At 38.9% G+C, this 57,671-nt stretch carries 38 protein-coding genes and 1 rRNA gene; 13 read left to right on the forward strand and 26 right to left on the reverse strand.

Going from position 1 to position 57,671, the window contains the following annotated elements:
- Window positions 1-23 precede the first annotated feature (23 nt).
- Window positions 24-135, forward strand: a 5S ribosomal RNA gene (gene rrf / locus AC1DNH_RS19650).
- 673 nt (window positions 136-808) lie between these two features.
- Entirely contained in the window at window positions 809-1,789 is a 981-nt protein-coding gene (locus AC1DNH_RS19655; RefSeq protein WP_440826554.1) for an acyl-ACP desaturase, read from the forward strand.
- 238 nt (window positions 1,790-2,027) lie between these two features.
- On the opposite strand, the gene AC1DNH_RS19660 is transcribed toward AC1DNH_RS19655, so the two are convergent.
- The 5 genes from AC1DNH_RS19660 to AC1DNH_RS19680 all read right to left on the reverse strand — a co-directional run bounded on the left by AC1DNH_RS19660 (window position 2,028) and on the right by AC1DNH_RS19680 (window position 10,148).
- Window positions 2,028-2,951, reverse strand: coding sequence for an MBL fold metallo-hydrolase (locus tag AC1DNH_RS19660; protein WP_477609649.1), 924 nt, complete (start codon window positions 2,949-2,951; stop codon window positions 2,028-2,030).
- A complete protein-coding gene (locus AC1DNH_RS19665; RefSeq protein WP_477609651.1) occupies window positions 2,952-6,347 on the reverse strand; it encodes a methylmalonyl-CoA mutase family protein in 3,396 nt (1,131 codons plus the stop codon).
- Between the two features lie 128 nt (window positions 6,348-6,475).
- On the reverse strand, window positions 6,476-6,844 hold the full coding sequence (locus tag AC1DNH_RS19670) for a VOC family protein (protein WP_477583864.1): 369 nt from the start codon (window positions 6,842-6,844) through the stop codon (window positions 6,476-6,478).
- Window positions 6,845-7,132: 288 nt separating this feature from the next.
- Entirely contained in the window at window positions 7,133-8,791 is a 1,659-nt protein-coding gene (gene pafA, locus AC1DNH_RS19675) for an alkaline phosphatase PafA (protein WP_477625590.1), read from the reverse strand.
- A gap of 67 nt (window positions 8,792-8,858) precedes the next feature.
- A complete protein-coding gene (locus AC1DNH_RS19680) occupies window positions 8,859-10,148 on the reverse strand; it encodes a bifunctional folylpolyglutamate synthase/dihydrofolate synthase (RefSeq protein WP_477582751.1) in 1,290 nt (429 codons plus the stop codon).
- Between the two features lie 265 nt (window positions 10,149-10,413).
- On the opposite strand from AC1DNH_RS19680, the gene AC1DNH_RS19685 reads away from it, so the two are divergent.
- Window positions 10,414-13,209 (forward strand): T9SS type B sorting domain-containing protein, encoded by a 2,796-nt coding sequence (locus AC1DNH_RS19685; protein ID WP_477582752.1) that lies wholly within the window; start codon window positions 10,414-10,416, stop codon window positions 13,207-13,209.
- A gap of 216 nt (window positions 13,210-13,425) precedes the next feature.
- On the opposite strand, the gene AC1DNH_RS19690 is transcribed toward AC1DNH_RS19685, so the two are convergent.
- The 8 genes from AC1DNH_RS19690 to AC1DNH_RS19725 form a co-directional block, all read right to left on the reverse strand.
- Window positions 13,426-14,265, reverse strand: coding sequence for an energy transducer TonB (locus tag AC1DNH_RS19690; protein WP_215130675.1), 840 nt, complete (start codon window positions 14,263-14,265; stop codon window positions 13,426-13,428).
- Window positions 14,265-14,666, reverse strand: a complete 402-nt coding sequence (locus tag AC1DNH_RS19695) for an ExbD/TolR family protein (protein WP_025144642.1) — start codon at window positions 14,664-14,666, stop codon at window positions 14,265-14,267. Before AC1DNH_RS19695 ends, AC1DNH_RS19690 begins: the two co-directional genes overlap by 1 nt.
- The gene (locus AC1DNH_RS19700; RefSeq protein WP_029279915.1) at window positions 14,666-15,370 is read right to left on the reverse strand and encodes a MotA/TolQ/ExbB proton channel family protein; all 705 of its coding nucleotides are present in this window, start codon (window positions 15,368-15,370) and stop codon (window positions 14,666-14,668) included. The genes AC1DNH_RS19695 and AC1DNH_RS19700 overlap by 1 nt, the downstream gene beginning before the upstream one ends.
- Window positions 15,370-17,208 carry an HU domain-containing protein gene (locus tag AC1DNH_RS19705; RefSeq protein ID WP_477585457.1) on the reverse strand — a complete coding sequence of 613 codons (1,839 nt, stop codon included), beginning with the start codon at window positions 17,206-17,208 and terminating at the stop codon, window positions 15,370-15,372. The genes AC1DNH_RS19700 and AC1DNH_RS19705 overlap by 1 nt, the downstream gene beginning before the upstream one ends.
- A gap of 431 nt (window positions 17,209-17,639) precedes the next feature.
- A complete protein-coding gene (locus AC1DNH_RS19710; protein WP_477608423.1) occupies window positions 17,640-19,265 on the reverse strand; it encodes a LamG-like jellyroll fold domain-containing protein in 1,626 nt (541 codons plus the stop codon).
- A gap of 83 nt (window positions 19,266-19,348) precedes the next feature.
- A complete protein-coding gene (locus AC1DNH_RS19715; protein ID WP_477582456.1) occupies window positions 19,349-20,989 on the reverse strand; it encodes a SusD/RagB family nutrient-binding outer membrane lipoprotein in 1,641 nt (546 codons plus the stop codon).
- A gap of 11 nt (window positions 20,990-21,000) precedes the next feature.
- On the reverse strand, window positions 21,001-24,111 hold the full coding sequence (locus AC1DNH_RS19720) for a SusC/RagA family TonB-linked outer membrane protein (RefSeq protein WP_477582454.1): 3,111 nt from the start codon (window positions 24,109-24,111) through the stop codon (window positions 21,001-21,003).
- Window positions 24,112-24,257: 146 nt separating this feature from the next.
- Window positions 24,258-25,154, reverse strand: coding sequence for an ROK family protein (locus AC1DNH_RS19725; protein ID WP_477582452.1), 897 nt, complete (start codon window positions 25,152-25,154; stop codon window positions 24,258-24,260).
- A gap of 150 nt (window positions 25,155-25,304) precedes the next feature.
- Between AC1DNH_RS19725 and AC1DNH_RS19730 the strand changes: the two genes are divergently transcribed.
- Genes AC1DNH_RS19730 through AC1DNH_RS19745 form a run of 4 tightly spaced genes read left to right on the forward strand, consistent with a single transcriptional unit; the run spans window position 25,305 to window position 31,742 of the window.
- Window positions 25,305-25,946 carry an RNA polymerase sigma-70 factor gene (locus tag AC1DNH_RS19730; RefSeq protein ID WP_477609447.1) on the forward strand — a complete coding sequence of 214 codons (642 nt, stop codon included), beginning with the start codon at window positions 25,305-25,307 and terminating at the stop codon, window positions 25,944-25,946.
- A gap of 45 nt (window positions 25,947-25,991) precedes the next feature.
- On the forward strand, window positions 25,992-27,005 hold the full coding sequence (locus tag AC1DNH_RS19735; RefSeq protein WP_477609448.1) for a FecR domain-containing protein: 1,014 nt from the start codon (window positions 25,992-25,994) through the stop codon (window positions 27,003-27,005).
- A 32-nt stretch (window positions 27,006-27,037) separates the two neighbouring features.
- On the forward strand, window positions 27,038-30,139 hold the full coding sequence (locus AC1DNH_RS19740) for a SusC/RagA family TonB-linked outer membrane protein (protein ID WP_477609450.1): 3,102 nt from the start codon (window positions 27,038-27,040) through the stop codon (window positions 30,137-30,139).
- 7 nt (window positions 30,140-30,146) lie between these two features.
- The gene (locus AC1DNH_RS19745) at window positions 30,147-31,742 is read left to right on the forward strand and encodes a SusD/RagB family nutrient-binding outer membrane lipoprotein (RefSeq protein ID WP_477585150.1); all 1,596 of its coding nucleotides are present in this window, start codon (window positions 30,147-30,149) and stop codon (window positions 31,740-31,742) included.
- A gap of 69 nt (window positions 31,743-31,811) precedes the next feature.
- Here AC1DNH_RS19745 and AC1DNH_RS19750 read toward each other — a convergent pair whose 3' ends face one another.
- From AC1DNH_RS19750 to AC1DNH_RS19760, 3 genes are all read right to left on the reverse strand, one after another.
- Window positions 31,812-32,309 (reverse strand): hypothetical protein, encoded by a 498-nt coding sequence (locus tag AC1DNH_RS19750; RefSeq protein ID WP_477609452.1) that lies wholly within the window; start codon window positions 32,307-32,309, stop codon window positions 31,812-31,814.
- An 84-nt stretch (window positions 32,310-32,393) separates the two neighbouring features.
- Window positions 32,394-32,951 (reverse strand): hypothetical protein, encoded by a 558-nt coding sequence (locus AC1DNH_RS19755; RefSeq protein WP_477580147.1) that lies wholly within the window; start codon window positions 32,949-32,951, stop codon window positions 32,394-32,396.
- 26 nt (window positions 32,952-32,977) lie between these two features.
- Window positions 32,978-33,685, reverse strand: coding sequence for a DUF2071 domain-containing protein (locus AC1DNH_RS19760; RefSeq protein ID WP_477580145.1), 708 nt, complete (start codon window positions 33,683-33,685; stop codon window positions 32,978-32,980).
- 538 nt (window positions 33,686-34,223) lie between these two features.
- Between AC1DNH_RS19760 and AC1DNH_RS19765 the strand changes: the two genes are divergently transcribed.
- The 5 genes from AC1DNH_RS19765 to AC1DNH_RS19785 are packed head-to-tail and all read left to right on the forward strand — an operon-like array spanning window position 34,224 to window position 41,462.
- A complete protein-coding gene (locus AC1DNH_RS19765; protein ID WP_477580143.1) occupies window positions 34,224-35,534 on the forward strand; it encodes an SWIM zinc finger family protein in 1,311 nt (436 codons plus the stop codon).
- Window positions 35,531-36,991: a DUF5691 domain-containing protein gene (locus tag AC1DNH_RS19770; RefSeq protein WP_477580141.1), complete on the forward strand. Its 1,461-nt coding sequence runs from the start codon at window positions 35,531-35,533 to the stop codon at window positions 36,989-36,991. Before AC1DNH_RS19765 ends, AC1DNH_RS19770 begins: the two co-directional genes overlap by 4 nt.
- Window positions 36,992-37,003: 12 nt before the next feature.
- The gene (locus AC1DNH_RS19775; RefSeq protein ID WP_477580139.1) at window positions 37,004-38,086 is read left to right on the forward strand and encodes an ATP-binding protein; all 1,083 of its coding nucleotides are present in this window, start codon (window positions 37,004-37,006) and stop codon (window positions 38,084-38,086) included.
- 1 nt (window position 38,087) lies between these two features.
- Complete coding sequence (locus AC1DNH_RS19780; protein WP_477580137.1) at window positions 38,088-40,313, forward strand: DUF5682 family protein; 2,226 nt, start codon at window positions 38,088-38,090, stop codon at window positions 40,311-40,313.
- 9 nt (window positions 40,314-40,322) lie between these two features.
- A complete protein-coding gene (locus AC1DNH_RS19785; RefSeq protein WP_477580135.1) occupies window positions 40,323-41,462 on the forward strand; it encodes a VWA domain-containing protein in 1,140 nt (379 codons plus the stop codon).
- A 170-nt stretch (window positions 41,463-41,632) separates the two neighbouring features.
- Here the strand turns inward: AC1DNH_RS19785 and AC1DNH_RS19790 are convergent, their stop codons facing one another.
- The 4 genes from AC1DNH_RS19790 to pyrR form a co-directional block, all read right to left on the reverse strand.
- Window positions 41,633-43,330 carry a TonB-dependent receptor gene (locus AC1DNH_RS19790; RefSeq protein WP_477580134.1) on the reverse strand — a complete coding sequence of 566 codons (1,698 nt, stop codon included), beginning with the start codon at window positions 43,328-43,330 and terminating at the stop codon, window positions 41,633-41,635.
- Window positions 43,331-43,334: 4 nt separating this feature from the next.
- A complete protein-coding gene (locus tag AC1DNH_RS19795; RefSeq protein ID WP_477625591.1) occupies window positions 43,335-46,358 on the reverse strand; it encodes a tetratricopeptide repeat protein in 3,024 nt (1,007 codons plus the stop codon).
- A gap of 488 nt (window positions 46,359-46,846) precedes the next feature.
- The gene (locus tag AC1DNH_RS19800; RefSeq protein WP_057933671.1) at window positions 46,847-47,776 is read right to left on the reverse strand and encodes an aspartate carbamoyltransferase catalytic subunit; all 930 of its coding nucleotides are present in this window, start codon (window positions 47,774-47,776) and stop codon (window positions 46,847-46,849) included.
- Between the two features lie 2 nt (window positions 47,777-47,778).
- Window positions 47,779-48,327 carry a bifunctional pyr operon transcriptional regulator/uracil phosphoribosyltransferase PyrR gene (gene pyrR / locus AC1DNH_RS19805; protein ID WP_477583647.1) on the reverse strand — a complete coding sequence of 183 codons (549 nt, stop codon included), beginning with the start codon at window positions 48,325-48,327 and terminating at the stop codon, window positions 47,779-47,781.
- A 367-nt stretch (window positions 48,328-48,694) separates the two neighbouring features.
- Between pyrR and AC1DNH_RS19810 the strand changes: the two genes are divergently transcribed.
- Window positions 48,695-49,096: a thiol-disulfide oxidoreductase DCC family protein gene (locus AC1DNH_RS19810; protein ID WP_477583646.1), complete on the forward strand. Its 402-nt coding sequence runs from the start codon at window positions 48,695-48,697 to the stop codon at window positions 49,094-49,096.
- On the opposite strand, the gene AC1DNH_RS19815 is transcribed toward AC1DNH_RS19810, so the two are convergent.
- The 6 genes from AC1DNH_RS19815 to AC1DNH_RS19840 form a co-directional block, all read right to left on the reverse strand.
- The gene (locus AC1DNH_RS19815; protein WP_477583644.1) at window positions 49,093-49,299 is read right to left on the reverse strand and encodes a hypothetical protein; all 207 of its coding nucleotides are present in this window, start codon (window positions 49,297-49,299) and stop codon (window positions 49,093-49,095) included. The two genes, AC1DNH_RS19810 and AC1DNH_RS19815, sit on opposite strands and share 4 nt — an antisense overlap.
- A gap of 76 nt (window positions 49,300-49,375) precedes the next feature.
- Complete coding sequence (locus AC1DNH_RS19820) at window positions 49,376-51,040, reverse strand: beta-N-acetylhexosaminidase (RefSeq protein WP_477583642.1); 1,665 nt, start codon at window positions 51,038-51,040, stop codon at window positions 49,376-49,378.
- A 380-nt stretch (window positions 51,041-51,420) separates the two neighbouring features.
- Entirely contained in the window at window positions 51,421-53,355 is a 1,935-nt protein-coding gene (gene rpsA / locus AC1DNH_RS19825) for a 30S ribosomal protein S1 (protein ID WP_029279370.1), read from the reverse strand.
- Between the two features lie 578 nt (window positions 53,356-53,933).
- The gene (locus AC1DNH_RS19830; RefSeq protein ID WP_477625592.1) at window positions 53,934-54,911 is read right to left on the reverse strand and encodes an SH3 domain-containing protein; all 978 of its coding nucleotides are present in this window, start codon (window positions 54,909-54,911) and stop codon (window positions 53,934-53,936) included.
- A gap of 190 nt (window positions 54,912-55,101) precedes the next feature.
- Window positions 55,102-56,607, reverse strand: coding sequence for a TPM domain-containing protein (locus AC1DNH_RS19835; RefSeq protein ID WP_477611253.1), 1,506 nt, complete (start codon window positions 56,605-56,607; stop codon window positions 55,102-55,104).
- Window positions 56,608-56,666: 59 nt separating this feature from the next.
- A complete protein-coding gene (locus AC1DNH_RS19840) occupies window positions 56,667-57,497 on the reverse strand; it encodes a 3-keto-disaccharide hydrolase (protein ID WP_477625593.1) in 831 nt (276 codons plus the stop codon).
- Between the last annotated feature and the right edge of the window lie 174 nt (window positions 57,498-57,671).

Raw genomic sequence — 57,671 nt, forward strand, 5'->3', positions numbered from 1 at the left:
TCTTTAGTCTTGAATAAAAATATTCAGGTGCCTATATCGGTGGTGTCCACCTCTTCCCATTCCGAACAGAGAAGTTAAGCCCACCAGAGCCGATGGTACTGCGGTAACACGTGGGAGAGTAGGTCGGTGCCAGATCTTAAAAGAAACCCCTTGACGATGAGTCGAGGGGTTTTCTTCGTTTAAAAGCATTTTATAGTCTATGCCGTTCATTTTTCCAACATTAAGGAGTTTAAAAAGGGATAAGGTTCTGTTCCCGCAGATTACGCTGATTTGCGCAAACCTGATCTCCCCTGAGTTTTACACCTTCCGTCCCAGGTTAAATAGCCCTGATGGCAGTGGAAATCCCTTTTGGTCAGAGGTAGATTGTCTGTCCCAAGGGGCTTCCAAAAAGGATTGCAGCGGACAGCAGGACGGAACCCGACCTACATGTTACTGCTATTGCGCTCCAGATCATCAAAATGAAGGGTTCTGATTAAGTACTATTGGCATAGCTCCAGATGATTTATTTATACCATTAAGGAGTGAAGAGACGTTAAGGAACTGTTTACGCTGATCTTCCCTGAGTTTTACACCTTCCGTCCCAGGCAGGACGGAACCCAACCTTATAGATTGCTGTCATTGCGCTCCTAATAATAAACCCGTAAGTAAGCGCTCTATATTCTTTGTGTATAATAAATAAAACCATTTGTGCCAATGTTGATAATTTTAGCCACATTTAAAACTGATTTAGCGCTAAATGTGTTAATATCATAAGGTTTGCCACAATATTTGGTTATCTTTGTTTTTAACAAAAATATAAGTATAAGTAATGAGTTTTTTTGCAGATAAAAGAAGGGAAGTAATGTTGCATATTGAAAAATATATGCTGGAGTCGATGGGAACTTATTTGAAACCAATCGATACCAACTGGCAACCTTCTGATTTTTTACCAGATTCTACTAGTGAAACATTTTATCAAGATGTGAGAATTTTGAGGGATAACGCAAAAGATCTTTCTTACGATTTAGTGGCCGTTTTAATTGGCGATACCATTACTGAAGAAGCTTTACCAACATACGAATCGTGGTTAGCCATGGTTGATGGACATAGTAGGGACGAAGAAGGTGGTTGGATGAAATGGGTTCGCCACTGGACTGCAGAAGAAAATCGTCATGGTGATTTGTTAAATAAATATTTATACCTATCAGGCCGTGTAGATATGCGCCAAATGGAAATTTCTACGCAATATCTTATCGCTGATGGTTTCGATATTGGTACCGGGCATGATCCATACCGTAACTTTATCTATACTTCTTTTCAAGAATTGGCTACCAATGTATCGCACAGAAGGGTAGCTTCTTTAGCTAAAAAAGACGGTGATACGTTATTATCTAGAATGTGTGGTGTAATTGCGTCAGACGAGGCCAGACATGCAAAAGCTTATAAAGATTTCATGAACCGTATTTTCGAGGTTGATCCTAACGAAGCAATGTTAGCTTTTGAAGATATGATGCGTAAGAAAATTGTAATGCCAGCCCATTTCTTACGTGAGGTAGGTTTGAAAATTGGCCAAACATTTGGTCACTTTACAGATGCCGCACAACGTTTAGGGGTATATACTGCAATTGATTACGTTGAAATTATGCAACAGTTGATTGAAGACTGGAAAATTGAGGGCATGCGTGATTTAAACGAAGCTGGTGAAAAAGCCCGCGATTATATTATGGCTTTACCTTCGCGTTTATTACGTGTTGCAGAGCGAATGAAAAACCCTACTATAGATTATAAATTTACCTGGATTGCTGGATAACAGCAAATAAGATATATAGAAGCCTTCCGATGTAAAATCGGGAGGCTTTTTTTTGTGTTGCGTATCGTCATTTCCTGAAAGTGCAGTCCCAAACTTTCTGGAGAGAGATCTATCTTAATAGATTTAGTTTCGCCCAGCACTTCGTGGTTCTCGGCTGCGTTGCACTCTGCTCGAAATTACGGCTTCTTGCAACTTGCTATCGCCGTTTCAATTTTTTTGAATTAAAGATGATCTCTGTTTAATAATAAATATCTCCCTGTTTGGCGAAGTTGAATCCATTTTTTAAGACCTGTTTTTGGGTAGTTGAATCCCAAAGCAATGGGTTGGTGTGATTAAAATGGATTAGGAAGATTTTATGCTTAATGGCAATATCCTCTTTATCAAATAAATCTTCTGTTTCTGTTACCAGTGGGTGTGGTACTTCTGAAATAGGCCTATTACCCAGTTCTGCATTGGTATAAAATGTAGCATCAAGCATGGCTACATCAACTTTTTTTACTTCTTCAATGATATTTCTGTCCCATTTGCTCCACTTATCGATATCTGGAATGAAAAGGTACTTTTTAGTAGGTGTTTCTATTTTAAAACCAGCAGTTTCTGAATATTCATCACGATGGGGTACTGTAAATGCGGTAATCTTATTTTCTGTTATATCGATAGGGTTATCGGCTTTAAGTTCGATAAGGTTTATATTTTTTAGCATAACGAGCTGGCTCCAAGGGCCGTTTTGAGTTAAGAAAGATCTGAATTTTGGGAGCACATAAATATTCAGGTTACGTGTAGCCATTACTTCTCTACCGAATTCCATTAAACCTGTATAATGACCGATATGGCCATGTGTGATAAATATACCTTCGGGCAAGTAAGGATAAACTTCATTCGTTCTTTTTCTGAAATCCTGCAGTTGGGCTTTAATATCAGGAGTAGCTTCAAAAAGCCACCATTTTTTGGTTTTAGGATCTACCAAAGCAAGTGAAACTACATTTCTTCTTAACTTTTCATCTTTCCATGCCATTTTACAGCAATTTTTCTGGCAGCCCATGTGCGGGTAGCCGCCATCCTGGGCAACACCGAGTACCATGATAAAAGAAGACGCTGGCATTTTCTGTGCCCAGGTTTGGATCGAAAAGCCAATTATGAAAAATAATAATATTGCTCTCATTTACATGTTTCTTCTGTATTGGCCGCCAACTTCATAAAGTGCTTTACTAATCTGTCCTAATGAACAAACCTTACAGATCTCCATGAGCTGTTCAAAGATGTTGTCGCCGGCAATAGCCGATTTTTGAAGTTGTTTCAAGAGATCTGTTGCACGGTCTGCATTACGGTCCTGAAATTTTTGCAATGCCGAAATCTGATATTGTTTTTCATCTTCTGTAGCTCGGATTACTTCACCAGGAACAATAGTAGGTGAACCATTCTTGTTTAAAAAGGTATTAACGCCTACAATAGGATATTCACCTGTATGTTTAAGCGTTTCGTAATACAGACTTTCTTCCTGAATTTTTCCGCGCTGGTACATCGTTTCCATCGCACCCAATACCCCACCACGATCGTTGATGCGTTTAAATTCGGCAAGCACAGCATCTTCTACCAGATCGGTTAATTCTTCAATGATAAAGGCACCCTGCAGTGGGTTTTCGTTCTTGGCCAGGCCCAATTCTCTGTTGATGATCAATTGGATGGCCATGGCTCTCCTAACAGATTCTTCTGTAGGCGTTGTAATGGCTTCATCGTAAGCATTAGTATGTAGCGAATTACAGTTGTCGTAAATGGCATAAAGGGCCTGTAAAGTGGTACGGATATCATTAAAATCGATTTCCTGTGCATGTAACGAACGGCCAGAAGTTTGGATATGGTATTTAAGTTTCTGCGAGCGGTCATTTCCCTTGTATTTATTCTTAATAGCTTTAGCCCAGATTCTTCTGGCTACGCGACCGATAACGGCATATTCCGGATCGATTCCATTGGAGAAGAAGAAAGACAGGTTAGGGGCAAAATCATCAATGTGCATGCCTCTGCTCAAATAATATTCTACAAAGGTAAAGCCATTGCTTAAAGTAAAGGCAAGCTGCGAAATTGGATTGGCACCTGCTTCGGCAATGTGATAGCCCGAAATAGATACGGAATAGAAATTCCTTACTTTTTCATCGATGAAATACTTTTGGATATCGCCCATCATCCTTAAGGCAAATTCTGTAGAAAATATACAGGTATTTTGTGCCTGATCTTCCTTTAAAATATCGGCCTGAACGGTTCCCCTAACTGAGCTAATGGCTTTTGCCCTGATCTTGGCATAAATATCGGCAGGTAAAACCTGATCTCCTGTAAGGCCCAAAAGCATTAAACCCAAGCCATTGTTTCCTTCTGGTAATGTACCATTATAGGTTGGTCTCGGTATATTTTTTATGCGATAGATTGCATCAATTTTAGCTTCAACCTCTTTAGTTAAATCGTTTTCGATAATGTATTTTTCACATTGCTGATCGATTGCAGCATTCATGAAAAAGCCTAACAACATTGGGGCTGGGCCGTTAATGGTCATGGATACCGAAGTGGACGGCGCACAAAGATCAAAACCCGAATAGAGTTTTTTAGCATCATCCAAAGTGGCAATACTTACACCCGAGTTTCCGATTTTGCCATAAATATCGGGACGAATGTGCGGATCTTCTCCATAAAGGGTAACAGAGTCAAAGGCAGTAGATAGACGGTGCGCAGGTTGACCTAAAGAAACATAGTGAAAACGTTTGTTAGTTCTTTCAGGACCACCTTCTCCTGCAAACATCCGCGTAGGATCTTCGCCTTCTCTTTTTAAAGGGAATACACCTGCCGCATATGGAAATTCGCCTGGAAGGTTTTCGGTTAACAGCCACCTTAAAATATCGCCCCAATCTTCATATCTCGGTAGTGAAACTTTAGGGATATTCAGTTTTGAAAGTGATTCATAAAATAAAGGTTGTTTAATCTCTTTATCGCGGACTTTATAAATGAAAAACTCTTCTTTGTAAGCTCTTTTGGTATCTGGCCATTGGCGCAATAAACGCCTGCATTCGCCATCTAATTGTTCTTCGAAGAAAGAGTATGTTGCATTTAAGTTTTTTAACACCGCGTCTAGTGAAGACCCTTGTAGGAGGGGGGAATTAATATCACCAGCTAAATCGATTACACCTTTCAACTGGTACATTTTCCGGGCAATGGTAGCCTGTTTATCTACCCATTCGTTATACGTTTGGCTAGCTTCGGCAATTTCTGCCAAATAACGGATGCGATCAGGGGGTATGATGTAAATTTTCTCTGATTGATCGGAAGTGAGTTCCATTTTGGCTTTGAAATCCGTTCCGGTTTTTACCCTGATCTGCTCCATTAAGGCAACAAATAGGTTATTCATGCCCGGATCATTAAATTGTGATGCCATAGTTCCATAAACTGGAATTTCGTCATCCTTCGCCTCAAAAATATTGTGGTTGCGTTTGTATTGTTTGCGCACATCTCTCAGTGCATCTAATGCACCTCTTTTATCAAATTTGTTAATGGCTACCAGATCAGCGAAATCCAACATATCGATTTTCTCCAACTGTGTAGCTGCACCAAATTCTGGGGTCATTACGTATAGGGAAACATCACAGTGTTCGGTAATTTCGGTATCTGATTGGCCAATGCCTGAGGTTTCTACAATAATTAAATCGTAACCAGCGGCTTTGCAGATATCGATACTTTCCTGAACGTTTTTGGATAGTGCAAGGTTGGCCTGCCTGGTGGCTAAAGAACGCATGTAAACCCTCGGGTTATTGATGGCATTCATCCGGATACGATCGCCCAATAAAGCGCCACCGGTTTTTCTTTTGGAAGGATCGACAGAGATAATCGCTAAGGTTTTATCTTTCACTTCTACCAGGAAACGGCGGACAAGCTCATCTACCAGTGATGATTTTCCGGCTCCGCCCGTTCCGGTGATGCCTAAAATAGGAGCGGTGTTGTTTTTGGATAGTTTTTTTAATTCGTCTACAAATTTTTGTGCGCCTTCGGGATCATTTTCTGCAACGGTAATGGCCCCAGCAATGGCTTTAATATCTTTTGTAGGAATGGTTTCGAGCTCGTTAGTAATGCTGGCTTTGGTGATGAAATCGGTTTGGATCAGCATATCATTGATCATGCCCTGCAAACCCATCTTACGGCCATCATCTGGAGAGTAGATTTTAGAAATTCCATAAGACTGGAGTTCCTCTATCTCTGAAGGCAAGATTACGCCACCGCCACCTGCAAATATTTTAATATGGCCTGATCCTCTTTCTTGCAAGAGATCGTACATGTATTTAAAGTATTCAATGTGTCCGCCTTGATAAGAAGTCATTGCAATGCCCTGAACATCTTCCTGAATGGCACAGTTTACCACTTCATCAACCGACCTGTTGTGCCCAAGATGGATCACTTCAGCCCCTGAAGATTGGAGGATACGGCGCATAATATTAATGGTTGCATCGTGTCCATCAAAAAGGGAAGCGGCGGTTACGAAACGGATTTTATTTTTAGGCTTATATATTTCTACTTGTTGCATACGATAGGATTTAAAGGATCAGTGTGCTCAAACGACCAATCCTTGTCCAAATATATTTGGTATGCAAATGTACTAAAATAAGGAGTTTAAATAGCGAATACCCTATACCATTACGGCTTTTGGTTCAGCTATAAATCCTGCCCGAATTGCAGTAAATAACCGTTATTATCGTAAATGGCAAACTCCCTCATGCCATAGTCAAAATCATCTAGCGGATAACAGATTTCACATTGATCTTTTAAACTTTCCCAGAGGGTTTCTACCTCGTTTGTATTGATATAAAGCGAACCGCTCATAATTGATTTAGGGATATTGTGATGCTTGTTTGGAGAACAAAACATAATTTCGATCTCATCTTTTCGGAGGGTTAACCAAGTCAGATCGTCAAGTTTTACATCACAAGTGAAGTTTAAAACTTCTGTATAAAACTTTAATGTTGCTTGCATATCATGCGATTCGAGCATGGGTGTAAGTTTGGTTGCAATGTATGTTGACATGATCTAAAATAAAGAAAATAGGAAATTTTATCAAGTTATCGTCATTTCGAGGGATAATTTACTGCATAAAAATCATTACGGATGACAGCGTAATTTAAAGGAAATGACTCTCCTCAAATGGTCGTCATTGCGAGGAGGCTTTTTCAGCCGACGAAGCAATCTTACAACTATCGCTAGTAGCGAGCACTTTAAGATTGCTTCGTGCCTCGCAATGACGATACTTTTTAGGGACCTATCACTGTTGATTTAAAACAAAAAAACTATGCTGATGAGCATAGTTTTTTTGTTTTATTTATTGGTGATTTCGGTGATCGGTTCTCCAACGTTACCATTTGGCATTTGAATATGGAGTAGTGCCGCTAAGGTTGGTGCAATATCAGTCATGTAATGTGTTTTATTGGATGCTCCAGCTTTGATTCCCCAGCCCATAAAAACCAATGGAATGTGCGAATCGTATGGGTTCCAGTTTCCGTGTGTGGTACCTGTGCTACCACCGTTAAACCAGTTTGGTTGTAAAACATAGTAGATATCGCCGCTTCTGCGCGCATTGTATCCATTGGTAATCATCTTTTTCTGGATTTCCTGAAGTGTGCTTTGCGATATTTTAGCAATATCAACTGCATTTTGGAAACCGTCTAATCTTTTTAAGAATTCTACAGATGCCGATTTAATTACATCAAAACTTACATCACCTTTATCGGTTTTATCATGATCGAAAATGATCTGATTGTTCTGAGATTTTAAAACCACATTGTTTACTTTAAATTTATCATTTAAGTAAGCATTTAATTTGTTTGCGATATCACGGTCACTCACTACGCCCGAAGGCAATTTATTTTCTTGCATAAAGCCTGGTACATGCGCAGCACCATGATCGGCAGTTAAAAATACCGTGTAATTTCCTTTACCTACTTTTTTATCCAGGTAGTTGAAAAACTCTTCGAAATCTTTATCCAAACGTAAATAAGTATCTTCTGCTTCTACTGAGTTCGGACCATAAGCATGACCAACATAATCAGTAGATGAGCAACTTACCGCTAAGAAATCGGTAATGTTATCTTGTCCTAAATTTTCAGAAAGGATCGCTAATTTGGCAAGATCTAACGTGATGGTATTACCATAAGGCGTGCTTCTGATGGCATCGAAGTTTTTATCAATATTTTGGGTGAGCTGATGAGGGAATGTGCTCGCTTTGCCTTCGTATGCTTTCTCATCTGCTGTGCTATTAACATAGGTATTCATTGGATACAATGTTTCCCAGTTTTTTGCATAGAACTTGTTTGCCAATTTCAATTTATTGTAATCGGCAATCCATGTTGGCACTTCTTTCATGTAATAAGTACTGGTAATCCAGTTTCCGGTGCTACCCTGATACCAATATGCTGCATTTGCCGCGTGGCCAGCAGGAAGGATCGACCCCCTATCTTTTAATGAAATACCAATTACTTTACCTCTAAAATTTGTAGCTAACCTCAGTTCATCGGTTATGGTAGTGGTTAGCATATTTTTTGGCGACATATTTCCTTCAGAAGATGGGTTACTGCCTACAGTTGATACAGAAGAATCCTCTGTACAGTACACATTCTTTTTGGTTTCAGGATCGTACCAATCGTTACCAATAATGCCATGAACTGCCGGAACAGAACCTGTATAAATGCAGGTATGGCCACAGGCCGTATAAGTTGGTGTATAAGGAATAAAAGTATTTTCTACAGAAAAACCTTCATTAATTAATCTTTTAAAGCCACCATTGGTATAGCGGTTATAGTAGCGATATAAATAATCCCAACGCATTTGATCAACCACTAAGCCAACCACCAATTTAGGGCGGGCCACCTCGGCAGGGAATGCTTTAGGTTGTGTTGTGGAAGGTTTTTTAGTTTGGGCTGAGGTGAGTGCGATCGAAAAAATAGAAATGGAAAAGATTAGACAGGATATTTTCTTCATTGTGTTTTAGTTAAAGGGCTAAAGTAATAAATTTAGGTAAAGCTACTTTGAAGTTTGTGTAAAGATTTTATATCGCTTCGGCCACTACAAATGTACTTCCGCCAATAAAAACCAGATCTTTTGAATCGGCAGATTGAATAGCCTTTTCTTTTGCCTCGATTACCGATGCATAACTGTTTCCATTTAAGTTAAATGTTGCAGCCTGTTCTTTAAGTTCATCCGCTGCTAAACCACGTTCTAAATCTGGTTTGCAGAAATAATAAGTCGCATTTTTAGGCATCAAGGATAAAACTTTCGAAATATCTTTGTCCTTAACCATACCAAAAACAACATGTAAGTTTTGATAAGGGGTTTGTGCGATGTTTTTGATTACCTCGGCAATGCCAGCTTCATTATGGCCGGTGTCGCAAATCACTAAAGGATTTTTACTCAAGGTTTGCCAACGCCCCTGTAAACCAGTTTGCTTTTTAACCTGGCTTATTCCTTTATAAATCGCTTCCTGATTGATTTTAATTTCTGTTTTCTCGTTAAGTACAGCGAGGGTTTCTACAACGGTTAAAATGTTTTTGTGCTGATAAACGCCGGTAAGATCGCTTTGAAGATCCTTGTATTTAATTTCACTATTCTGATAAACAGATAGGGAAAGTTTATTGTTCCTGATCTTAAAATCCTGAGCCCTTAACTTCGCATCAGCAAAAACAATTGGAGCACCTACTTCTTTTGCCTTACTGACAAAAACTGGAGCAGATTCTGCTTGTGTTTCGCCGATTACAACCGGAATATTCCTTTTAATGATGCCTGCCTTTTCACGAGCGATTTCGGTAAGCGTATTGCCCAGCATATTCATGTGATCAAGGCTGATATTAGTGATGACCGAAATTTGCGGTGTAATGATATTGGTCGAATCTAACCTTCCACCTAAACCCACCTCAATTACGGCTACATCAACCTCATGTTTGGCAAAATGATCGAATGCCATGGCAACGGTTACCTCGAAAAATGAAGGCTCGGTTTTTTCGATCAATTTTTCTTGATCTTTTACGAACGATACGACTTCAGTTTTACTCATCATTTTTCCGTTGATGCGGATGCGTTCGCGGAAATCTTTCAAATGGGGAGAGGTGTACAATCCTGTTTTATATCCTTGCGATTGCAGTACCGAAGCCAGCATGTGTGAGGTAGAGCCCTTTCCATTTGTACCCGCCACATGGATACTTTTAAATTTATCCTGCGGATTATCCAGTGCTTCGCAAAGAATGATGGTATTGGTTAAATCTTTTTTGAAAGCGGATGCGCCAACACGGGTAAACATGGGGAGTTTACTGTATAAAAAATCAAGCGTTTGTTGGTAGTTCATAATTTGCATCAAATATAAGTTGACTGGAGTTATTATGAAATGAAATGGGTAGATTTTATTAAACCTAGTATTCTAAGTTTTTAATATTAAAGTTAGGTGATTACTTTAAAAGTGTTTTATAGCAATTTAATTTGTAAGGTTATGTTGTTATATTTGCCGATATTTAACGGTCTCAATAATAGTGATTAATAAAATTAGTCTAATTCTCTTCGTACTCCTATCTTGTTGTTTCAAACTTGCAGCTCAAACTTTTTATGTAAGTTCTATGGATTATTCTAAGGGGGCAAGCGACCTTTACAAGGTTGAATTTACAAGTGAAGGGGTAAAATCTACAAAAATAGTGGGATGTTCACCTGGTGATCAGTATTTTTCAATCGCAATGAACAGGAATAATTTGTTTTGGTTCAGAAATTCAGAAATATACACTGCGGATGTAAAAGAGAACAGTATTGAAAATTGCAGGCGTTTATTTTTAGGTATGTCTGGCTCAAATTCACTTACCCTTGGCGCGGATAATAAGTTATATTATTGTTCTGGTTATTTATTCAGTACAGATATTAATACAGGAAAATCAGAGGCCTTAGGTTTACTGAATTATTCACCTACAGGAGATGTCTGTTTTTATAAAAAAGATCTTTACATGGCAGCATACCAAGGGATAGTGAAGATTAATGTTAAAGAACCTAATAAAAGTACCCTTCATATTCCATTGCCTTCAAATATAGTGCTTTATGGGATCGTTAGTGTTTCAACCGGCACCAGAAAAAACACAGTTTATGGATTGGCTAATTCTGGCTCCCAAACCAATATTATCGAGTTTGATATAGAAAACCAAAAAATGGTTGGTGTAGTAGGAACGCTTCCATATACAATCCTTGATGCTGCAAGTATGGTAGAAGATGGAAGTATTATAGGAATAGAACTAGAGAAAGTAGACATTATCCAAGATTGCATTTCTGGTAATACTGCCAATGTAGATATTATCACCGCTCCACATATTGAAGATTTTACCTATACTTTAAACGGAGTTACCAATACAACAGGTAAATTTGTTGGTTTATCAAAAGGACAGTACACCCTTTCAATCAGTTCTGCTTCTGATTCATACTCGGCAACAGTGGATGTTCCTGAACTTAATTTATTAAAACCAATTTACAGCTGGCAGATCAAAAATCAGCTTTGCGAAACCCTTGGTGAAATTACTTTTAATACTCCTGAACAAAACAGCAGTTATCAAATCAGATACAATGGAAAGTTGTATCCTTTAAATAGTAAATTCTCTAATTTAATAAGTGGTAATACGAGTCACTTTGAAATTGTAAATAAATATGGATGCAGGGTTGATGAACAGGATCTTGTTGTCGGACGTGATAAATGTAAAATCCAATTCGATAAGGCTGAGGTAAAACAACAATGTGATGTTTTTCACAAAGGAATAATTAGTATTTTAACAAAGCCACATTTAGCAGCTTATACTTATACGTTAAATAATGATTTAAGCAATACCACCGGAATATTCAAAGATTTAATTCCCGGCCCCTATCATATTAAAATTATTTCGGATGAAGATCAATTAGAAACCGACATAATTGTGCCAGATTACAAGCAACTACAGCCAGAGTTTTCTTTTGCTAAAATAAATCCAGCTTGTGCCGCTAAAGGAAATATTCAATTTAATGCTTTTGCCGGTAGTAATGATTATAGGATAAAATTTAAAAATGATGTTTTGCCCTATGATCATCAATTCACTAACCTGGAGATAGGTAACTATCATTTTGTTGTGCTGAATAAAGATAGCTGTTTAATTGATGAGTTTGATGTAGAATTGGTTTACGAACCTTGTCCAATTGTTATCAATAGCATCGAGATGCTTGCCGAATGTAATGTTCTTGGAAAAGGCTTTATAAAAGTTAATTGCCCACCAATTCCAGAAACCTATACATTTACACTTAATAATTCAGTATCAAATAATACCGGTGTTTTTAATATGCTTGATCCCGGTAGTTACACAATTGAGGTTAAAGCATCTGGTGGTGCGCCAGCAGCATACAGGACTATTGAAGTACCTGATTATTCTTTAACTAAACCACTTACAAAGATTAATGCTAAGAATCCTGCTTGCGATCTGAAGGGAGAAATATCATTTTCAATAGGTAGTAATTCATCTGATTATAATGTGAAATATAAAGGACTAGTTTATCCGGGCAACCATATTTTTTCAGATTTAATTGAAGGAGATTACAGTTTTACCATTTTAAAGCTTAATGGCTGTATTGTTGATGAATTAAATAAAAAGCTAGTATACGAACCCTGTCCAATTGTTATCAATAGTATCGAGATGCTTGCCGAATGTAATGTTCTTGGAAAAGGCTTTATAAAAGTTAATTGTCCACCAATTCCAGAAACCTATACATTCACACTTAATAATTCAATATCAAATAATACCGGTGTTTTTAATATGCTTAGTCCGGGGAGCTACGATATTGAAGTAAAAGCATCTGGTGGTGCACCAGCAGAATATCGAACTGTTGTGGTTCCAGATTATTCGTTAACCAAACCCCATTCGATTGTTAATGCTAAAAATCCTGTTTGCGATTTAACTGGGGAAATCTCATTTTCTATTGGTAACCGTTCAGTTGATTATAACATCAAGTATAACGGAGTAGTTTATCCAGGTAATTACGTTTTTTCGGGTTTATACGAAGGTAACTACACCTTTTCGATACTCAAACTTAATGGTTGTATTGTAGATGAGCTAGATGTTCGTTTAGAAACAGAAGCCTGTAACGACATTTCATTTCCGAATGCTTTCAGCCCCAATTCGGATAATATAAATGATGATTTTAAAGCGAAAGAGGGAAGTAGGGCTTTTAATTTTCAGATGCAGATTTTCGATAGAAGGGGAGTAGTTATCTTTTCTTCAAATAAATTATATGACGCTTGGAACGGTGATTATAAAGGACAGCCAGTTCCCGTAGGAGTCTATTTTTGGGTGGCATCGTTTACAACTCAGGAAAATAAAAGAATAATTAAAAAGGGATCGGTTACCTTGATTCGATAGCTCGTTAAACTATGTTGATTAATTACTTAAGCGAGTAATTTGTTAGGGTGTTGGATATGCTGTTAGATGTTACCATCTGACCGATAATCAGGTTATAATTGTTTGTCGAAAATTTTGAGGAGATAAGTCTTCTGTCAGATAGTAATATCTGACAGCACAATAAATGATAACGCAAAAAAAAATGGTCTGTGAAGACACAGACCATGGATATTTTTTTTATTTCACTTTAAAGTTGAACATTACAATCCCGGTTTGTACATCGGGAGCTGATTCTAATTTGTTTAAGCTCGCACCTAATACCGCCTGCTCACATTTCCGCCAAAGTGCTAAATCAGATAGGGTAGTGCCTTTTGCACCTGCACGGGCCTGAACCACTTTACCATTTTTATCTACGCGGATTTGAACGGCAATTTTTCCTGCACTTTGTCCATCATCCTGAATTCTAGGGATATCGATGAATTTTCTACTGGCTAATGATAACTGTACATTGCCATTTCCAGAACCACCTTCTCCATAATTTGATGCCAATGGATCGCCATCTTTATCACCTTGGTTTCCTGGTGTTTTTCCAGTTCCATCTCCCTGACCCTGACCAGTATTTTTTTTGCCTTTGTAAAGTGCGTTTTGATTAATCACCGGTTTAGACGGCTTATCTTCAGTTACCGGAGTTGGTGCTGCAGTAGTCGGTTTTGTAGGTTTGGTATTTACGGCAATGGCATCTTCCGTATTTTGTGTCTGAATTTCCTTTTCAGTATTTTCGGTAGCGGTAGTTGGGGTCACTTTTTCTTCCGGCGTTACCTTATCAGGCGCTTTACCATTGGCATTTGGATCTGCCGATGGTTCTTCAATGCTGGTATAATCATCGCCCATTCCTTCTGCTGAAGTTCCATAATTTACAACCATACCACCCATACCCACTTCTTCAGGTGGCTGGAACGAGCCAATCACGATAAAAAAGCTGATCAACAATAAAAAGCCCATAATTCCGCTTGCTATGGCAATGGCCTTAGGGTAATTATTTTCCTCGTTAGGTACGTTTTGTGCTTTGTAGTTCATTATTTTTTAGGCTCAACGGCTACAACAAGTTTTAATTTTAATTTATTGGCAATATCGTTTACCACAAATCCATCCTGATAAGTCACGTTACGCGATACATATAAAAGAATGGTCATATCAGGTGCCAATTTTTGGTATGATGCCAATGTTGGCTCTAATTCTTCAATGCTAACTGGTTTCTTTTCAACGAAATATTTTAAATTTTCGTCTATCGTAACGGTAACTGCTTTCTTGGCGGTCGATTGCTGTCCGCTTGATGATTGTGGCAACAACAATTTAACCACGGTAGGATTTACCACGGCAGAGGCCAATAAGAAAAATAGCATCAGGAAGAACATAATATCGTTCAACGCTGAAGTATGTACTTCTACCGACCCTTTTGTTCTTTTGCGTAAATTCATTATTTGCCTGGTTCTTCTAGTAAATCAATAAAATCAATTGCATCGGTTTCCATTTTAAGGATGATTTTTTCGACCATAATGTTTAAAATGTGATACAGTACGTAAGCGATAATACCGATAATCAGTCCGGTTGCAGAAGTAATCATTTTGGTATATAAACCGCCGGAAATGGTTCCTATTTCAATCGCACCTTTTATTGATACCTGGTGGAAAATGGTAATTACCCCCACAATTGTACCTACGAAACCAAGCATTGGTGCAATACCTGCAACAATACCCAATATACTGATGTTCTTCTCTAATTTAGAAACCTCTAATTTACCAACATTTTCAATCGCGCCTTCAATATCTTTAATTGGGCGGCCAATGCGTTTTAAACCTTTTTGCAACATGCGCGAAAGGGGAGAGTTATTATTTCTTAAAAGCGACATTGCGCCCTCTAAATTTCCAGATTGGATATACGACCTGATCTGACCCATTAGGTTCGATTCGTCTTTGGTTGCTTTTTTAATGGTTAAATAACGTTCAAAGAAAATAACTAAGGCTAACAATGCTAAAAAAGCCAATGGAACCATTACCCAGCCGCCTTTAAAAAGCAGATCGATAAAATGTAGTTCTGGCTGTGGTTGTGTTACTGCTTGGTTAACCGCATTTGCTGTGTCTTGTAATGCTTGTGTGGTGTCCTGAATTAATAAAGTTATCATTATGGTTGTGTGTTGTTAGATTTTTGTTGTACGAAATATCCTTTTCCCTTTAGTTTTTTCTGTAAAATATCTTTCTGTTCTTTAGCTTCCTTTTCAGTTGTAAAACTCGCTATACTTACTTTTTTTAAACGGCCGGGTACTTTTGCGATTTCAGCATTTAAACCGATTTTTTCCATTTGCTTAATAAACACAAGTGCTTTTTTCTCTGATTGAAAAGATGCTGCAATAACGTAAAACGTAGAAGGACCAGTGTTTGGTACAATTTTATTTTCTTTTGGTGTTTCTACAGTAGGTTTAACGGCAGGTTTTGCCGCTACTTTTTTAACCGTATCTGCTTTTTTCTGAACCTGGTTGGCTTTTAAAATGCTATCTGTTTTGGCTATAGAATCCTGTTTTGCTTTTAGGGTATCAACAACAACCTTCGGCGAATCGACAATTACTTGTGCCGGTTTTACTGCTTGGGCTGTTTCACCAGTAAATAATTCTGGTTTAACCAAATAGGTTATCGCTGCAATAACAGCCAAAGCTAACACTGCAATTGTAATCATCAACCAGGTAGACATACCTTGTCGCGTTTCGTCACCATGTTCAATTGGATCGTGACCAAAACGGTTAGGATGCTCTGCATGTTGCTCTTTTATAAATGCAGGGGCCTCAATTACAGGTTCTTCTTTTTTAGCTTCGTCTTCTAAATTGATGTATGTTTTAGGTTCCTCCGTTTCCGACCTAAGCGAGAAACGGCTCGAAGGTTCAGTTTGCGAGACAACTGTTTCTGGTGCCTTCACGGTATTGATTTCTTCAGGAGCTGAGGCATTTTCTGTAGCAATTACTTCGTCTTGTGCATCGTCAGATTCAGGTGTCTCAATTGTCTGATGTTCGGAAGCGATATTTTCTACTTCCGGTTCCGGTACTTCTGCTTCTTCAGTAGTATTTGCTACTTCTTCTATTTCTTCTTGTATTTCAGCAGATTCAGGCGTTTCAATAGCAGGTTGTTCAGTAGCAATATTTTCAGCTTCTGATTCAGGAACTTCTACTTCTTCAGGTTCGGGATTAGTATTTTCTACCTCTTCTTTAGGTGTATTTTCAGCAGTATTTGCTTCATCTTGTGCTTCAGCAGATTCAGGTGTTTCAATTGCCTGATGTTCGGCGGCGATATTTTCTACTTCCGATTCTGGTGTATGACCAAAACGGTTAGGATGTTCTTCATGCTGTTCCTTAATAAATTCTTGTGCTTCAACAATTTCTTCTGAAGGAGTTTCTGAATGTTTTAAAGTGTTTTTAAGATCATCTTTAACTTCATCCAATTCTACATTTTCGATTACCGGAGCCTGGTATGACTTATTCTCAAATGGTGATGGTACCACCGGTGCTTCAGCAATTTCATCGTAAACTTCTTCCTCTTGTTGAGGTGAATCAGTTTTTATTTCCTCAATTACGGTTTCTGTCAATGATGGAAGTCCGTAAAATTCAGAACCATAGTTCATGTTTTTGACCGGTTCGAAACCTAATCCTTGTTCGGTAAAAAATAAACGGCCAGTATTTTGAAGTTCGGCCTCATGGTCTAATTCTAATTTTTGATTTACTTGTTCAACAAACTGGGCAATGTGATTGCGGGCATCATCGTTGGTGCTGTTTGTTTTAGCCGAAATAAAGTTGGCTAAAGCGTCTTCTTCTGTTACTTCTGCTGAAAATTGCAGCGTATATCCGGGAGGCAAAAACGTTTGTTTTTCCTTATCGTATCTTCCTGGGTATTTCTTTTTATAAAAGGTGCCCAAGCCGGTAATACCAACTTCTTTGCGTTGCTGCAAGAGTTCTAATAGGTATGATAAGATATCCATTCGGGTAAAATTAAGCGTTTAAAATTAAAAATTATATTCTACCTTCAAATAGTGTCTATGGGTGCTATTACACATCCTATTCCAAAAAGGGGACAAAAACGAGTACAGTTTTGTTATTTTAATCATGAAAAAAAATCACAGTTTTCTAAACCTATATCTGTATCCGTGCAAAGATAACGGTTACAAAGATAGAAATGGTATGCTAGTAAGCAAATCGCTAAATCGATATAATATTGATTTGAAGCTAAAACCTAAGCTATAGAAACGCTTTACTATAGAAAAGCGTATGTAGAAAGCGAAGAGGGAGATTTTAAAAGAGGCTGTACATAAAATTAAAATCGATTGTCCTTTGACGAGCTCAGGATGACAATTCAATATTTATGATACAACCTCTTAGGTTTCCTTGGTAATTTAACTGTTTTGAAAGGGGCCTATAAACAAGGAACGGTAGTAGACCAATCAGTACTCTCCATGTTAAGCAAGCTTGCGGTGTGGCCGTGCCCGGTTGCATCTGCAATGGTAGTTCCGGTGCCTTCATCAAATTTCCAATAAGCCTCTAAGTTGGTGCTTGTGGCGCTTACACTGCATTTATTGGCCGAAATTGTCGACTGTGCCAGTGCCGATTTCCAAACCCGCATTTCATCAAACTGGCCGTTAAAGCCTCTGTTGGCATCCCAGCTTCTCGAAATCTGTAATGTGCCATTAGCAGCGATAGTGCCCGAAGCACTCATGCTGGCATCTAAAGTGCCATTGATGTAGATTTTCATGGTCGAGCCATCGTATGTTGCCGCGATATGATACCAGGTATTGGCACTTAGCGCTGTAGCGGAGTTTAGCTTTTTAGGCGTTGCACCACCTGTGTTCAATACAAACTGCACTTTATTGTTGGCTAGAGAAGCATCACCCAAACGAAGTAAAGCCACATTGGCATCGCTCACTTCAATCCCCATAATGGTGGAGATATTTGGAGCAGTTGCTTTAAAAGCAGCTGGTTTAATCCATGCTTCGTAAGTTAAGCTGTTGCCTGCAAGATTGAACGTATTCGAATTTAAGTATTCATTAGTGCCGTCGAAAACCAATGAGCGGTTTCCAGCTACTGGTGGTGTACCTCCAGTACCATCAATACAGTTTGGTTTTACAGCAGTTGCAGCGCCATACAATACATTAGACATGGCAGATAATTTAGTTTGTGAGTTGTTGGCTACGTTATAAACCATGGCGCTGGCCAAACCATTATTTTTTACGTAAGTGGCTACAGCTGCCTGATCGCTATTGCCTAAATCGGTACCTAAACCCAATTTACTTTTCGGTACACCAGCATTAATGTATGGCTGTAAACGGCCGGCATAATCTGTTGAGAAGTAAGTTTGCTCAAATACATAATCTAAAATATCGCCCAGTTTTTGGTTGTTATAAGTAGAATTAAAATAATTGGCCTGATTAAATGCGGCCATGGTAATCAGCTTATCGGCACCCATGCGTGCCCGTAGTGCAGCAGCGGCCAGCACCAACGAGCCATCATTTGCGGTACAGGCAGAATACTCATCATCAATATCAATTCCATCTAAACCATATTGTTGTACGGCATTGGCACATTGAACGGCAAAAGCATCAGCCTGCGCATAAGCGGTAAAACAACCCCAGCCTGCATTCTGGTGATTCCCCAGCACATCGAGTACTACTTTTATGCCTAATGATTTGAGATAAGCCACCTTGCCCGAATTTAAGGTCTCTTGCACCTGTGGATTGAAATACAAAGTTGGTACGCCATTTACCGAATTGATATTGGCAGCAAAAATAACAGAAACGCCAAATAACTGACTAGCTGAAGTGCCGTAGGTATAACAACCCGGATTTACGAAATTGTTGCTGTTTACTTCTACATAGGCGGTCATGAATGGAGCAGTTAAGGCCAGGGCGGAGGCATTGGTAGCAGCTCTGGCGGTACCTTTGATGCTCAAAGTGTTGTCTTCTTTTTCAGAATTGGCTTTTTTACAAGCATACAACAGGGCGAAAGCTGTTAACAGCAATACGCCGAAAACGGTTAGTTTTCTCATAGGTTTAAAATTTTGGTTAGAAATTGGTTTGATATAAAAAAGGTAGGACAACTTTCGTTATCCTACCCGGTGGTATTTGTGTGTTAGAAGTTCGCTTTATTCACGTCCCACCATAGTCTGGTGCCACCGTTATCAGGGCCACCAAGCAAGGTTACGGCTTTACGTACCTCATCTTTATTTCCATTGCCGTATTCTGCTGTTGGATATGGCAATCTGCGAATCTGCAATTGGGTATTGATTGTACCGCCGCTATTGTTGTTGGCTACTGTAAACAGTTTTGGGTAACCTGTTCTGCGGAAATCAGCCCAGGCCTCAGCTCCGTCAGGAAAAATAGCTAACCATTTTTGCGTAATAATCCGCTCTAATTTCACTTCGTTAGATGCAGCCCCATCCCATTTAATGGTAATGGTGCTTAATGCGGCTGCATTGTTAGCTGGGTTTTTCGGATCTACATAAGCTGTTGGTTTGCTTACCGCATCGGCCAGGTAGCCACCAATACTAGCGTTCCATTGTTGCATTGATGTAGTTATACCTGTTTCATAATTACTTTGTGCATCTCCTGCACCCGTCCAACCGCGTAAAGCCGCTTCAGCTTTTAAAAACCAAACTTCAGCAGCCGTCATTAATATTTGTGGTGCTTTTTGTCCGATAGGTGATTTTGAATTGTCTGGTACAGAAGCATTTAAGCTCGAATAGGTTTTGTACCCAGCTTTGCCCAAACCGTTAAAAGAAGTATTCGCTCCCGATCTGATTCCTACATACTGTCCTGCAAAAAGAGGATCGGTAGCTGGTGTACAGTATATCGATAAACGTGGATCGGAATAACCAACCAGGTACGATTGTAATGCTGCGCCCATTGCATTATCGCCATCATAATTTACGGTTACATTCCAAAGGTCGTTATTTCTGTTTCCCGATTGCGCAACAGCCGCATTGTCACTTGGTACAGTCATTAATCCACCTGTTGCAGCCATTGCTTTTTCTGCCTGCAACTTTGCTGTAGCCGGATCAACTTTAACAATGCGCATGGCTAAACGTAACCTTAACGAATTGGCTAATTTAAGCCATTTTGCAACATCTCCTCCATAAACCAGATCGCCAGAATCGTAGTAGGCTTTTTTGCCAGGATTTGCTGTGATAAAAGCCTGCAGATTATTTGCCGCTGTATCAATCTGTTTAAAAAATTCGGTATAAACCGTTTTTTGGTCATCGTAAGCTTGCGAAATTAATGATTTACCTGCCTGTGTATAAGGAATCGGACCAAACTTATCGGTTACCCTATCCATCGCAATTACCTGTACTAAAAGCGATATACCCCATGATTCTGGCGCAGTTGCTTTTAAAGGCGATATGGCAATTTTAGAAATTGGCGCCATAACATTGGTATACTGATCGTTAAAACCGGTTTCATTCCAGCCATTATTAAGCGAATAGTTCATATTATTAATACCACCACCAAATGGTGTTGGAGCCATCATGTACCCACTAAAAGCATCGGAACTTAAATTCTGTGCAATTTGGTAGTTAGAAAATATATTTTGCTGAATAGGGCCAATTGCTGATCGCAATAAGGCTAAACTCTGCTCAGTAGTCGGTAAATTATCGTTGGTGTTAAAACTTTCAAAGTTCTTTTTACAGCCTTGGTTTAGGCCAGCAACGGCTAAAAGTAAAACTAAAGACAAGCCTTTAATTTTATGTTGAGATGAATGATATATCGATTTCATGTTTGTTCGGATTAAAATAAAACATTAAGGTTAAAACCAAAACTTCTGGTAACCGGTTGGTTAAAAACATCTATTCCTGATAAGCCGTTACCGGTAGACATGGTAACCTCCGGGTCGTAAGGTGCTTTTTTATAGAAATAGAAGAGGTTTCTACCAATTAATGAGAGGCGCATGCTTTTAAATGTTCCTTTTAAAGGTAAATTATAACCTATTGAAGCTTCGCGCAGGCGCACCACCGTAGCGCTATACACATACTCGCCGGTTACACCGTTTCTGTCACCTAAGAAAGAATAATAGCTTTGTGGGTTAATGGTCGCCGAAACTGCTTTTCCGCTGGCATCTACACCATCAATTTTAACACCGCCCTGCGCTCTTGCATCACCCGATGCTTTTGAAGCTCCTGCCTGGTCCATCAATGCTTCGGTTAGTGAAAGTACCTTGCCCCCAAACTTACCATCTACCAGGAAGCTTAAGCTAAAATCTTTGTAATTGAAACTGTTGTTCCAACCCAACTGAAATTTAGGGTTTGCATTTGCAATTAGGCTATAATCTGCACTTTTAACCGGAAAGTATGGGTTTGCAGCAGTTCCATCACCATTTAGTATGATACGGCCATTTGCATCTCTTTGTAAGGTGTAGCCATAAATATCACCATAAGATCCTCCTGCAGCTATACGCGAGATATATGCATTGTTTCCGCCACCTGTTAAATCGATCGAATTTAAACCTTGCGCCGCCGCTACATCAATAATTTTGTTTCTGTTCAACGATCCGTTAATGGATGTATTCCAGTTAAGGCCATCGCCTTTTAATACATCAGCCCCTAAAGTAAATTGTATGCCCTGATTTTGAACATCACCTGCATTTAAGTAGCCTGTTGCAACAAGTCCAGAAGGAGCTGGCTTAACAGGAATGTATTGGTTTTTGGTGTTTGTTTTATAATAGGTAAAGCTAAAGTTTAAACGGTTGGCTAGAAAACGCATATCAGTACCAATCTCGAAAGATTTTGTTCTTTCTGGTTTTAACTCAGCAAATGCCCTGTTGGTGTTGATGGTAAGTGCACCACCATTACCCAAAGTATTTTGGATAAAGGTTAAGTATGCTGGCACGGTGTTACCGACTTCTGCATAAGTACCTCTTATTTTGGCATAAGTAATCGCCTCTGGCAATTTAACCATTTGCGATACGATGAATGACAAACCTACCGATGGATAAAAATAAGAAACATTTGGGGTGAATGACAGGTTTGAAGACCAGTCGTTTCTACCTGTTAAAGTTAAAAATGCCCAATCTTTATAGGATAAATTCGCGTTTGCAAATACGGCTTGCAATTGGCTGTGGAAAGCATCATTTGCTTTTGTGGTGTTCAATACATCAGAGGTATAGGTGCCTGCTGTTGCCACAATGGTATTATTTGCTGTAAATAAATCAACTGCACTCAAATCGCCTGCTAAAGATAACCCCGTCGTTTTCTGATCGTTAATGCTACCGCCAATCAATCCGTTAATCTTAAAGTCAGAATCTTTCATTGGCACCGTAACGTTTAATATCGCATCGGCATATTTCTGAATGTAAGTTTGAGTATTCTGAGATAAGTATCCTCTACCGTTTGAGTTAAAGTTCCCGTTTATGCCCGAATAACGTCTGTTTTCGAAATCATCTGTAGTACGGTCAATATTTCCCCTTACCTGAAGATTTAACCATGGCGTAAACTCATATTTCACATTTCCACTTAATAAAAAGCGGTTTCTGATGGCGGTATTCGGATTAAGATTGGTTAAAAACCATGGGTTCTGGTTAATATCTGCAGAACCACCTAACCAGTTCTGGCGCGCAGTGCCTACATTTCCTGATAACAAATAATTGTCTTTGTACGGTGTAATATCAACTCCTCTTGGAAAAAGATAGAGACCAACCAACGGGTTGTTGTATAATCCAATTGATGGACTATTGTTTATACGTTGATTAATGTAACTTACATTTCCATCAACCGTTAATTTGTTGTTTAAAAACTTGGCTGTTTCGCGCAGGTTAATATTATGTCTGTTTAACTTGTTGCCTTCCTGTATACCACTTGCATAAGTATTGGCATAAGAAAAATAAGTTTGGGCAATTTCCGATCCGCCAGAAAAATTGATCGAATTGGTCGCATTTGTCCCGGTTTGGAAAAACTGATCGAGGTTATCAGTAGTGTTGTTAATTGCTGGTCCCCAGCTGTCTCTGGTTGCGGTAGATGCAGGGCCATAACTGTTTTGAAATTCGGGTTTGTATGCAATTTTATCAAAAGTTAAACTCGACGAAAAACCGATCTGTGTTTTGCCGGCTTTGCCTTGTTTGGTTGTGATTAAGATAACACCATTCTGTGCCTGGCTACCATAAAGGGCTGCCGCAGATGCGCCTTCCAGTACGGTTAAACTTTCGATATCATCGGGATTTAAGTTCGATATACCATCACCACCATCCTGGCCGCCACCAAAAACACTATTCTGCTGTGCATTGGCGTTACCGTTATTGCTGATTGGCACACCATCAATTACATACAGGGGCTGGTTGTTCCCGCTCACTGAACGGCTACCCCTTAATATTACTTTGGCCGAACCACCAACACCCGAAGAACTCGGACTAATCGTCATTCCGGCAACTTTACCATTTAACGAATTTACAAGGTTAGGACTTTTTACTTTATTCAATTCCTCTCCCGATACTTGTTGGGTGGTATAAGTCAAAGATTTCTCTGATCTTTTTACTCCTAGTGCTGTTACCACTACGGTTTCAAGGTTTTTAGCGTCAGGGGTTAAAGTTATATCAATGGTACTTTGCGTACCTACAGTAACTTCTTTGCTCTGGTAGCCGATAAACGAGAACACCAAAACATCGCCCGTTTTAGCCGTTATGCTATATTGGCCTGAAGTATTGGTTTGTGTGCCACCTTGCGCGCCCTTTATAGTAATGGTTACACCTGGTAAGGTAGCGCCTGTTTCATCTTTTACGGTTCCTTTAATCACATCCTGATAAACAGAATGGAAAGAAACTGCACGATTAAAATGATCGATTGGTGCAGCTGCATACAAGCCCGTGGATGCATAGAGCAAAAAGCACGTTAGCTGTAAAGATTTTTTCATATTCATTATGAATAATTTTGAATAAGTATTTGGTTAATTGTTTGCCGCCTTCAGGATTTCCATCCGTCCGGTTTTATAGTTAAGAGCATTTTGCTTACACAAATTGCCTACAAGGGAATTGAATTATTTTTAAATAATTTTTTTTGTTAGATTTTTTCGATCGTTTTAAATGTCTGCGTAGCCCAGCAACCCGCAGCTCCAACCAAGGCCGCATCTTCATTCAATTTCGAAATATGTATTGGAGAAGTGATGCCCTGCGAATGGAGGTATTTAATCACACCGGGAATAAAACGGCTCGATGCGTTGGCAATATTACCACCAATTACAATGGCTTCAGCCGCATTATCCTGTTGAAATTTTTTGAGGAAAAGCCCAAGGTTATGGCTAAACTCAGCAAATATTTTCCGCACGGTTTGGTTATCGTCGTAAAGTTTGGTCAGTTCTCTAACATTTAGAATATTAAATCCTGTGAGTTCGTAATAACGTTTTAAAAACCATCGTGTAGAAAGATAATCTTCTGTTATGCCATCTAAAAAAGGAGCACACCATAAATTGGCATCGTCAATTTTTCCCTGATTGTAAACGGCGCTTCCTAAACCTGTTCCCAATGTAATGCCAATCAGGTGCTGATAGACACCTGCCTCACCTGCAAACACTTCTCCAGCCAAAAAACAAACAGCATCGTTACTCATCAAAATCTGATCTCCACCAATCTGAAGTTCACTGGCCAGCATGTCTTTTACGTTTAGTCCATAAAAAGCGGCATATTTATCATTGCCTGCGATATAAGAGATACCATTGTCATAATCGAAAGGGCCTGGCATGGCAATACCCAAACGGCCAATTTGGATATCTACCTTTTTATAAGCTGCTTTAATTGCATTGCACCAGGTGTGGATAATCTGTCCTGTTGAGCCGTGAGAGTCAACCCGCTCGCGTGTATAGGAATTTTTTAGAATGTTCCGCTGCTGCATATCGAGTACTGCAGCTGTAATGTGCGAGCCGCCGATATCAATGCCCATCACATATTTGTTTTTATTCATTGTTTTCTGCTTCAATAGATCTATAAATGGCGTATGCCTTATTATGGCATCGAATGAAGAGTCCTTTTTTTGTTAAATTGCCTACAGTGGGAAGATTTTTTTATGAAATATTTTTTATTACCTTACATTTGATTCACCAAACTAACCAAGTTGAAAGCAGCTAAGCCAGATCTAGTCGTTTTATGGAATAAGATTTGCCTTGAGGATGACATAAAATCTTTCGAGCAACTTTACCGCTTTCTATACGGTAGGTTGATCAAATTTTCTATTTACTATGTGGTTGATAAACAGGCGGCAGAAGACCTGGTTACGGAGGTATTTGTTAAATGCTGGGAAAACCGCGCAACAAGTACCCACGTACTAAATCCCGAAAGTTATTTTTTTATCGCAGTAAAAAATCAATCACTTAAATACCTCAAAAAAAATTCTTCAATTACGTTTATCGATTTAGTTGATGCTGAAGAGGATGTTTCGGTAACAGCACAAACGCCGGAGTATATTTTGGAAACCAAAGAACTGCACCGGCAACTTGATTTTGCCATTGCTGGTTTGGCACCTCAGGCAGCCACGGTTTTTAGGTTGATTAAAGAAAGTGGCATGAAATATAAGGAAGTGGCAGAACTGCTGAACATTTCGCCCCGAACGGTGCAGACCCAATTGTTCAGGGCCATTGCAAAACTCCGCTTAATATTACAGCCCTTACAAGACAAAGGTGCGGATGAAAAAAAACTTGGAAAAATGATCTCCCTGATTATCTTAGTAGGTACTTTATCTTTTTTTTATTTTTTGTAGGCAATTTTAACAGAAAAAGGAACATATCATAAAGGGTGGAAAAAAATGACAGATCAAAGATTTACAGAATTGCTTGGAAAACAATTGGCCGGTGAAATTTCACCGGATGAATCTGTTGAACTGAAATCGATTTTAGCCGATAACGAAGCGCTTAGAACAGAATATAAACAGCTACAAACTTATTTTGAATCTGAAACAGCTGAAGAAGAAAATATCGATCTTGTTTTTGATCGGATCAGGGGCCAGATCCAGATTCCCGATGAACCCCGTTTAAAGGTTGCCAAAAACAAAGGCTACAGTGTTTGGCTAAAAATTGCTGCCGTTGTAGCAATTGGTTTGGCTGGCGTTTTGGTGTATAACAGAGAAGCTATTTTCTTCAATAAAACAGATCAGCTGGTTTTGCAACAAGCGCAAACCAGGGCAACCGAAATTAAAACCATTGTACTGGCCGATGGCTCTACCGTGAAAATAAATTCGGGAAGCAGTTTAAAATATCCGGATCATTTTACTGCAGATACCAGGGATGTTTACTTATCTGGTGAGGCATTTTTTGATGTTAAAAAAGATCCTAAACACCCTTTTATTGTGCACACCGAGCAATTGGCCGTAAAAGTACTGGGTACCGCATTCGATGTTAAAGCTTACCAGAATGATGCTTTTACCGAAACTACCTTAATTAGAGGAAGCGTTGCTATCTCGCTTAAAAATAACACCAAGCAAACTTTTATCTTAAAGCCAAACGATAAATTTACCTTGGTGGGTAGCAAACCAAATTTAAGCCAGCTCACCCATTATCGTGGAACAGGGACCGACAAAGTAATGGAAACCGCATGGACAAACCACGAACTCATCTATAAAAACAACTGTTTTGATGAAATTGCCAGGCTTTTTGAGCGGTGGTACGATGTTAAAATAACCTTTAAAGAAGCTGATCTTAAAACGGCGAAATTTACCGGACATGTAGATAAAGAAACCATTGCCGAAGCTTTAAATGTGCTAAAACTGATCGAAAATTTCAATTATTCGATAAAGGGGAAAAATGTCTATATCTACCGTTAGGACAAACAGTTAAGCAATGTATATTTGTAGCCATGAATTGTGCGCAGAGAATCATATTGTTAATTGGATTGATTTTTCCGCTATGTAGCAATGCGCAAACTAAAGTAACCTTAAATTTTAACGGAGTAAATTTTGAGCAGGTTGTTGAAGCTATACAACAACAAACTGTTTATCATTTCGCCTATAGTGAATCTAAAATCCCTAAACATCAGGTATCAATCAAGGTAGAAGAAGAGGAGGCCATAAAGGTGATCGATCAATTGCTGCGCAATAGTGATTATACCTATTCTCTTTTGCCGAATAATTTAATCGTAATCAGAAAAAATACCGAAGGAAAAATGGATTCTGATAGTGTCCGTTTTTTAAAAGAGGTTGTAATTACGGCTTTGGGTATCGAAAAAGATAATCATAAAGTTGGCTATGCCTTAACTACCATTAAAGGTTCTTCAATCATCAAGGCAAGAGAAAGTAATATGATTATGGCGCTACAGGGTAGGGTAGCGGGACTTAACATTACTGGTGTAAACGGTGGTCCGGGATCTGCGGCACGCATACTCATCCGTGGTGTTTCCAGTATGACTGCTGCCTCTCCGTTATTTATCGTAAATGGTGTCCCCATTGATAACAGCATTCGTGGAAGTGCAAATGAATATGGCGGGGCCGATTATGGCGATGGCATTAGTAACATTAACCCAGATGATATTGAAACCATTACGATATTGAAAGGGTCGGCCGCTTCGGCTTTATATGGCGCAAGGGCTGCAAATGGTGTAATCCTCATCAACCTGAAAAGCGGTGGAGAAAATACCGGACCAAGGCTGGAGTACAATGCAAACCTGGCCTTCGATGTGCCGGTTAATTCTACTGATTTTCAATATTTGTACGGTCAGGGTACACAAAATAAACGTCCTGCCGATCTGTACAATGCAATTACCACGGGTTTGTTGAGCTGGGGAGAACTTATGGACGGTAAATTAAGCCCTCAGGTAGATGGTTCTATGCGCCCTTATGCTCCCGTTAAAAATAACATCCAGACTTTTTACCGCACCGCTCCAGCCTTTATTAATACACTATCGCTGGTTGGTGGAAATACCAATAACAACTATCGTGTTTCGGTTTCTAATTTAGATTACAACTCTGTTTTAAGCAATGGATCCCTAAACCGTAAAACGTTAAATTTTTATTGTACAGTAGCGCTAAGTTCTAAAATATCGTTGAGCTTTACCGGTAACTACATTTACGAAAGGAACAAAAACAAAAGTTACCTCAGTGATGGCCCTTTAAATGCAAATTATGGGATTTCAGCTTTAGCAACCAGTTTAGATCAATCGATCTTAGCCCCTGGTTTTGATACTGAAACAGGTTTTGAAACGCGGTGGAATGCGGATGAATATAAAACCAATCCTTATTTTTTAATGAACAAACAGGCCGATTATGCCAATAGAAACCGTTATATCACATCAGCCGTATTAAAATATAAGTTGGCCAGCTGGGCATCACTGCAGGGCAGAATTGGCTACGATTCGAGTAAAGATGAAGTGGTGAGTGTTTTACCTACAGGGACTGCATTTTCCATTAACAGGCAGGGCGGTATAAATGCCTATGATCAAAACCATACTTCAGAGCTTAATAGCGATATTTTGTTTAGTGCAACCAGAAACCTGAGCGATAAATTGAACCTCGAATTTTCAATGGGCGCAAATTATCGCGAAAGAAAGGGCAATACCGAAAAACTGAAAGGATCGCAGTTTAAAGTGCCATATCTGTATGTGCCAGAAAATCTGATTACCAGTACCAAAACATTGGCCATATCCAGAATTGTAACCGAATCGGCTTATTACACTGCCGATCTCAGCTATCAGCGTTATCTTAACTTCTCCGTTACCGGGCGTTATGATATCTATTCTACCTTGCCTGCTAACAACCGGGGCATATTTGTACCCGGTGTATCGGGCAGTTTTATTTTTTCAGATCTGCTGAGATTAAAGGGTCTCGATTTTGGTAAATTGCGGTTGGATTTTGCCAAAACCAGTGGCGAGCCCATTGTTCCGTACACCACGCAAATCTATTATACCGTAGATAATCAGGTAAATGGTGTGCCTGTAGGTGGTTTTTCAGGAGATTTACCCAATTACAATTTAAAACCGTTTACCCTAAATGAAATAGAGGCAGGCCTCGACCTTAAATTTTTCAATAGCCGTTTGGATGTCGATTTTACCTATTTCAACCGCATAACCCACAACGAAATTATTAATGCAAAACAATCAGTTACCACAGGCTTTACCTCCGCCTATGTCAATCTTGGTGAAACCCGGAATACAGGGATAGAACTGGCTTTAGGCTATACGCCCTTGCTTACAACAACGGGCAAATGGCAGATCAACTTTAACATGACCAAGGTAAAGAATACCCTGCTTTCTATCGATGGTAATAGTAATTATACCCTGACAGGTACCTATCGGCCATTAAATGCCAATACTGCGCTGGTGGTTGGTAAACCGATTACGCAGATTATGGCCTACGATTATCTGCGGGATGCTAATGGAAACATCATTATCGGATCGGATGGCATACCTAAACGGGGTAATTTTATTCCAATGGGCGGCACCATGCCTACTTTATATGGAGGGATAAGCAACAGTTTTAGCTATAAACAGTTTAGTTTTTCCTTTTTGATCGATTATCGCTTTGGCAATAAAATCCTATCCGCAACAGAATATTACAGTTATGTACTTGGCTTAAACAAGGCAACTTTATTGGGTAGGGAGACAGGGATTGTTGCCGATGGCGTGTTAGAAAATGGGCAGAAGAACACGATTAATGTTCCGGCTTATGCCTATTACCCTGAACTGGCCACCAATATTTCTGCATTATCGGTACTCAATGGCAGTTTTATCAAGCTAAGGCAGGCCACATTAGGTTATTCTTTTAGCGAACGTTTTTTAAAAAGAACACCTTTTAGTAGTATAGGGATAGATATGGTCGCGCGGAACCTGTTTACTTTGCTTAAATACACTAAAAATATAGATCCTGAATCGCAGTTCTCGCCAACATTGGGTTATGCCGGGATAGAAGGGGCTTCATTGCCTGCAACACGTACATTTGGGGTTAATTTTAATTTTAAATTCAAATAAGATGGCCATGAGAAAGTTGTGTGTTTTGGGTGCTTTTTTCCTGGCTTTAATGGGCAGTTGTTCTAAGGAAAAGCTGGACGAAATCAATACCGATCCAACAAAACTCACAGAAGACAATTACGATCCAAACAGTCTACTCGCACAGGCACAGTTAAAATACGCCAACCTGGGCTATTATCAGCTTTTGTATCAGAGTACCATGATGCAGTTGCTTGCCTCAACTTATTATTATTACAACAATGGTGATAAATACATCAACGTGGGCAGTTTTACCGATTATCAGGGTCGTATTTTTGATGAAGGTTATGCTGATGCCTCTTACATCAGAGAGATGCAACGACTGGCCCGATTAAAAGATCCAGCGGCCTATAAAAACCTGATTGCGATTGGTGATATTATGTTCGTATTGATTTTGCAACGGATTACCGATACTTATGGTGATGTGCCCTATACACAGGCTGTTAAAGCGATGCAAGGTGTTAAATATCCCGTTTACGATCGTCAGGAAGATATTTATACCCACATGCTGAACGATCTCGAAACGGCTACCGCGCAATTGGATATCGAAAAACCCGGACCAAGTGCTGATCTTTTTTATAAAGGCGATATCGGTAAATGGAAAAAATTTGGTTATTCGTTAATGGTTAGGATTGCCATGCGATTAACGAAAGTAGATCCTGAGAAGGCCAGAATTTGGACCGAAAAGGCTGCAGGCAAAACTTTTAACAGTATTAACGACAATGCGATTCTTTTAACCGATGCTTCTTCTTTTAACAGCCAAAATGGGACATCGCTTGCTTTAAGAACATTTTCCGACTATTTGGAAGTACGGTGGAGTAAAACCCTAATTGATCAGTTAAAAAATACCAACGACCCCAGGTTGGAAGTGATAGGTGAAGTACCGAAAGATGGATTGGCCAAAAATGCAGATCAGAATTTAAGCGGAAATACCGATGCAGCTGTTCAGCTTGGGATGCCAAATGGATACGATCTACAGGGTGGAACCACCGATATCAGTCGTTCGCCAAACTATCCGGGTGGTACAGGTAGCGGAAGTGACCTTGCCCCGCTCGGAAAGTATTCCAGACCACGCACCGCGATGTACCTTAAACTAGGTGGCCCAATTTTTATCCTGAGTTACGCAGAAATCGAATTTTTGCTTGCAGAAGCTAAAGTGAGAGGATGGAATATAAGCGGAACTGCAAACCTGCACTACACCAATGGCTTAACCGGCGCAATCCAATCGCTTGCACAGCTGGATCCTTTAGCTGCGGTTGATGCCAATAAAATCACTGCATTCGTAAACCTGAATCCACTTGATGAAAGCAGTACACAAAATGCACTAAGCGCAATCAATACACAATACTGGGTAACTACAGGAACGGATTTTAATTTTATAGAAGCCTGGCTAAACTGGAAAAGGAGCGATTATCCCAAGCTTATTCCCGTAAATTACAAAGGCAACGTTACCAATGGCACCATTCCCCGCAGGATGATCTACCTATCAACAGAGGTGCTGAACAACCCCCAAAATTATAAAGATGCTGTAGCCAGAATAGCTGGAGGTGATGTACTTACTGCTAGGGTGTGGTGGGATAGATAATATACCGGAGATAAGTTTAATAAAGACGTTTTGCAAGATAAGTGCTTTTTATAGCTGAAGCAGGTTGCGTTAAAACTCGTACATATTATTCGCCCGTAAGTTTTCGATTGCTATTTCGGCATCGGCCAGTAGCGGCTGTTGTTTTCGTGTTTCTTCTTCAATTGCGATTAAGGGCTTATGTCCGTATTGATTAAAAAATGATCTGGTATGCGCTTGATAATCCCTTAAAAAATCAGTTAAGGAAGTTACATCAGCGTCGAAGCCTTCACTTTCGAAGTTAAACTGACAAGAACTTTTGTAAGAAATAAATACGTCTCCACCTTCTTCAAATGAAATGGCGATGCTGTACTTACCCGGACCAGTGTGGGTAACAACTTCCTCATCATTGGTACTACCCACATTATAAACAATATCGAATGTGATGTACATTGTGTTTAGCGACTCATTTTTCTCGCCGGTAATTTCAAAGCCTGATGAGTAGCACCTATTTGTTTGGCTTTCTGAAAGAAATTCATCATTATAGATGTACTCATTTATTGTGATCGGCTGTACATTAAATATTTTCATTGGAGCGTATTTAAAATGTATTAACAGTTAGTTTATGAGGTTTATTCTCAATTTATATTGGCGAAACTTTTGTAAAATCTTTTCTTAAATTTTACTAACCAATTTCAAGGTTTTTAAGTCGTAAATTAGAATTTCACCCTTATCCGTTTTGTCGTACTTGTTATTGTTGTTGGTGTCAACGTGCCCCGTCACAACAATAGTTCCTGTTTGTTTGTTCACAACCCAGGTCCTTACGAAGAGTTTGTTATCCGTTAACTGTGTTCTTTTTTGTCCGTCAGGAGATAAGATTATAACCTGTTTTGGGTCATTCCAATCAATTCCCTTTTTTTCGTCAAGATCAATAGTTTGAGCAGAAATAATAATTTGGTTAATGCCCAGGTGATCAATCTTAACTTGTTCCAGTTTTTCAAAATAACCATCACTCGGGAAATCTACCTGTTTGGTTTGCCCGTTTTTAGTGTTAACAAACAGCAGGTATTTGTTTTTAGCATCAGGTATTTTTCCCCAATTTTCAACACTTGCAATTACATAATCTGTGCCTTCAATTTCTGTTAATTTGTTGAAATGAGTATAATTGTTTTTATCCTGACCATAAGAGGACAGGGAGAAAATACTTAAGATGGTTATGAATATTTGCTTCATTCTTGTTTGACCTATAATGTTTATACTTATTTATCTGGTTCACTTTTCCATTCATGCTCAACGTTTGTCATAAGCAGCGCATTGTCAAAAGTCACCGATCCCGGTGGGAAAAAATCTTCGTTTTCAAAAAAACTTGATTTTACTTTCAAAACCTCAAGTGGCCTAACTTGCCAATGGTATGCTTTTAATCTGAGGCCATCAAATTTGTCTTTATTTGGTGAATATCCAAGGTCGCCGTTTTCAAAAAAGTCAGATGCATTTTCTAGTGTTTTAAAAATTGATTTATTGTTAAACAAAGGAGTCTCATTAGCATCAATTAATATCTCGGTATTATCTGAGCTCTTAAAGCTAATTTGGTAATTTCCGTTTTCTTCTTCTATGTTGAATTTTGCATGAAAGTGTTTGCCAGGAAATATTCGTCCACCAACTAGCGCATTTAATTTTAGCGAAGTATCCCGACGTGGTATATAAACTCCAGATTTTGTTATACCATCCTCATCCCATTCAACTGCAATTCGATGCGCACCATTTTCAGAATTTACGCCCATAAAGTTTGGTAACCCTTTTGGTTTTATATTTTTTAGTCTGATTAGACAGATTCCAACAATGGCCTTTTCCATATAAACTTTTGGCCTAAAAGGAAAGGGAATCAATTCTTTCACAATCTTTGAGTCGGCTGTGAAGTTAATTAAGATTCTTCTGTCAATATATCCATGTATTGTTGGGATTCTCATGCCGCTTTAATTTTTCCGCTAACTGAAGTAAATATAGTCGAAATCACAACAATATTAATGTTGTTCAATTAAGAGATAATATGTGACGTGAGCTTTGGGCTTAATTTCGTAATTGCGAACTGAAGCAAGGGTTTTGCGTAGGGGGGAGCGCCTGCTAAGCAAGCTTGAACACCGTTAAAACAATGAGCTACAAATGAAAAATCTTTTTTGATGATAATTCAGGGATAGATTGCTTCGGCTCGCTCATATCCAGCTCAGCAATGATGTCTACTTTAATTATGTACAACGAATTGATAATCAATTAAAAATATACAAAACTCGCGTTATGTATTAATAAAAAATGCCTCCAATTTATTGTTGCCATTTTTTTATATTATATTTTGATGAATTTTTAGTGGGGCATGTTATGGATTGTACGGAATTTTTATATTTGGTTTTAACTTCTGCTAAATAGATTATACGCTCAAATGAAAAAAATAAACGGTAAAATCCAATCCTCATTTCCCAGAACATATCTGCATAACACCAATAAAAAGGGATGAAGTTTACTCACGAACAGATTTTAAAGTTTGCTCCTGATGATGCATCTGTAAAAGCAGGGAAAGCATTGGCTACGCCATCGAAATGGGTGGTTACGGCCGTTCACGAAAAGGCACTTTGGGGTGATTGTCAGGGGAGCGGTAAAACACCCTATAAAACCATTGTCGATTTAGGCAACCTTGCTTTTAAATGCTCTTGCCCGAGTAGGAAATTTCCTTGTAAACATGGCTTGGGTCTACTTTTTTTATATGTTTCCCATTCATCGATTTTTTCCGAGGAAAAAGATCTGGCGCCACAAGTAGAAGAGTGGATCAATAAACGCTCTGCGAAACAGGAAGAAAAAAAGCCTAAAGAAGATGTCGTAGTAGATGAAAAAGCTCAGCAAAAAAGAGTAGAAGCAAGGGCTAAAAAAGTTGATTCAGGTATCGAAGAACTACGGTTGTGGATCAAAGATTTAGTGCGTACCGGTATCATGCGTATTCCGCAGAATGCCTACGATTTTAACAAAAATATAGCTGCAAGGATGGTGGATGCGCAGGCTGGTGGTTTAGCTAACAACCTCAAAAGGTTAAGTAACATTAATTTTTATAAAGAGGGTTGGCAAAAAACACTGATCAAATCGCTAAGCAAAACCTATCTGCTTACAGAGGCCTACAAAAATCAGGAACTGCTGGCCGATGATCTTAAACAGGAAGTAAGGTCGCTGGTTGGGTGGAACACACTAAAAGATGAAATACTAGCCACTACAGGTGTAACTGACGATTGGTATGTGCTATCGATTGATATTACCGAAGATAATAACCTGAAAACGGAGAAAATTTGGCTGTATGGTGAAAATACCAAGCGTTATGCGCTAATCATTAATTTTTATACAACGATTCAGGCTAATGCCAATAATCTAATATCGGGAAATGTTGTACATGCAGCGCTCGCTTTTTATCTATCACCCTCACCTTTAAGGGCTTTATTTAAAGGCGAAGTTCGAAAAGAAAATGTACAGCTTTTGCCAGAAACGCAAAGCAATATTGCCGATCTTTTTAGCCACGTTTCGGGTTTATTAACCATCAATCCATTTGTAGAAGAAATTCCTTTTTTACTATCTTCTGTAAAGGTCGTTTTCGAAAACGAAACCTGGTTGCTGGTCGATACGGATCAGAAATCCATTTTATTGAGCAACCTCGAAGATGAATGTTGGGTAATCCTGTCCATCACCAAGGGCAATGCTTTTGTATGCTTTGGGATTTATCAGAACGAGCAGTTCAACGTAGCGTCGGTTTTTATAAATGATAGATATTATCCGATAAAATGAGTGATCAGAATATTATAAAAACAGCCCTGTTGGGTACTGATAAAGTGCAGTTTGATCCGACACCCAATTTAATCGGAATAGGGAACCGAATTATTGCTGGGCAGGTAGATAAAGAAGATGCTTTTTTGAAAAATGCTGCGGTAAATTTCCTGTATAACGAATCCGGTAGGTTGCCTAATGTTTGTAGTCGTGTTCAGGAAAGCTGCCCGGATGAAGAAAAGGTCGAATTAGATGCATTGACTGGTTTTCAGATCAAATCGGCGCTCCAGTTAAAAGACGATGTGTTATTTTATTACCTTGTTTACCGTACCAATCAGGCCGATAAAATATTTGGTGCCGATCTGGTTCCCGATGCCTTAAATAAAGCTTTATCACAGAAAAAGAAAGCCGAAGCAGTTTTAACAGCCTGTGGTGAAACCGGAAAATGGCTCGCGGGCATCAATAAAAATTGGTCGCAACTTTTTGATTTCGCTCCATCAGGGCAGGATTGGGAAACAGGCAACCTGGAATGGCGCTTAAACTATTTTGCAGGTTTAAGAGCGGAGGCACCATCAGATGCTTTGGCTTTATTAAATGATCTGCAGCAGGAAAATGCGAATGTAAGGGCCGAATTTATCGCTTTATTGGAAATTAATCTTTCCATTAACGATGAAACTTTTTTAATGTCGGTTTTAAACGATAAGAGCAAAAAAGTAAAAGATATCGCCATTTACCTGCTTAAATTGGTGCCGGGCACCTCAATAAACCAACTATTTTTAAATCATCTCATCAATAGCCTGTCCGTTAAAGAAGAACGTGTACTGCTTGTTGCAAAGAAAAAAGTTTTGACCATTAACCCCGGGATTACACCAGGCGAAGACCTGCTTAAATACGGTTTAGAAAAAATCAGTTCGCAAAAAGGTGTTGATGATGCTGTTTTTTGGATAGCTCAGATTTTCGGATTTATGGATGTGGCAACACTGGCTTCAAAATTTAACCTTTCGGTAGAAGAATGGCTAAAATTAATGTTGAGCGATAAACATGCCGATATTTTTAAACCTTTTTTAAAAAATGCCGCAATCCATTTTAAAGATGCGTTTTTAAGTAAAAAACTACTCGAATCGGGGATTAAAGATGGAATCGAACTGCTAAAGTATGTTAATCCTAAAGAGCAGGCTACTTTTATTAAAGATCTGCTCGAAACAGATTTCAATAGGGTTCTCGATCTGGTGCTGGAAAGTTACGATATCATCGAAACGGCAATAGCTGAACGGATAATTAAAAAACTAATGGATAATCCTTATGCTATCCAAACCAATGTTTATCAAAAACTGGCCCTATCAATCCCAGATGGCTTGTTATCTCTATTGAAAAAATATGAAACGCCAGCTTCAGATAATTATCAGGTAAAATACTTCAGCAACCAGGTAGCAGGTATGATCCACTATATGGAGTTAAGGCAAACACTAAAATTTTAAAATCTAATTAACGTGGAAAATAACGTATTAAGACAATCTGCCGAACAACAGTTTAAGCAGGAAATCGAAGAATTAAAAAAAGAAGATAAACATGTGAAGCCTGTAAACTGGCAATTATCGCCACATGCCGTGATCGATTATTTAATGGGCAAAAAACTGGCTAATGGTTTTGAGATTACACCAAAATACATTGGTAACCGGAGGTTGATGGAAATAGCAGTAGCTACGCTTACTACCGATCGGGCATTATTGTTATACGGTTTACCGGGTACAGCTAAATCATGGGTTTCGGAGCACATTACTGCAGCCATTACAGGCAATTCTAACCTGGTGATACAGGGTACAGCAGGTACCAGCGAAGAAGCAGTGCGTTATGGTTGGAATTATGCCATGTTATTATCTGCTGGCCCGGTTAAGGAGGCGATTGTAGAAACGCCAGTGATGCGAGCGATGAAAGAAGGCAAAATTGTACGTATCGAAGAGCTTACACGGATCGCGGCCGATGTTCAGGATTCGCTGATCACCATTCTATCCGAGAAAATGTTGCCCATACCAGAACTGAATACGCAGGTGCAGGCGGTACAGGGTTTTAATGTAATCGCAACCGCAAATAACAGGGATAAAGGAGTAAATGAACTCTCGAGCGCATTAAAAAGGCGGTTTAATACCGTTATTTTACCTGTTCCTACTTCAATTGAAGAGGAAGTTAGCATTGTTGAACAAAGGGTAGCCAGTTTTAGCAAATCGATTCATCTGCCTGTTCAAAAATCCATTACAGAAGAAATTAAAAGGATCGTAACCATTTTTAGGGAACTCCGTAATGGGGTTTCGCTTGATGGTAAAACTAAATTAAAGTCGCCATCTGGTACGCTTAGTACTGCAGAAGCCATTTCAGTAATGAACAACGGGCTGGCTTTGGCCTATCATTTCGGCGATGGATCTTTAAAAGCTGACGATATTGCCAGCGGTATTATCGGCTCTGTGATCAAAGATCCCGTTCAGGATAAAATTGTGATGCAGGAGTATATGGAAACCGTTTTGAAACAAAAAGACGGATGGAAAGACATTTACAGGGCTTGTAGAGATATCGTTTAATATGTCTGTTCATCTTTTAGGGATCAGGCACCATGGCCCTGGATCTGCCCGGCATGTTTTAGAAGCACTGGAAAACCTTAAACCCGATATTATTCTGGTTGAAGGTCCGCCAGAGGGAGAGGTTATTTTAAAATGGGTGGCTGATCGGGAAATGAAACCGCCGGTAGCTTTGTTGGCTTACGTACCCGATAATCCAAAACAATCGGTGTTTTACCCTTTCGCCGAATTTTCGCCTGAATGGCAGGCTATAGGCTATGGTTTGAAAAATAAAATCCCGGTAAGGTTTATCGATATGCCGCTTATCCATAAACTGGTAGAAACACCTGTGGAGGAATCAGCAGAAACCACAGCGCCAGATCATATCAGTACGGCAGATGAAGTGATTGATTTTAGCCCTGTTACTAAAAATCCCTTATCCTATCTGGCAGAGATTGCCGGTTTCGACGATCAGGAAGAGTGGTGGGAACATCATTTTGAAATTGCCAAACAACCGGAAGATGTTTTTGCATCAATAGGAGAGGCAATAGGTGTATTAAGGGAAAGAGTAACGGAAAATAACAAGACCGAAAAAATCCGCGAGGCATTTATGCGCCGCGGTATCAGGCAGGCCGAACGCGAAATGTACAGTGTAATTGTCGTTATATGCGGTGCCTGGCATGTGCCGGCTTTACTGCATATGCCCAAGCAAAAGGATGATGATGCATTATTAAAGAACCTGCCAAAAACGAAAATCGAAACCACATGGATTCCCTGGACGAGCGACCGACTGGCTTTTGAAAGCGGCTATGGGGCAGGTTTAGATTCTCCGGGCTGGTATAAACACGTTTGGAACAACCAGAGCGACGATGGTACGAGGTGGTTAACCTATAGCGCCAATGTTTTCAGACAGAATAAGATCGATATTTCTTCGGCACACGTTATTGAAGCCGTTAGGTTAGCAAATACGCTGGCAGCATTAAGAAACCTGAACAAGGCCGGCTTAAAAGAACTGAATGAAGCTACCCAAACGGTAATGTGTATGGGTGATGAAATTCCGATGCAGCTGATCAGGAGGGAACTCATTATCGGTAACGATATGGGAACTGTTCCGGAAGGGATTCCACAAGTGCCGCTGCAAAGAGATTTCGAACAGCAGGTTAAAAGTCTGCGTTTAAAAGTAATCAACGAAGAAAAAACGATCAATTTAGATTTAAGGGAAGCCAGTGGTTTACAAAAAAGCATCCTTTTCCATCGATTATTGATATTGGATATCAAATGGGCGAAGCAAAGATATATTGCAGGTAAGGGTACTTTTAAAGAAGAATGGCTATTGTTCTGGTATCCAGAACTATCTATCTCATTGCTCGAAAAAGCTCCTTGGGGCAATACAGTCGAAGCTGCCTGTAATCACTATTTAAAACATATTTCATCAACCTGTAGCCACTTGGCCGAAATAACGCAATTGGTAACCAAAGCATTGCCCGCCGATCTGCACGAAGGGGTGCAACTGGTGTTGACAAGGATGGATGAACTGGCGGCGATGACATCGGATATTGCCATGTTGATGGATGCTTTTATTCCTTTAACTGAGGTAAGCCGGTATGGGAATGTGCGAAAAACTGATCAGGAAACCATAGGCCTTATTCTTCAATCGATCTTTTCGCGTTTAAATGCAGGTTTACCATCAAGTTGTTTGGGCATTGATGAAGAACAGTCTGTTATTATTACAGATAAGATCAAAACTGTAAATAAATCTATTTTGTTTTTAGATGATGAGGTAATGAAAAATGATTGGCTCGAAACCCTTTCTAAAATATTAAAACTTAAAAATGTAGTCCCACTGGTTCACGGAACCTGTTGTAAACTGTTGTACGATTCGAAAGTGATCGGTACGGAGGAAACCGCACTGGAGTTTAGCAGGGCACTTTCTGTAGGAAGCGATCCGGCTTATTCGGCTCTTTGGATAGAAGGGTTTTTAAAAGATGCCGCAACGGTTTTAATTTTTGACCACGAAATCTGGGATATCCTAAATAACTGGCTGGCCGGAATAAGTGGTGAAGTGTTTATAGAAGTTGTTCCTTTATTGAGGCGCACTTTTGCAGCTTATAATCCTTCCGAAAAAAATAGTATTGCACAAAAGATCAAACAAGTACCCTCATCGGGCAAAAATGTAGTGCATAAAGAAGAACTGGATGTAGCACGGGCAGAAATGGTTTTGCCGATACTCGAAAAAATATTGGGTTTTTAAACTTACACTATGAACGAAGAATTAGAAAAAAGGTGGCGGTTAATATTGGGCGGACAAACTCGGCAGGAGTTGGATATGGTGCTTACCAAAGTAGAAACTGGCATCGATAATACTTTAGAGGCTTTATATAATTCAGATCGAAAAGGAGGCTTAGGGCCTTCATCTCCAAATGTATCGAGGTGGCTGGGCGATATTCGCGAATATTTTCCACAAACTGTGGTAAAAGTAATGCAGCAGGATGCTATTAAACGCATTAATCTTACCTCAATGCTTACCGAGCCCGAAATGCTTGAAACACTCGTTCCTGATGTTCATCTGGTGGCCAACTTAATGACTTTAGGCCGGGCCATACCGCAAAAAACGAAGGCAACAGCACGTTTGGTGGTTCAGAAAGTGGTTGATGAACTAATGCAGAAGTTAATGTCGCCAACACAACAGGCCATTACCGGGAGCCTTAACCGCTCAGCGAGGAACAGAAGGCCCAAACACAATGAGATCAACTGGGCCGAAACCATTAAACGGAACCTTAAACATTACCAACCCGAATATAAAACCATCATTCCTGAAACCCGGATCGGTTATGGCCGGAAAAGGAAATCGATGAAGGACATTATACTCTGTTTGGATCAAAGTGGATCGATGGGAACTTCGGTGGTATATTCGGGGATTTTTGGTGCCGTAATGGCTTCTATTCCTGCAATTACCACCAAAATGGTTGTTTTTGATACTGAAGTTGCTGATTTAACCGAGGAGTTAAATGATCCTGTTGATCTGCTTTTTGGTGTTCAGCTGGGGGGAGGTACCGACATCAATAAGGCATTAACCTATTGTGCTCAAATTATAACAAAGCCGTTGGATACGGTATTGGTACTGATCACCGATCTATACGAAGGCGGGAATTTGGAAGCCATGAAAAATATGGCTGCACAGCTGGTTAACAATGGGGTACAATTGATTACGCTTTTGGCACTTAACGATGATGGCTCAACAGCTTTTGATCATCGAAACGCCGAATTTCTATCTTCTTTGGGGGTGCCCGTTTTTGCCTGTACACCTGATTTATTTCCTGAATTAATGGCTGCGGCATTAAATAAACAGGACATTAATCAATGGGCAGGTGATCATGATATAAAAGTGCATGCGAAGTAGTTAAGTAAAATTTTCTATATAGAACAATCGTCACCTCGACTGCATTGCACTCCGCTCGAAATGACGGAATTTATTGACGTAGATCTTCTTATTTAAACAATTCAAAAAAAATGCCTCCCGATTTCGGAAGGCATTTTTTGTTTCAGTAAGACTTTAGAGGTTTCTCTATCTTAAAACGAATACGTTAGTCCTCCGAAAATATTAAATCCGTTTACCTGATAGTACAAGTACCTGCTGTAGTTTGTATTTAAGATATTGTTTGCTTTAGCAAAAACAGAGAATTTTTTGTTGATGCGGTAATCAGCACCAAGGCCTAAATCTACGTAACCTTTAACCGTTTCAATAAGTTCTATATTGGTATTGGGAATTATGTATTGTGAAGCGGGAACAGGAGCGCCGGTATATACTTTAGCTTTAATATCATCCTGAATTACAACACCAGCGTTAAAGCTTAGTTTTTTATTATAGGTATAAACAAAGTTCGAACTTACTTTTAAACCCGGTTTAAACCAAGAGTAGGTTTCTGAGGCAGGTTTCCAATCGTCGATATTTAATTTACCTGTCCATTTTAAGGCATCGCTTACCTGAACAGAAATTTCACCTTCTAAACCTGTTAATTTCGTTTTACCGAAATCGTATATCACATCAAATTTGTTAAAGTCAGTAAAGTTGTTCACGAACAAAGGCATATCATCGAACTGTTTTACATATACGCGTGCTTTGTAACCAAAACCCGGTCCGCCGGTACCTTTAATACCAGCGCTGAAACTTAACTTTTCAACCGTGTTTTTAACTACAACATTGCTGTTTAACCAAGGGTTTTCATCGGTAAAGCCTTTTAACGAGTTTCTGTTTACATCACCTTTAACTTCTCCGAAAACCTGTAAATAATCAGGAATTAAAGTGAAATCGGCCGTAACGGCAGGGAATATTTTAGAGCTGCTGAATGCACCAAATTCCTGTACGAAATTTATCCCCGCTGTAATTTTAGCACCTTTAACCTGTAAACGGATATAAGGATTTAAGCGCAACAGGTTATTGCCAACACTGGTTAAAGCATCTTTGCTGTTACCAAATTCGGTTGATGCGGCTAAACCTAAGTTTAACGAGTTAATACGTTTGTTTACATAACCATTTAAGCTCAGGTAGTTTTCTTTTGCGCTGAATTTATCATTCCAGATATAACCATTGGCTTTTAAAGCATAACTAAAAGCATCTTCATCCTCTGTAAAGTTTTTTACCAGCTCACCTTCCAGTTCAATGGTGGTTAAGGCCTGTTTATCAGGGTTAGGGTTAAGCGTAGGTCTGGCATCATCTATACCATAAAAATAGGTGCCGTTACGTTCAAAATTAATGCGGCCACTAACTGTGTTTTGATCTAAAATACTGCGGCCAAAAACACTTAATTGTTGGTTACTGCTATTCTGTTTGTTCAGCTTTCCTTCCTGACTAAAATGTTTAAAGTATCCACCAATCTGTAAACCTTCATCTTTACCGGTGTTAAAATAAGCTTCGCCCAGAAGGGTAGCCAACGACCCGAATGCACCTTTTACATAATTGTTAACCAATATGCTTTCTTTTTCTTCTGCCAAAGCCTGTGCCTGTAACTTTTGGATATCGCTGTTCAATTCCAGCTTTCTATCTAAAATGCTATAGTTCAATTTTGCTTTGTAAGTTTTAACATCATCTAAATTTGGGCTTCGTCTCAGCTTTACAGCCTCGGCCAAAATTGGTTTATATGGACGAACTACTTCAATTTCTTCATTTACTACTGCTTTTTCATCGGCCTTTTTATCCTGCGCCTGTGCAGTCATTAATCCGGCAGCTAAAAAAAACAGTGAACTATATATATATTTAATCGATTTCATAATGCTACTTCTTCTGGTTTAGTTTTTCTAGTTTTTCTTTGGCTGTAGGGATAATATCATCCTTGCCTTCGTAATTATCAATTATACTGAGAAGAGTGCTTTTTGCCTGTAAATTATCTTTCAGGGCCACATAGTTATCAGATAAAAGGATAAACGCCTTTGCTACCCAGTAATCGTAAGCAGCCATGTTGTTAACCAGATCGAAACAGGTTTTAGATGAAGTTTTGAAATCACCTTTGTTGTATTCCAATAAAGCTAAATTATATTTTGCTTCTGCGGCAGCAACTGTTTTTGTTTTGGCCACTACATTTTTAAACTCCTTAATTGCTGTGGTGGTATCGCCTTTTAACAAGTAAGCTTTACCAGAGAATAAGCTCGAACTGTTTTTTTCTTCCTCAGAAGCTTTTTCCGACTCTTTGGTCAACTGTGCATATTTCAGCATGTCATCAGGCATGTTTAAAGCCGTGTAAGCCTTTAACAAATTGTTGATGGCAAAACTATAGTGCGACTTGTAATCGGTGGTAGTTTCTAATCTTTTCAGGTACACAATGGCCTCGTTGTATTTTTTCTGATTTAAGAACAATGTTGATATACTCACCAAAGAACGTTCTGTGTAATCGCTCGTCCAGTCGTTTAAGATAAATTCGTAATCAGGAATGGCTTCATCCGGACGACCTAATTTCACCAGCGATTCTGCCCTGATAAATTTAGCTTCTTTTTCATGGTTCGCTTTAGGGAATTTATCAAAGTAAGCATTTATCGCCTGGAATGCACCATTGGCATCGCCCTTTAAATAAGTGTTATTGGCTGCGGCAAAAACGATATTGTCTTGCTCCGAGCCCGAATAATTTCCAAGCGGGGTAGTTGCTGCGTAAGCGATAAAACCATTTGCATCGCCGCGATCTACATAAATGTTTTTGATTGATTCCATTGCCTGTTTGGCTTCATCGGCAGTAGGGTAATCGCGGATTACTTTTTTAAACGATTCTAAAGCGGCATCGTCCTGATCCTGATTGTATTGAACCAAACCGATGGTTACCAGCGCTTTTGCCACATAACTGCTGCGTGGATATTTAGCTACCAGGGCTACAAGGTCTGATTTAGATTTATCAAAATCGCCTTTGTTGAAATACGTATAAGCGGTTTCGAAACCAGCATCATCAGCGTAATTAGAATTTGGAAAAGTATTCAACAGGCTCTGCATGGTAGCAATTTTTGCATCATACTGCGTTTCCAATCCCTGGATCATTCCTTTCTGGAAAGTGGCGTAATCTTCTGAAGTGGTTTTGCGGCTGATGATCTTGTTGTAATTTGCCATTGCATCACCATAGTTTTTGTTTACGAAATATGAATCGGCTAAACGGATGGTGGCATCATCAATCGTTTTTTGGTCTTTATCACTACCCGCGAGGAATTTTTCGAAATAAGTAGCTGCTTTGCTGTATTTCTCATCTTCGAAAGCTGCATAGGCCAAGGCGTAGTTCGCAAAATTGTAAACACCGGTTTTATCGGCATCTGGCATTTTTAAGAATTTTTCGAAAGTAGTAACTGCTTCACCGAACTTACGCAGCTCGTACATCGATTCAGCTTTCCAGTAGGTGTTTAGCGCATTGATCTCATTGTCTTCAGGAAACTTTTCAGAACGTAAAAACATCGATAATGCATTAGGGAATGCTCTTTCGTTATAAAATTCTAACCCACGGAAATAGGTTACTTTTTGGTAAGCTTCTTTAGCTTCAAGGTTTTTATCTGGAATAGGCTCCAGAATATCTACAGCCGCCTGATAGTTTTTGGTGGTTAATAAAACTTCGCCCAATAAAGTTTTGGCTTCGTTTATTTTACGCGATTTCGGGAAAGTTTTTAAAAACCCCTGAGTGGCCTCTAGCGCCTGCTGATGGAATTCTAGTTCGTAACTTAATTTGGCATAATTTAACCATGCTTCTTCCTGTATACCCTTGTCAAAACTTAAACGCGATGCCCTGAAAAAAGCACTCTGCGCTTTTGGTTTATCGCCCAATTGAATAAAGGCTTTACCCAAAGTATGCATACCATTTTGAAGGTAAACATCATCGGTATTTAGTTTTTCTAAAACAGCAACAGACTCTTTATATTTCTTATTCTGGAACAAAGAGTACCCGTATTGGTAAATGAAGAGGTTGTTTTTAGTTTCACTTTTATCTTTTGCATAATATTCGGCGAAATACTTTTCAGCATTTTTGAATTCAGATTTCGCAAAGTACGATGCTGCGACCAAACTCAACATTTCTGGCTCGAACTGTTGTTTGGTTTTTTGAATAGCTGCTAAAGCATAGCTGATTACATCATCATAACGCTCATCAAGGTAATACATCGAAGTGATGTAGTATGGATAACTCGCCTCATAAGTAGGAGAGCCCTTTAACTTTTCGAAGTTGGCCAATGCCGTTTTATACTCTTTGTTTAAGTAATTGATGTAAGCAAAGTAGTAGGTGGCGCTTTCCTGAAAATCGCCTTCTTCTTTTTTAACTTTTTCGAATAAAGGTTCTGCTTTGTCGTAGTCTTTAAGTTCGAAATAAGCGTAACCTTGTTTAAACTGGTATTCGTTTCTTTGTTTGCCCGAAAGCGTAGAAGGATCTGTTTTTTCGAACCATTCTAAAGCTTTTTTATAGTTTTTTTGGTTGAAATAAGTTTTTCCAACGTAGAAATAAGCCAGTTTGGTGTTCGGATTTAACGGATAATCGCGGATAAATGCCTGAAACAAACTTTCAGCATCGCTATTGGTTAACTCTAGTGCACAAACAGCAGCGTAAAATTTTGCATTCTCTTTCAGTAAAGATAATTCGGCATTACTCTCCGTTTGGGTAGAAGGTTTATAACGTTGCAGCTCAACAAGTTTAAACTGTTGTGCAGCTGCAGTGTATTTTTCTTTGTCTAATAATTCTAAGCCCGTTTGATAGTTTTTGTTGAGGTTTTGCACTGCGCTAACCTGAGCGTAGGTGCTAAAACTTCCTGCTAAAAGTAGCGGAATTAGTAAGTATTTTTTCTGCATTGGTTTCAAATATGGTTGGTACTAAATTAGAAATAGTATCAAAGCTTATCAACAGAAGTAATTAACATCTGTTAATAACACAAATTAACGATAGGATTTTTGGTTTGGTATTAAGGGATGAACGAATGTGGAAAAATGATAGGGTTCATTCGTCATTAGTACCGCCGCATCTGGTAGAGGTTCACTGGTTCATTTGTCAATAGTTCATTGGTGTTACCGCATCCGATAAGGGTTCATTGGTTCATTTGTCAATAGTTCATTGGTACCGCCGCATCCGTCATTGCTGAGGCGGCTTTTCAGCCAACAAAGCAATCTAGTAGAAGGGTTAACTGGTCAATCATATAAATTGGTTAATTGCCATAAGCTATTAGCAATGGACTATTTACTAATGCATTTCTAAAAAGACGATGGACTTAGTCCTTTCGGCAAGTTGCTAGATTATGGACTCTGCACTAATAAACCAATGACCAATGAACGATTGAACTAACCTATCCCTGGCTTGCCAGCAAGTACAGCACAGCCATTCTTATTGCCACTCCGTTTTCTACCTGTTCTAAAATGATCGATTGTTTACTGTCGGCCACATCGCTGGTAATCTCAACCCCTCTGTTTATAGGGCCAGGATGCATGACAATGATTTCTTTATCGAGATTGTCTAAGATCTGTTTGTTTAAACCGTACATCATGGCATATTCCCTTAATGATGGGAAATATTTAATGTCCTGGCGCTCCAATTGAATACGGAGCATGTTTGCTACATCGCACCAGTTCAGGGCTTTAATTAAATTATGCTCAACTTTTACTCCAAGTTGGTGGATGTGTTTGGGGATTAAAGTTGTTGGTCCGCAAACCATTACCTCGGCACCTAAACGCTGCAGGCAAAGGATGTTCGAAATGGCTACACGTGAGTGTAAGATATCGCCCACAATTACCACTTTTTTGCCAGCTACATCACCCAATTTCTGACGGATTGAGAAAGCATCAAGTAAGGCTTGCGTTGGATGTTCGTGCGCACCGTCTCCGGCATTTACAATCTGCGCTTTAACGTGTTTACTTAAAAACTGACCAGCACCCGCATATGGGTGGCGCATCACCACCATATCCACTTTCATGGATAAGATGTTGTTTACCGTATCGATCAGGGTTTCACCTTTGCTCACCGATGAAGAGGAAGCGGCGAAATTGACCACATCGGCCGAAAGCCTTTTTTCAGCAAGTTCGAACGAAAGTTTGGTACGGGTAGAGTTTTCGAAAAAGATATTGGCAATGGTAATATCACGGAGTGAAGGAACCTTTTTTATTGGTCTGTTAATCACTTCCTTGAAATTATCTGCAGTTTCGAAAATCAATTCGATATCATTCCGGTTAATATCTTTAATGCCTAAAAGATGTCGGGTTGATAGTTTTTCTGCTGCCATTTTTATTTAGTATTTTCGGATATTAAAATCACTTTATCTTCACTTCCTTCGCTCGCCCAGGTTACTTTTACCTGTTGCGAGTTTAAGCTATCTACCTGATGCCCAATATAATCGGGCTCGATAGGTAAATGCCTGCTAAACCTACGGTCTATTAAAACCAAAAGTTCAACTTTCTCTGGGCGGCCATAGGCAAGTAGAGCGTCAAGCGCTGCTCTAATGGTTCTACCGGTCCAAAGTACATCATCAATTAAGATTACTTTTTTGCCTTCGATAATAAAATCGATCGAGTTACTGCTTGCGGTAACCAGTCCGTCTTTACGGCGGAAATCATCTCTAAAGAAAGTAATATCAAGGTTGCCCTTTAAAATTTTCTTGTTTTTTAGAATCTGTTGAAGATACTGATGAATGCGATCTGCCAAAAAAATACCCCTTGGCTGGATACCAATTAAAACGGTATTTGCGAAATCGTCGTGGTTTTCAATTAATTGATGGCAGAGCCTCTTAATTGTAATCTGAATTTTTTGTCCGTCAAGAAGTGTTTTCTTTTGCATTGAAGAAGGATTGGGCAAATATATAAAAATGTTTTAAGGTAAGAAAGTTGAAGATCGATTGTTTTATTTTTTGATAGTTAAATTGTTCTGTTACAACATTTAAAAATCGGTTTTTCTTTTTGTAATGTTTTTTGGAAAGCAATAGCTGTTTTTCATCTTGATGTTGGTCCGGCTGTACACTGTAGTCCCGATTTTCAATCGTGAGCTGTCGTTTCCATCCGGTTTAGCGGGCCAGTTTCTGCAATTATTCGGGGGCAAAAACCAACGTATTATATTCATCCAATATTTCTGCCTCCACTTATCAATTAATGTTTATTAGACATTCCTCAGATATTTATTGGATTAAAAAGCTTTATTTTTATAGCATATGATTCAGCAACCAATAATCTTTTTCGATGGTGTTTGTAATCTTTGCAATGCATCGGTTCAGTTTGTTATTGCGCATGATAAAAAAGATCAGTTTAGATTTACTGCGCTACAAGGTGATTACGCCAAAGAAATTCTACCGCAATTTAACGCTGATTTAGGAAAGTTGAATACCATTTTATTGCTGGAGGATGGAAAACTCTATACTAAATCTTCAGCGGCATTGCGTGTAGCCCGAAAACTCAATGGATTAATTCCGTTGCTTTATGCATTTATCATTGTTCCCAAATTTATCCGCGATTGGGTTTATGATATTATTGCCAAAAACCGTTACAGATGGTGGGGCAGGCAGGAGAGTTGTTGGGTACCAACACCCGATTTGAAAAGTAAGTTTATAGCTTAATTTTGTTGACCACTTTTCTTTCTGCCCGGCGACCAAAGCCAAAGTGTTAAAATAAGCAACGGTATAGTAATACTTAAGGCAATTACAATCAGTATTGGCCTTTGTCCAACAATATCCTGACCAGTAGATGTGAATATCCTGATAGTTTCTTTAAGTGCTCCGAGTGTTATTATTGTACAAATAATGGCAAGAATTTTCCTCATATTTTGATTTTGAAACAAAGATTGCATTTTATTTTTATAATAGACCAACGTCTAAAGACGCTTCTCTAAAAAAGCATTAATTTTCCAAGTACCTTTTAGCATAAGTAATCCGCATTAAATCGTAGCGTTTAAACTGTGTTTTTAGCCTTTTTTGAAAATCTGGATAATTCCGTTTTTCTTTCGGACTCCACAAAACTTCGCTCAAGGCATCTAATCGGGGAAAGATTAAATATTGCACTTTTGCCGGATTGGTAATGTACTCACTCCATAAACAGCCCTGTGCGCCCCAAATGTATTTAGCCTGCTCAGCACTTAATTCAGCCGGTACGGGTTCATAATTATAAACATCAATTAAGGGCGAAAACTTATTTGCAGCCAAGCTATCTTCTTTTACAAATTGACCATGATTGAAATACATCTTGTCTTCAGGTGTCATAATGGCCTTGTGGTTTTGTTTTGCCGCATCTATACCACCTTTTTCACCTTGCCAGCTCATTACAACTGCATTAGGGGCTAAACCGCCCTGTAAGATTTCGTTCCAACCGATAATGGTTTTACCTTTGCTATTTACAAATTTTTCCATCCTGCGGATGAAATAACTCTGTAGCTCACTTTCATTTTTCAGACCATTAGCCTTCATAATCTCTTGCGAAACAGCAGATCGTTTCCACCATACTTTCGAGGCTTCATCGCTACCAATGTGGATGTATTGCGAGGGAAACAAAGCCATTACCTCAGTTAATACATTTTCCAGAAATTTAAAAGTCGTATCAGAAGCCTGAAGTACATTGTTGTATTTATTCATCATTCCCCATGTTTGGGCAACTTCGTATTTTTTGCCCGGCTCCGTGCCTAATTCTGGGTATGCAGCCAATAAGGCCATGCTATGGGCAGGCATTTCAATTTCAGGAATAATGGTAATGTAACGTTTGGCCGCATAATCAACCACATCTTTAATCTGTTCTTGGGTATAATAACCGCCGTGACGAATACCATCGGTTTTAATAACGGCATCTTTTGGCGTAATTTTTACGTCTGTCGGCAATACCTGATATTTTATGTGCTCGTTTCCTTGTCCAGGCCATAAGCCAATAATGCTACCATTTCTCCATGCTCCAATTTCCGTAAGCTTGGGATATTTTTTGATCTCTATTCTCCAGCCATGGTCATCAGTTAAATGCCAATGGAAATAATTCATTTTATGAAGCGCTAGATAATCGATGTACTGTTTTATAAAGGCTACGTCAAAAAAATGGCGACTTACATCCAGATGCATGCCACGATAATCGAAGCGGGGATAATCTATAATAGAAACAGCCGGGATTTGTAATGATTGTGATTTTGCCTCAGGTATCAACTGAATTAATGTTTGAATACCGTAAAAAAGTCCATTTTCTGAAGATGCATAAATTATTGTTTGATAGTTGTTGCTTATAAGCTCGTATTCGTTTAAGTTTTTTAATAACCGACTAATTATTTCTAGTTTGATTACGTTTTTTTTGTTTGTTGAATTAGGGTTAATTCGAAGCTTTATATTATAATATTGTTGAATATAATTTTGCAGAAATAAAGCTGAATTTGATAAAGAATCATTTGAAATAATTTCTGTGTGTTGATCAATGATAAATTTTTCCGTGTTTTTTCCTGTTTTAATACTTACAGGTTGTGGGATTATGTTTACTTCCTGTGCAGAAAGTTTAAACGAAATAATTGATAAAAACAAAAAGATAAATTTCTTCATTATAAGGGATTTTCCTTTTCAAAAGTAATAATTATAGACGGATGAAAGGGAAGGTTTGCTAGAACGAAAACTTATGTTACATAAACCCGATAGGATGAATGCCGTTTTTCACGGCAGAAAGTATAGCGGGGCAGGAGTTGCCGATAAACGCTAGCTTTCGTTTTCAAATTGTTATTTACCATGTAAGACATTTAAGAAAATATAAGCCTCTTTCTTTTTCTTAATTGCACTAATAAGATTGCTTCGGCTCGCTAATCCCAGCCTCGCAATGACGATTCATGGGAGGAAGTCCGTACGCTCTGTGTTTCCGTGGCAAAAAAATAATCAAAAAAATCCCGATAACTTTCGCTATCGGGATTAATATGATCAGTTAAAAAGAACTAGCCTTTTTTAGCTTTGCTTTCTTCGCCTTCTAATTGCGATTTCAATTGAGCCAATACGTCTAAGTCTCCTAAAGTAGATTTCTCTACAGAATCTTTAACTTTTTTAACAGCAGTTACAGCAGCTTTAGCTTCTTTTTTCTTAGTTGCTCTTTCTTCTGCTACAGCTTCAGCTTTAACTTCTTCCCAAATACGGGCGTGAGATACTACGATACGTTTTGCTTCTTTGTTAAACTCGATGATTTTGAAGTCATTGGTTTCTTCAGCTTTAACTGATGTACCATCTTCTTTAACCATGTGTTTAGTTGGTACGAAACCTTCTACACCATATGGTAAAGCAATAACAGCACCTTTATCAGTTACTTTAACAACTGTACCTTGGTGAACCGAGTCTAAAGTGAAGATCGTTTCGAAAGTATCCCAAGGGTTTTCTTCCAATTGTTTGTGACCTAAACTTAATTTACGGTTATCAACATCAAGTTCTAAAACAACAACGTCTAATACATCACCAACTTTAGTGAATTCATTAGGGTGGTTTACTTTTTTAGACCAAGATAAATCAGAGATGTGGATTAAACCATCAATACCTTCTTCGATTTCAACAAAAACACCGAAGTTAGTCATGTTTTTAACAGTTGCTTGGTGCTTGCTTCCAACTGGGAATTTAGCAGCAACTTCTTGCCATGGATCGTTAGATAATTGTTTAATACCTAAGCTCATTTTGCGCTCGTCTCTGTCTAAAGTTAAAACTTCAGCTTCGATCTCATCACCAACTTTTAAGAATTCTTGTGGATTTCTTAAGTTTTGTGACCAGCTCATTTCAGAAACGTGGATTAAACCTTCAACACCTGGGATGATTTCTAAGAAAGCACCGTAATCTGCAACAGTTACGATTTTTCCTTTTACTTTAGAACCAACTTGGATGTCGGTGCTTAAGTTCTCCCAAGGGTGTGGAGTTAATTGTTTCAAGCCTAAAGCGATACGTTTTTTCTCATCATCGAAATCTAAAACAACCACGTTGATTTTTTCATCTAATGATAATACTTCTTTTGGATGCTCTATGCGGCCCCAAGAAATATCAGTAATGTGAAGTAAACCATCAACACCACCTAAATCGATGAACACACCGAAATCAGTAATGTTTTTAACAGTACCTTCCAATACCTGACCTTTTTCTAATTTAGAAACGATCTCTACTTTTTGGCTTTCTAAATCATCTTCAATTAACACTTTATGAGAAACGACTACGTTTTTAAACTCATGGTTAATTTTAACAACTTTGAATTCCATTGTTTTACCCACGTATACATCGTAATCGCGGATAGGTTTAATATCAATTTGAGATCCTGGTAAGAAAGCCTCAACGCCCATGATATCAACAATTAAACCACCTTTAGTACGGCTCTTAACGAAACCGTTGATGATTCTATCATTTTCAAGAGCCTCGTTAATTGCTTCCCATGATCTTTGGGTTTTTGCTCTTTTGCGAGAAAGGATCAATTGACCGTTAGCATCTTCTGGTGCTTCAACGAAAACGTCAACTGAATCGCCGATTTTAAGATCTGGTGTATCACGGAATTCAGAAGTAGAAACTAAACCGTCTGATTTGAAACCTACGTTTAATACTACATCTTTGTTGTTGATTGAAACAACGATACCGCTGATGATTTCACCTTTAGTGATCTGATTGAATGTTCCAGCATACATATCTTCAAACTTTTTACGGTCTGCATCATTGTAATTACCGAAAACTTTTTCATCTGCATCCCAATCGAAATCTTCCGATGGTGTAGCCAATGATGATTTGATCGATTCGATCGAAACTGAATCAGCTTCTGATTCAATAGTTTCTTTTTCAGTTAGGCGTCCGCCTTCTCCCTGAAGTTCAGCTGTTTTAGCTGCTAATTCTTTTTCTGCTACTTGTTTTTTAGCCATTAATTAATTATCTCCTTTTTTCCCTATTTAGGGACTGCAAAGGTAAAAATATTTTAATTAATAGAAAAGATTTTTTTAATAAATCTTGCTGATTTTTAGCTCTTTATAATTCCCCTCCCTTGGAGGGGTGCCTGAAAGGCGGGGTGGTTATTTCAGTTTACCACATGTTTTTCCAAAATGTAGCTGTTTTATTTTAGAGTTTAATCGCTTAGTTATGCCAATTATTTGAAAATGAGCGCTCCGTATTTCTTCGGGAGCAGCAGCCCTGCTATCGCTTATAGTCCTCACTACGCTGCGGGCTATTCCGCTCTATCAGGTTTAAAAACAAGGGTTGTGCACAAATACCTACCAAATGTTCCTACGGAACGAAACACAAATAACATCGGTTATTTGCTACCTGGCAAGCGTCCCGATGGGACGGCATGTAAAGTTGCCGGTTCGGCTTCAATTTGCAAATCGCCCAATTAGGCGGCGTATGGTTGTTTGTTAAAGACCAAGCGTCCCGTAGGGACGATTCATGGGTAGAAAAAAAATATTTTTTTCGTTCCGTAGGAACGTTTGATATGATTTTGGAAATTCTATTTCTTCGTAAAAGTTCCTCTTGTAAAACCTTCGCCAATTAATGTTTGATCATCTCTGATTAATAGCATTATGGTGTTCTGCTGATCGTAAAGTTTGATCATATCCCCCTCAATAACGTATTTCGAGGTGAAAATAGAATCAGTATAGGCATCGGTAACGGTTACCGAATCTTTCGATTTAAAATTGAAGGTTTTATACTGTATATCTTCGTTGCTTGCAAAAGTACCTGTTATCACTTTTGCCTGTATAAAAGTAATGTAGCAGAAATACCCGGTTACCAGAATTACGATTACCGAAAAACCGATCAAAAATTTATTGCCGCTGGCATATTTGATCGAAAAGTATAAAATGGTAATCAGTATTAAGGCTACAACTGCAAAAAAGATAATGTTCGTATAATCTTTGTTTTCTTGGGGTACCGATGCCACAATGCTTGTTTTTTCGGCTGCTGCTTTTACAGGAGAAATCCTGACCAAAAACTCTTTACTCACCCATCCCTCACCATTGGTAACCTTGATTTTGTAAAAGCTAGTATTTGATGAATCGATCACGGCAACATTTTCATCTTTAGGCAGGTATCCCACAATTTTGCTTTTCGGGTCAGCTTGTTGCCTTACGCGTAAATCGTCTGCAGTTACCCGATACATGTCGGCGCTTGCCGTTTGAGGGGTAGCGGCGGGCTGTGCAGTATTTGGCTGAGGAGTTGATGGTTTAGCAGCAGGAGCAATTTTTTCGATGAAATCTTTGCTTACCCAGCCTTCGCGGTTTTTAAACTTTACTTTGTAAAACTTGGCATTTTTCGCATCTAAAACCGTAATGTTTTCATTTTGAGCAATATTTCCAATCACCTTGCTTTTCGGATCGCTGCTTTCCCTTACACGCAATTTGTCTGCCTTAACGCGATACGTTTCTTGTGCGTTTAAACGGTTAGTGAAAATAAAAAGAGCGATGAGGAGGAAGAAAATTCTAGTCATAAGTATTGAATTCTGCGAAACAGTTTTAATGGGTAATTGCCAACACGCTATAAGCAAACACCGTGCTAAGTGTTTCAAAATTAGAAAATACTTTTAATAGGTGAGGATAAGATTGAAAAAAGGTACTTCTCCTTTCCTTAAAATCTTCTTTCAGCAAAGTTAAAGCATCTTATAAAACAGATAAGCGAAACTACCAGCTTCCACCAGTACCACCACCGCTGCTGCTACCACCGCCCCAGCTACTGCTTGATGATGAAGAAGATGAGCTGCTGCTTGATGAAGAGGAACTTGATGACGAACTCGATTCGACCAATATGGCCAATGTGATCCACTTTATAAATTCTGTTTTTTTACAAAAGCTACATTCGTTTATCAGCTTCGCCTGCCCTTCGTGACTATAAGTGGCTTGTTTAACTGTAACACGTTCATTCAGTTTGTATGTCCTAAAAGCGCATTCTGGGCATTCTATATAACTGTTGTGTTTTTCAGCTGGCCATGCCTTAATAATATGTTCTTTATGGTCTGTGCTTTCCCAGATATCATAATCATAAGCTAGAACAACTTCTTCTTTACGTTGCCCTGCAGTTAAAAAGGGTTCCCCTTCTATGTTGATATCGCGATCTACTCGGGTCATCGGGTTGTTTTTACTATCCAAAACTGGCTTGAAACGATCAATCGTTTTAACGCGCTTAATAAGGTGGAGTATAATTGCAATTAAAATTATAGGAGAGAAAAGAACTAACCACCAGTTCTTTTTGTGGAAAGCCACAACGGCATCAAAGAAATTTTTGTCGTCCTGGTGGGCTTTTCTTAATGCCGACAAATAGAAAAGGTAACGAAAGAAAAGCAATATGGCCAGGATAGAAAAAAGAATGTAAGGGATATGTGCTAATTTTATCTTTTCGAACAGCTCAAAAGCACCAGTAAAAACAAAAATAAAAATAGAAACAAACACAATAAAGAAAGCCACTCCACAGCCTTTAGCTATGGTGGCATCATAACTATTTTTATTCTTGTCAAAGCCTTTTGGATTTAAACCATTTTTGGCTTGCCTGTTCACAATTTTGAACACCCCCCAAAATACCAGTAGGATAATTCCTGTAGGAAGCCAAAAATTTTCGAGTGAACTGTTGCTTTCGTGTTGGGTGAAAAACTGATTGAGCTCTGATTTATTTTCAGGATTTAAAATAATTACACCAATGGCATTAATGGTATTCGTTATCCCGGTGCTAAAATCATTTTGCCTGAAAGCTGGTAGGAGGTTCTGTTCGGCAATATGTTTAAGCTTTACATCTGGCAATACACCTTCAATTCCCGTTCCGGTAATGAACCGGTACTTTCGCCGATCTTTTGAGATAAATAACAATAAGCCATTATTGCTGGTTTTTGAACCAATTCCCCAGGTGTTAAAAAGCTCAAATGCAAAATCGAAATCTTCTTTATCATGGTCGAAATCGTTAACAATCACCACTGCTACCTGAACATTGGTTTCATGTTCAAACTGGGCAATGGTATTATTTAAACCCGAAACCGCACTACTTCCCAAAATGCCGTCAGGATCACTTACATAGCCTCCCCCATTGTTTTTTGGGTCGGGTATGTCTTTTACTTTGTAAGCAGTTTGCCCAAAAGTAATATTGGCAACTAAAAGAAAAAATAGTAGGGCAATGGGTTTAAACAAATGGGTATTAAGCATTGTATAATTTAGGTGCGAGGTTTTTACATCATGATTTAACAACTAGGTAGCAATATGGTTTACTCTTTTAATATTTTAGCCAATACCTTATCCAGTTTTGCTTTATCTTTCATGTACGCTTCCAAATCGTAAAGTTGCACGGTTTTAAATTCTATCGGGTGGCTTTCGCTCTGTAATGAAATATAACCTGATGTTAATGCTTTGCCGTCTATTTTAACTTTCGGGTCGAAATTAGAAACACTGCCACCACCAATTTGAGGTTTAGTGTATTCTAAAACCACTTCGCCTGCTATAATATGTTTTACAACCGAATCACCTAAAACTAAAAATTCTGCAGTTACCCATTGGTCGCCAGCATAGGTTTTCGATTTAGAATCTAAACAGTGCGGGGTAAACAACTTGCCGTTATAATTGATGAGCGTTCCTGGGGTACATACATTGCTGGTGTGGCGTTCATGTTCACCATCACCACCCAGGATCTGGCCTTCAATCGAAATCGGGAAATCCTGGTTTTTTAGCATTGTTGCCGGATCCTGGCAATGTAACATGGCACCACTATTTCTGGTTGCCCAGCCTTCACCACCTTTAGCCTGATCGCCAACAAAGCGGTAGGTTACTTTTAAAAGATAGGCTGAAAAAGGTTTTTTGTAGAAAATATGTCCGTATTGTTGGTCAAATTCTTTGTATCCATCATAACTCACTTTCATTACTCCATTTTCTACACGAAAAGTATTGGCATAATTTTCTTTATAGTCGTGTTTGGCGATTTTAATGTTCCAATCTTTTAAATCTTTTCCATTAAAGAGATTGATCCAGCCTTTCTGGGCATTGGCGTTGAGGATAGTAAGCGATAAAAATAATACCGCAAGATAAATTGATTTTAATTTCATAGTAACATTTGGGTTGGATGCTAAAAATATGAAATTTTTTTTGAAGTCAAAGGTCAATAGCCGGATAGTTCATGGTTGATAGTCTGGTAGCCCATAGCTTGGAACCAGTTAACCGATAGCAATTAACCTTAGAGATACGTCATTTCGACTGGAGCACCGCGGAATGGAGAAATC

Source organism: Pedobacter sp. 01N310 (assembly GCF_056399805.1).

Bases quoted from the DNA above. Each gene is read 5' to 3' on its own strand.
- AC1DNH_RS19655 (WP_440826554.1), top strand. From the start codon at position 809: ATGAGTTTTTTTGCAGATAAAAGAAGGGAAGTAATGTTGCATATTGAA.
- AC1DNH_RS19660 (WP_477609649.1), bottom strand. From the start codon at position 2,951: ATGAGAGCAATATTATTATTTTTCATAATTGGCTTTTCGATCCAAACC.
- AC1DNH_RS19665 (WP_477609651.1), bottom strand. From the start codon at position 6,347: ATGCAACAAGTAGAAATATATAAGCCTAAAAATAAAATCCGTTTCGTA.
- AC1DNH_RS19670 (WP_477583864.1), bottom strand. From the start codon at position 6,844: ATGTCAACATACATTGCAACCAAACTTACACCCATGCTCGAATCGCAT.
- pafA (WP_477625590.1), bottom strand. From the start codon at position 8,791: ATGAAGAAAATATCCTGTCTAATCTTTTCCATTTCTATTTTTTCGATC.
- AC1DNH_RS19680 (WP_477582751.1), bottom strand. From the start codon at position 10,148: ATGAACTACCAACAAACGCTTGATTTTTTATACAGTAAACTCCCCATG.
- AC1DNH_RS19685 (WP_477582752.1), top strand. From the start codon at position 10,414: ATGGATTATTCTAAGGGGGCAAGCGACCTTTACAAGGTTGAATTTACA.
- AC1DNH_RS19690 (WP_215130675.1), bottom strand. From the start codon at position 14,265: ATGAACTACAAAGCACAAAACGTACCTAACGAGGAAAATAATTACCCT.
- AC1DNH_RS19695 (WP_025144642.1), bottom strand. From the start codon at position 14,666: ATGAATTTACGCAAAAGAACAAAAGGGTCGGTAGAAGTACATACTTCA.
- AC1DNH_RS19700 (WP_029279915.1), bottom strand. From the start codon at position 15,370: ATGATAACTTTATTAATTCAGGACACCACACAAGCATTACAAGACACA.
- AC1DNH_RS19705 (WP_477585457.1), bottom strand. From the start codon at position 17,208: ATGGATATCTTATCATACCTATTAGAACTCTTGCAGCAACGCAAAGAA.
- AC1DNH_RS19710 (WP_477608423.1), bottom strand. From the start codon at position 19,265: ATGAGAAAACTAACCGTTTTCGGCGTATTGCTGTTAACAGCTTTCGCC.
- AC1DNH_RS19715 (WP_477582456.1), bottom strand. From the start codon at position 20,989: ATGAAATCGATATATCATTCATCTCAACATAAAATTAAAGGCTTGTCT.
- AC1DNH_RS19720 (WP_477582454.1), bottom strand. From the start codon at position 24,111: ATGAAAAAATCTTTACAGCTAACGTGCTTTTTGCTCTATGCATCCACG.
- AC1DNH_RS19725 (WP_477582452.1), bottom strand. From the start codon at position 25,154: ATGAATAAAAACAAATATGTGATGGGCATTGATATCGGCGGCTCGCAC.
- AC1DNH_RS19735 (WP_477609448.1), top strand. From the start codon at position 25,992: ATGACAGATCAAAGATTTACAGAATTGCTTGGAAAACAATTGGCCGGT.
- AC1DNH_RS19740 (WP_477609450.1), top strand. From the start codon at position 27,038: ATGAATTGTGCGCAGAGAATCATATTGTTAATTGGATTGATTTTTCCG.
- AC1DNH_RS19745 (WP_477585150.1), top strand. From the start codon at position 30,147: ATGAGAAAGTTGTGTGTTTTGGGTGCTTTTTTCCTGGCTTTAATGGGC.
- AC1DNH_RS19750 (WP_477609452.1), bottom strand. From the start codon at position 32,309: ATGAAAATATTTAATGTACAGCCGATCACAATAAATGAGTACATCTAT.
- AC1DNH_RS19755 (WP_477580147.1), bottom strand. From the start codon at position 32,951: ATGAAGCAAATATTCATAACCATCTTAAGTATTTTCTCCCTGTCCTCT.
- AC1DNH_RS19760 (WP_477580145.1), bottom strand. From the start codon at position 33,685: ATGAGAATCCCAACAATACATGGATATATTGACAGAAGAATCTTAATT.
- AC1DNH_RS19765 (WP_477580143.1), top strand. From the start codon at position 34,224: ATGAAGTTTACTCACGAACAGATTTTAAAGTTTGCTCCTGATGATGCA.
- AC1DNH_RS19770 (WP_477580141.1), top strand. From the start codon at position 35,531: ATGAGTGATCAGAATATTATAAAAACAGCCCTGTTGGGTACTGATAAA.
- AC1DNH_RS19780 (WP_477580137.1), top strand. From the start codon at position 38,088: ATGTCTGTTCATCTTTTAGGGATCAGGCACCATGGCCCTGGATCTGCC.
- AC1DNH_RS19785 (WP_477580135.1), top strand. From the start codon at position 40,323: ATGAACGAAGAATTAGAAAAAAGGTGGCGGTTAATATTGGGCGGACAA.
- AC1DNH_RS19790 (WP_477580134.1), bottom strand. From the start codon at position 43,330: ATGAAATCGATTAAATATATATATAGTTCACTGTTTTTTTTAGCTGCC.
- AC1DNH_RS19795 (WP_477625591.1), bottom strand. From the start codon at position 46,358: ATGCAGAAAAAATACTTACTAATTCCGCTACTTTTAGCAGGAAGTTTT.
- AC1DNH_RS19800 (WP_057933671.1), bottom strand. From the start codon at position 47,776: ATGGCAGCAGAAAAACTATCAACCCGACATCTTTTAGGCATTAAAGAT.
- pyrR (WP_477583647.1), bottom strand. From the start codon at position 48,327: ATGCAAAAGAAAACACTTCTTGACGGACAAAAAATTCAGATTACAATT.
- AC1DNH_RS19810 (WP_477583646.1), top strand. From the start codon at position 48,695: ATGATTCAGCAACCAATAATCTTTTTCGATGGTGTTTGTAATCTTTGC.
- AC1DNH_RS19815 (WP_477583644.1), bottom strand. From the start codon at position 49,299: ATGAGGAAAATTCTTGCCATTATTTGTACAATAATAACACTCGGAGCA.
- AC1DNH_RS19820 (WP_477583642.1), bottom strand. From the start codon at position 51,040: ATGAAGAAATTTATCTTTTTGTTTTTATCAATTATTTCGTTTAAACTT.
- rpsA (WP_029279370.1), bottom strand. From the start codon at position 53,355: ATGGCTAAAAAACAAGTAGCAGAAAAAGAATTAGCAGCTAAAACAGCT.
- AC1DNH_RS19830 (WP_477625592.1), bottom strand. From the start codon at position 54,911: ATGACTAGAATTTTCTTCCTCCTCATCGCTCTTTTTATTTTCACTAAC.
- AC1DNH_RS19835 (WP_477611253.1), bottom strand. From the start codon at position 56,607: ATGCTTAATACCCATTTGTTTAAACCCATTGCCCTACTATTTTTTCTT.
- AC1DNH_RS19840 (WP_477625593.1), bottom strand. From the start codon at position 57,497: ATGAAATTAAAATCAATTTATCTTGCGGTATTATTTTTATCGCTTACT.